Below are 57,671 nucleotides of genomic sequence, written 5' to 3' on the forward strand. Positions count from 1 at the left end.
GACCTCTGGCGTTGCAGAAATTTTCATGCCAAACGGAGGTAAGATGAATGTATTGCTCAATGATGTTTCCAGCGCAGGCATAGGCTTTACAGCCAGGTCCGGTGGGCTCCGGGCACTCGCCATAGGTTCTGAAATCACCCTGAAATACAGAAGTGGTGACAGTCAGACAAATCGAAAAGCACGAATAAGAAACGTTGCAGGAAACAGAGCCGGAGCAGAATTCACCGATGGCCTGGCAAATCTTATGAAAATGTTGTAGCCAGTGCCGGTCCATTTTAGGGTATAATCCAAAAAATGGAAAATACCTTGTATGGACAGGCACTACCCCATCATGGGATCTATATTTTCCTGATACCTGCTAATGATTTTTTAATTTTCAATGAATCCTCGCATATGCTAATTTGAGGGTAGTTACTTCTACCAATCCTCTCAAAATGCACGAGGAGGGCCTGCGGTGCTTAGGAAAACTCTATATGTTTTGCTTGTTCTCAATATTGTTACAACATGCATTACCTTACAGGGATGCAGGAACAGGCAAGATGATATTCCTGTGCTTCGACTTGGCTACGCTCCCCACGATCACCATTCTCCTCTTTATATAGCAGCCTCTAATCCCCAATACTTCAGGGACAATGGTGGTATCTTTCTGGAAGAGGTTGTCAAGAAAGAGAAATATTTCCTTGTTGCACATGAAAAACGTATTGCCGAAATCATCATCAAAAGCAGTACCGGTGGTAAAGAAATTATCAGGAAACTGATCGAAGGCCAGTATGATTTCTCCTTTGGTGGAGTACCTGCCGTGCTCCATTTTATCGATGCAGGAGCTGACATCTCCATAATTTCTCCGGTAATGGCGGAAGGTGCCGGCTTTGTGGTCGCCAAGGATCTCCCAGTTTCCAACTGGCAGGAATTTATTGCATTCGTTCGTGCCCACCCGACCACATTACGAATTGGTTACAAAATTGATGTCTCCGTACATAACCTGATTTTTGAATTTGCCCTGCAGGATGAAAATATTGCTTTTCAAAAAAACAGAGAACATGCACAAGGGAAAATACGTATACTCAACCTTCACGGAGCCCAAAACCTTATACCTGCCCTGGAAAACCGCCTGATTGACGGCTTTGTTGTTAATCAACCCTATCCTGCGCTTGCAGAGACCTCGGGTGTAGGAAAAATCCTGGCACAACTGCGGGACCTTCCCCCCGAAGGAAGGTGGCACGGGCACCCCTGTTGCGCCCTTGCTGCAAGCAATGCATTTATTCAAGATAATCACGCAGTCTCAACCGCTCTCACGGCTTTGCTCATGCGGGCCAACCAGTTTATAACCAGGGACCCTGCTCTCAGCCAGGAACAGATTGCCCAATGGTTGAACCTGCCCATAGAAGTAGAAAAACGATCACTTCCGACCATTCTCTTCACATCTGAATTAGATAATCAATGGCATGAGGGAGTGGATTTCTGGATACATGCTATGATGGACAAAGGCAAGCTGCAGAACAAAGTCAAAGAAGCAGTAATGCACAAACGGTTGCAGGAAGTAGTCTACCGACTGGATATCTACACTGAAGCCCGGGATATGCTATAATGCGCTGGTCTCTGAACTCTAAACTTTTTTGTTTATTCCTTCCCTTAACCATAGTTTCCCTTGTCTTTGGTTTTATTGTCTTCAACAGCCTTACACAAATTGAAAAAGACAACAGACATATCCGTGAGTTCAAATCTTTTCAAATCCAACTCAAGTCTTTAGAGACATGGCAAAAAAAACTCATAAATCACCAAGCCAGCCTACAGAAAGAAACATTCCTTCAGGAAATCAGCATAACAAAGCAAATGGCGGAGAAACTGGTAGATCTGCCCCTTGAGCTGAACAGGGAAACGGCAAACAAACTGAATGGCTTCTCCGAATTGTTTGAAGTTTTTTCAAATTCTTACATTGAGCTCTTTGAACTGTATCAGCAAGATGCGGCAATACCCCAAAAAAGCGCATCTTACCTACGCAATATTCAACAGATCAGTGCGCAATCCGCCTATACATCGACTGATTCGACGAATAATAAATTGCCACTGCTCATATCTCATCTAATATTTACTTTTCGCAATCTGCTGATTCGAGTACACCACGAAAATGACATCACCGCCATAAAGGACGGTAAGGAATTCCTTCCTGACATACTCGAAGAAATTAACGATTCACAGGTTGCCACCCTGTCCTATCAACTTTTTGATATTCTGGAGGAAGATTATGTAAGACATCTGGAGATACAGGATAGAGAAGCCTTTCTTTCAGAAACGACCCAGTATGTGTTTACTACAGCCAATGAAATAGCCGATGAAATCCTCGACGGTCTTGATCAGACCAAGCGGTATTCCCGGATTCTTATCCTGATTACAGTAGGTGGAGCCATTTGTCTCAACCTATTTTGCTGGTTGGTTGCTTCCCGCTATATTGCCACCTTTCTCGGTATACAGAAAAAAGCAATCCAGTCCATTGAAAGTGGCAACTATCAGCTGGAACTTGGTCCTCTTCCCAAAGATGAAATCGGGGATCTGTCCAGCACCATGATTGCAATGGCCGCACGCCTAGAAGAAAGTCTGAGCCAGCTGACATCTTCAGAGAAACGCCACCGTAACCTGGTTGAAAATCTCAACGATCTTCTCTGGGAAACTGATACAGAGCACCGGATTACTTTTACCAACGCAGCAGCAGAGTCAATACTTGGCTACAGTCCTGAAGAACTTGTAAATGTCCCTATTACAGATCTGATTATACACACCGATGATCCTCATACACAGAGGGCTCACGAGTATTTCTCCCGTGCTGAATCCTTTCAAGGTACGTTTTCCTTTAAACATAAGAGCGGTAACACTGTGCTCATAGAAGTGGATGCCCGGGCCATATATCACCAAGGAGATTTCCTTGGTTTTCGTGGTCTGGGAATGAATATCACTGAAAAAAATCTCCTGGAACAGCAGTTACGGCAGTCTCAAAAATTGGAATCCATTGGCAGACTGGCCGGAGGAATCGCCCATGATTACAACAATATGCTGAGTGTAATCATCGGTTACAGTGAGTTATCCCTTGATGATCTCCCAGAGGATCATGAAGTGCATGATAATATAAAAGAAATTCACGCTGCAGCTCTACGTTCCATGGAAATTACCCGACAACTCCTTGCCTTTGCCAGGAAACAGACTATTTCACCGGAAATATTGGACATTAATAAGGTGATCTCAGGCATGACCAAAATGCTTCAGCGTCTCATTGGAGAAAACATAACTCTCGCATGGATACCGGAGCAAGATGTCTGGTCCATCAAGATGGATCCTTCCCAGATTGACCAGATCCTCGCCAATCTTTGTATCAATGCCCGCGATGCTATTCAAGATATAGGTACGATTACCATTGCGACCAAAAATGTCCGCATTGACAGCATAATAAAATATGGCACTTTTACCCTTAACAAAGGGCATTATATCATGCTGACAGTGAGTGATACGGGCTGCGGAATGGATTCAGTAGTGAAGAGCAAGCTTTTTGAACCGTTCTTTTCCACAAAAGGAGAACAGGGAACAGGCCTTGGCCTTGCCACAGTATACGGAATAGTCAAACAAAACCAGGGGTTCGTTCATGTATACAGTGAACTTGGCAAAGGCACCGTGTTCAAAGTGTACATCCCAAGATTTGAACGGCAGGATGACTGGCCTGAATCAGAAGCTTCACTTGAGTTGGCCATACCTTTGGGCAGGGGAGAAAAAATTCTACTGGTCGAAGATGAGCAGGCAATAACCGGTGTGGTGGAAAACATGCTGAAGAAATTGAATTACGTACCCATAATAGCAAATTCTCCAGAGCAGGCTCTCTCTCTTGCATCAGTCTACAACGACTTTGATCTCCTTATAACAGATGTTATAATGCCGCATATGAACGGCAGGGAACTTGCTGAAAAAATTCTCCAAAGCCACAGGCACATCAAAACATTATACATGTCCGGATATACTGCGGATATAATCGCCAATCAAGGGGTTCTGCATGAAGGAATTCATTTCATTCAAAAGCCTTTCAGCAAGGGCGAACTTGCCATGAAAATTCAGACAATGCTGCAACCCACCCTGTCAAATTCTGACAAAAAATCTCAATGAGCCTGGAAATACTACTTGTTCTCATCATATTGATGATAGTAATCATTGTACTTATCACCGAGGTTATGCCCCTTGAAGTGCTGGCCCTTCTGGTTCTGGGAACATTGGCTATTACCGGCCTGGTAAATCCCACAGAGGCTTTGGCAGGATTCAGTAACCCAGCAGTTGTAACTATCTGGGCTGTCTTTATTCTCAGCGGAGGACTCACCCGTACCGGTATTGCCAATATTCTCGGACGAAATCTTTTGAAGGTGGTCGGTACAGGCATTTCACGACTTATCATTTCTATAATGCTACTTTCCGGCATCCTGTCCGCCTTTATGAATAATGTTGCGGTAGCTGCTCTTATGCTGCCGGTTGTTATGGATATATCCAGGAAAACAGGTAAGTCTCCTTCCATCCTGTTGATGCCGCTGGCCTATGGATCACTGCTTGGTGGCGTCACAACCATGATAGGTACTCCTCCCAACATTCTGGTCAGTGAAGCATTACGTGCCAATGGTCTTGTGCCATTCGGACTTTTCGATTTCACCCCGGTGGGAATACTTGTAATGATTTTCGGCATGTTGTTTGTCACCTTCATAGGAAGACATTTTTTACCACAGCAGACACTTCTCGATTCAGATAAAAACGAGGAAAATCTCATCATACAACAATATCGGATTCAGGAGCGACTATTCAAAATCTATATCCCAAAAAAATCAGCTCTGGTTGGCCATACACTGGCTTCAAGTCATCTCGGTTCTGGATTTGGTTTGAATGTCATTGGCATCAGCCGTGATCGCCAGACTTTCCTTGCACCTGATCCATTTGAGAAAATTAAAGGTAATGATGAACTGATTGTTGAGGGACGCCTGGATCGAATTCAGGAAATGAACAACTGGGGACAACTGTTATCAGAGGATATTTCTCTGCAGACAAACATGCTGCAATGTTTTGACATGCAAGTGGCAGAGGTACAGATTACAGAAAACAATCCATGGGTTGGCAAAACGATTTCCACCCTGAACTTTCGCAATCGGTATGGAGTAAACGTACTGGAAATTTTGCGTTTTGACCGTAAAGTCAACATCCGTATCAAAGCAGAGGAAATTGTTGCCGGAGACATACTGGTCCTACATGGACCAATAGACAACATTAACAAGCTGCACAACAGAGAAGGTGTGGCATCTCCCGTTATTCTCGAAAAAGATATTGTAGAGCAAAAATACGAACACGATAACAACATTCGTTTGTTCAGTGTCCCGGACACTTCACGCCTGCTTGGTATGACGATTTCCGATAGTTGTCTGGGTGACGCCCTGGATATACAGATTCTCGCCATTGTCAGAGAAGACAACAGCGCAGTTATACCGGCTTCAGATGTAATGTTTGAACCAGGCGACAGACTGCTGGTTTCTGGAATGTGCGATCTGGTTGGAGCTGTTCTCCTGCAGGGACTTGAAGCGGTTTTCGAGCATAATCAGTCAACGATAGATGATTTTTCCCTTCTGCAGAGTGACAAGGTAGGCTTTGTGGAAGTAATCCTTTCTCCCCATTCAACTCTCGCAGGCCAGTCATTACAACAAATCAGCTTCCGTGAAAAATTCGGACTGACAGTCCTGGCCGTATTAAGAAAAGGAAAAATTACCCGCTCAGGGTTACGAGATTTCCAACTGCAGCTTGGCGACGCCATGTTAGTTTTTGGAGAATGGAAAAAATTGCACGCCCTTTCCCAAAACCCTGACTTTGTCATTTTAACCGAAAAAATGCAGGAAATAGCCCGGGAAGAAAAAGCGTCAACTGCACTTGCTATTATGACGTTTGTACTGCTTCCGGTTATATTTGGTTGGGTGCCAATCTATATTGCCGTAGTTGTAGGAGCTGCATTCATGGTCCTGACGAAGTGCCTGACCATGGAAGAAGCCTACCGTTATATTGAGTGGAAGGCTGTGTTTCTGATTGCGGGAATGCTGCCGCTTGGAACGGCACTTGATAAATCGGGAGCCGCCGCCTTGGCTGCGGAAAAGGTAATTACCGTATTTGGATCATTTGGCCCGTATGGTGTGCTCCTGGGAATACTCAGTATCACATTCCTGGCAACCAGTATAATCCCCACTGCAGCATTAGTGGTTCTTATGGTCCCGATTGCGCTTAAAATTTCTGTGAGCCTCGGAATGTCTCCCTATCCCTTCATGATGGGAATCGCCATGGCCGCGTCTTCCAGTTTTACATCACCAATTTCTCATCCTGCCAATGTACTGGTCATGGGCCCCGGGGGATATAAATTCATGGATTACGTAAAAATTGGCGTTCCCCTGACGCTGGGAATATTGGTCCTGCTGATGGCGATTATTCCATTTTACTGGCCGTTTACTGGAGAGATTTCAAGCTAGTGCCTGTCCAGAAATACCTTTTTACCCGAGGGACTCAGCTTTTATACGCTCTGTTTCAGTGACGCTATAATCCATCGTACTGCTGCCAAAAGATTCTCAGCAATATAGTCTGGCTGTATGCTCTGTCCCGGCCCGATATATTGGGCATCTCCCTTTCCGTATCCTGTGAGCACTAATATTGGGGCTGCCCCCACTGCTGCTCCGCACCGAATATCTGACCATCGATCTCCCACTACAAAAGAGCGTTTCAAATCTATGTTGAAATCTTCAGCAGCCTGTTCCAGCAATCCGGGTTTAGGCTTTCTGCAGTTACAGTCTTCCCTGTATTGTCGTTCCTTGGCCTCCGGGTGGTGCGGACAGATATAAATACCATCAACATGAGCACCCTGTTCTGCCAGTTCAACAGCCATCTTTGCATGAACCTCATCGAGCAGTGTAGCTGGAAAGTATCCTCTTGCAAGGCCTGACTGATTGGTGACGATGATGACCGGTATTTCTTCCTGATTCAATAAGGCGATGGCTTTGGCCACGTCAGGTAAAAGTATAAAACGGCTGATATGGTTAATATATCCCATTTGCTCATTGATGGTTCCATCTCTATCAAGGAAAACAGCCGGTTTTTGCTCACTCTTTTTCATAAGGCCTCTGCTCCTGTGATCAATGAAGAAGTTCTTGTATAGCTACCAGCACCTCTTCTGAAGAAATGGATCTCAAGCAATTCAGGTGTTGTTTGGGGCAGTCTGTTTTTTTACAGGGACTGCAGGGAAGATCTTTGCGAATAATCTTTGCACGTTCTGAAAAAGGACCTGTGGCAATATGGTCTGTAGAACCAAATATAGCAACCAGAGGCGTATCCAGAGCTGCAGCTACATGCATGAGACCGGAATCATTGGTCACAAAAGCGGAACAGCATTGTATGAGTGCAATGGCTTCTATCAATTGCGTTTTTCCGGTAAAATCCAGAATACGATCTGGCTCAGGTACAGAGTCTCCAATCAAAGAGGCTGTAGCCTGATCTGCTTCAGTTCCGAAAACTGCAATATCCGCATCCATTTCCATACAGATACGTCTGGCAAGGTCGGCAAACTGTTTCGCGGGCCACCGTTTTGCGGGACCGTATGCGGCTCCCGGGTTAAACCCTATAAGGGGACGCTGAGCTTGTGCAGTAGTCAGCTGCAGTAAACGCTGCCTGGCTTTCTGCTGAATTTCTTCAGGTACAAACATTTCCAGCTTATTTTCAGATGGCTTCAACCCCAGCCCTTGCACCATTTCCTGATAATAGTGCACCTGGTGCTTCAAGCCGATATCAGGCGCCTTTTTTACACCATGGGAAAGTAAAAGTCCACGGGCATCTGTTGTATAGCCTCCGCGAACAGGGATTCCTGCAATACAGCTTATCAAAGCTGCTTCAAAAGCATTTTGCAAAAGAATAGCGCAATCAAACTGCTCCCTGGCTAACTCCCTTCCAAGCTTCCATTTACCCTTTAGTCCATTGTGTCGTCCATTCCGGTCATAATACAACAGGTTATCAATCCTGGGGCTATATTTAAACACATCCGCAACCCAGGGAAGGACAAGCATACTTATTTCACTCTCTGGGAAGTTCTCACGAATGCTACGAACGGCAGGAGTGGTCATTACCGCATCACCTATCCAATTGGTGGAGCGAATGAGTATCCGCTTGGGATTTGCAGGAAACGCCTTCATGCCTCCCCTCTTTCAGCTCTGTTCATGAGTAATGTCTCAAGGCGCTCAAGTGCAAATGCAATGTGTGGGTCCAGGCCGAGAGCTACCTGATATTCTTCAATTGCTTCTTCCAACTGCCCTGTTTTTTCAAGGTTCAATGCAAGATTGGCATGATCTATGGCTGAGACAGGATTTAAAACAACGGCCCTGCGAAAATGTTGCACAGCTTTCTCATATTGATCGGTTTTGAAATAGCACACGCCTAGAATATTATGCATATCAGGCCGTTCTTCGTCATAACTAAGACCCTGCTGTATGTTTTCTATGGCCAGATCAAATTGTTCCAAATCTCGCTGGCAGCAGCCAAGATATGAATAGATGTATGGAATATCTTCTTGATTCGGAGACAGGGCAAGGGATTGGGTGAACAAATCAAGGGCCAGGCTGCAATCGCCCTGTTCATACGCAAATTTCCCCCTATAGAAAGCTAGATAGTAGCTATCTTTAATGTAGTTTTGCATATCTTTGAGTTTATCCTCAAGAATACTTCCCTCAAGAAGTTGAGTGGCGAGCTTGGCGGCAAATAACGATGCACTTCCACCCATTGCACGTTCCCTGAAATGTGCTCCGGGAATAATGGTATAAATCGCCGGGATCTGCAGCAGCGGATGCATGGTATTGATCAGGTATATATCCGATCCCATTTTACGTACAGCCTGTAGATACTGCTGAATTTCAACAAACATGTCATCATCTGCAAGACAAACCATTTCTTCCACTGTCGTTGTTTTATCCGGATGAACCACATGTTCAACTTCATCCAGTGAAAGTGGCTTTGGAAGTCCACTGGCCACATAATTGGAACCGGTTTCAAAATCTCCGGCCAATTGCGCAACCTCAGTCAAGGCACGAATAAGTGCTTTATTGGGATCTGGGGTGGTTCCTGCAGTATAGACGATTTCGCTTTTATCTGGAAACGTCTTGGGATCCCATGCCAGTGCGGCAACGGTTGGGATTCCTGTATCCAGGGTAAAATCATTAAGGTAGAGTTCAATGCCCTGTGATCTGAATTTTTGAATCAGTTCCCTGGCTACAGGTTCCTGGATACTATTTTGATCAATGGCAGGAGTTGCTAATTTATCCCGGCTCACAAGAGCACAAACGTGGCGCTCAATAAGTTCAGAAACTCCCTGAAGAACAGCTTCTTCAAAAGTATTGCCTGCAGAAGGCCCGTTAAATTCATTGATGGCATAAAACCAACTGAAAGGGATCAGCACAGACGCATTATCAGACAATCTTGTAGCCCAGGTCCATTGCATTGGCAGCCCATGGAGAAGCCGGTCAAAAACCTCAGGAGTAAGACTGTGGTCATGCACCGATGCCAGGAGTATTTTCTGATCAAGCACTGGATATCCCATGCTGATCATCTCAGCATAGTCTCCAACTAGAAAATTATCATCATTCCTGATAAAGCTGAAAAAACTATAGCGTTCTGCAAGTTCCATGCAGGCACTGGCCTGGGATTGTTCAGGAGTTGATCCTTTACCCATCTGTTTTTTGTTGCCAATTACAGCAGAGGCTTCCTCCCCACAAACACTGAAATATACGGGAATATCAAGACGGCCTGTGTCAATACGTTTTACTTCTTTGAGAATATCAAGTCCGGTCTCTTTAAGACGTTCCTTGAAACGTGTAACTGTCTGCTCTGGCGAGCAGAACTTATCTTGATCATGGGTATATTGCTTTCGGCACGATTGCAGACGAATACTTTTCTTTTGCATTGTAGAACTGTAATGAAACACTAACGGTTATTTGATTTGATTAAGACAGAGAGAAGGATATGCGTCCAAGAGCAAACTTATCAAGGCAAAATAGTCTCCTCACGTTTTTAGGAATCAGTCTCGATCCTACGTGTGGAGCAATTCATACACTTACCGTCCCAGGAGGGCAAGTGTTTTGCACATTGAGCAGGAGAAAGATCACAAATTTTGAAACTCGGCGCAGAGTTTTCTGAGTTGCGGAATTCTTTCTATCCAGTCAGGCCCGTGGGGCTGCAAATATATTTTTCTGTTTGCTGGTTCAGCTTCGACCAGGGTCACATTGAGGTGATTCTCAGGACACGCCCTCCCAAGCCGGTCGGGCCACTCAATAATACAAGCACCTTTTTCATTGAAATAATCAAGCAAACCAGCAGCCTCCACATCATCTGCATCGTTCAGACGATAGAGGTCCATATGGTATATAGACATATTTACACCTTCATATTCATGCATCAACGCATATGAAGGGCTGGAAACATACTGATCATCGCTTATGCCGAGGCCAAGGGCCATGCACTGCACCAAAGTGGTCTTACCTGTGCCCAATTCACCATGCAGAAGCAAAACATCGCCTGATTTTATGTACACAGCCAGTTTTTCGCCAAAACGACAAAGCTGATGCAAAGGTAGCGGGAGGGTCTCAAATCGATAATGTTGTGTAGTATCCACTGTTTTCACAGGCAAAATTCTTTTTTGAAGCTCTCAGCATTGGTACATAAAAAACATGCATACTCAATGAGTAGGAGCTACGACGTAACTAAATGAAATAATACAGAGTGATCAAAATCGCTATCAACGGGCGGCCCATTCTTCCTTTGACACTATACGTGTTAAAAAGGTTCCATGACGCAAACGTGTTGTATAATGCAACAGACCGTTTGCCGAAGTCAGCTACTGCCTGCTATTAATACATCAAAAAAAAACTTGTCAACAACTTAAATGGCCTTTTCAATACAGCGAATTTGTCATACCAAATAACACAACAAGTCCTGCTCATATTCAGGTTATTTATGATATTTATGACCACCCAATATGGTATAGGCACGATAGAGTTGCTCGAGCAGTATCAATCTTGTCATCTCATGGGTAAATGTTAAAGCAGAAAGAGAAATAACCTTATCACTCTGTTGTAGAACCGAGCTATGTAATCCTAAATGCCCTCCGATGAGCCAGGTAACCGTTCCTGTTCCCTGATTTTGCCATTGCTGTAGCAAGGCAGCCAGGGCTGGAGAATCTATGGTTGCACCCAGAGGATCAAGTGCAACCACAGCTGTGCTTCCACTGGCAGGTATTCTTTCCAGAAGGAGACCAGCTTCAATCTGCTTTACCTTATCTTCACTTGCTTGCCGATCTTTTACTGTCCGTATTACAGGCACTGTCACCGGGCTGTAATGACGCAACCGTTTCAGGTATTCGTCAATACCGGTTTGAAGAAATTTCTCTTTGGTTTTCCCCAGAAAAGGAATAATTATCTTCATCCTTCAGCAGTGGCCTTCTTTTGCAGAATAAGTTCCAGTTTTTTACAAAATTCTTCGTAACTGATTTCTTTGTTAAGGCCTGGACATGACTCGGTAATAGTCAGATAATTATTGTGATCATGAAGCATGCTGGGGTGAAGCGGCCATTCGCGACAGCGTTCAGGACGACCTTCGTGAACGCTGCAACCCTGCAGAACATCATCGTAGAAAATACAATGCCCTTCCACAACTTTCATTTGAACCACATTGCCGGTTACCCGCCAATATCTCTCCCTGGCCTCTTCTTCAGAAAGCCCAAGGGCTGCCGCCATACGTTTTTGGTCGTACGAGGAAAGTGAAACTGTGGTTTCGCCATGGCAACAGAACCCACATCGTGTGCATGTAAAAATAGATGAACTATCCACTTCTTGAGTATCCATTCTTGCTGTTATAAAGGTAGAAGCGACCACCCTTTTACGCCGGGCGCTCGCAAAGTGTTTATTAAGAAAATGATCTAATATCTTTGATAATGAACACAAAAAAAAGCGCTGACTCGATCGGAATCAGCGCTCGTCGTGAACTATTTCCCCACAGTGTCAGGCATATCCTATCATATCACCAAATGAGGAGATGTCTATTCCAAAAGTTTGTGCAGCTTTCTTCCACTTCTGATCATCTGGAGTGTGAAACAATACATCATAATCAGCCGGAACTGTCAACCAGCTATTGTCGATGAGTTCTGATTCCAGCTGGCCAGGTCCCCAGCCGGCATATCCCAGCAAAAAAAGATAATTTTCCGGCCCCTGCCCTCTACTGATATCTTCAAGCAGCCGAGTATCGCGTGAGAGCGAAATAGTAGGGGTTATTTCTAATGAATACCGTTCATGGACTGCAGCGTGGTACAGTATAAACCCTGCATCAAGTTCAACAGGCCCACCTATGTATACAGGTGGAAGTGGTCCTTCCGGTATCGGAAGATTTATCCCGTGGAAAATATCAAACAGGGTGATCTCGTAATTGGGATTATTAACAACTACCCCCATAGCCCCTTCTTCATTATGGGCACACATGTATATGACCTGCTCACTGAACCTGGGATCGGGCATTTGCGGCGTTGAAATCAAAAAGTTACCGGCAAGACTTTCCATACATTTGAATCCTGTTGAAGTTGTCCTTTAACTCACTGTAGCACCATTAAAATGCTCGAGTCAAGTGGAAGCCGTTTCCCCCACTAAAGCATGGGAGGTGCCTCTTACTGTAAAAACAAAGACTCATGATACCCGGACAACAGTATTGTTCCCACAAATTTCCTGTGGTAAGAGACTGGTATCACATATAGCTCGGGGCGCAGCGAGAAAAATTATCCCAGGAGTCTGTTGAAGAATTGCTATATTTTCTCAGATTAAGGCATTTTCAGGAAACAAAGCACAGCCATACAGTCGATATTGCAAGCATTTATTTTCAAAAAATAGCACAAACAAGAGGAAAGAGAGCTTTTCCGACAGACTTCTAGAGAAATATTCTCTTTATGCCCCTTATTATGACCGTTACAGCATTGAGGAGTAATAACATGGGTGATGGCAGCGGACTCTATTCACACGGTGAAAAAATGAAAAAAGTGTTATGCTGGATCAGCGAAATGCAGGAGCTACATCCTGAAATCACCAGAGTAGCCCTTTTACAGCAGGCAGAAATAAAGTTTGACCTGTGTCCGGCTGATTGCGTTTTTCTGGAAAAAAATTTTAGCAAGACTCATACTACAGATTGCAGGTGTGGCGATGGTACCCCTTAATTTGCTGTAGTTGCTCACAGTGCACCTACTCTTTCCGCCAGCTCCATCCTCTTTTTCATTATCAATATAACACTACTGATCACCAAGCTCCCCTTTTCTTCCTGAAACGGGGAGTATAAGGTTCACAAGAGTCCCCTTTCCCTGCTGACTTTCAATTGTAATATCACCATTGTGGTCAGCCATAATTTTCTGCGTAATTGCCAATCCTATTCCGGTACCATGCTTCTTCGTGGTGAAATAGGGATAAAACACCTGATCCAGGGTTTCTTTGTCCATACCTTCACCTGTATCCTGGATGGAGATAACAAGTTTAGGAACTGCGCGAAAAGTAAAGAAGGCTGAAACGTTCAGTTGTCCGCCATCTTCCATTGCCTGCAAACTATTTAAAAAGATATTCATAAACACCTGATTGAGCCTGTCTCGGTCTCCAAGTACCGCTGGCAGATTTTCTTCAACTTCCAACTTGACGTGTACCCCCCTGCTCAAGCACTCCGTCCGTAGAAAATCAAGCGATTTTGTCAATAACGGGCCAATATACAACACTTCTCTGTGCAGGGTCATTGGCCGAGTCAGGCTGAGCATCTCAGTTATGGTGCGATTCATCCTCTCAGTTTCCTGAATCAGCAGATCAGCTGTATCCTGCTCTTTACTACCAGGTGAAAATTTATTTTTGAGCAAGAGAGCCAACCCCTTTATAGAACTCAATGGATTACGGACTTCATGCGCCACCCCTCCCGCCATTTTCCCTATTGCGGCCAAACGTTCATTTTCTCGCATTTTCTGCTCAAGAAGTTTCATTTCAGAGACATCAGAAAGAAGTAATACCTCTCCCATATAACGTTGTTCGCTGTCAAGGATACTGATAGAACGGCAAAAAAGGACAAAATCATTCCCCTGAAAATGCACTGCAAGTTCCCGCTCCTTATGCTCTTTCTCACGTATTTCATCTCTATGCCTGAAAAATAAGGCTATTTCTTCGGGCAAGATATCTTTCGGATATCTGTTTATTGCTTCAGAAGGTTGCAGCCCTGTTATCTCTGCGACCACCTGATTCCAAGTAGCCACTCTGCCCTGTTGATCTGTGGCAATAATACCTACGGGTAGTTTGGCAACCAATAATGAGGTAAAAGCCTGAATCTTATCCAGGGTCCGTTGAGATATTCGATAACCATGGATAATTGAAATGGAAAGCCAGCCGGCAATGCCTACGAGCAGCATGGCAGCGGAAAGCATGATTAACTGTACACGTAGACGTCTTATGGTCTGATCAAAAGCAGCCATATCGAGACCAACGAGAATAAAATAGCGTTTATGTATATCTAGGGGATCGGGCAATGGAGTTATCAAAGGAGGTGATGCCCCCCTCTCCCCCATAAAAAAGCGATTAAAGCGAGGAAGGTTTGGTCTGTTCATTCCTTTTGGCAACATGGGAACAATGGCTGGAAAAGGCCGTATAGCACGAAACATGCGATTCCCCTGCGGAGTGTCGTCTATGGCATAGGAAAGTTCATTGATAAGGGTAACTTCATTTTCCTTTTCGATAAATGGCCGTACCGGTATTTCAGAGCCGACTTTATCGGTATCGCTATGGGCCAGTACTTTTCCTTGTTCATCTATGATTGCCAACTCCAATACATCGTTATCCTCTATGAGATGATCTATTACACGTTGCACATGACTCGACCAGGGTTCACTTTGCCAATACCCTTTACGCAAATCCGCTATAAGGGAAGCACGGGATGCCGAATGAACAACGCGCATTAAGGTGATGGTTTTTTGCAACATGGCGTTGGTCATCAGCCTTTTTTCAAGTCTCAGATTATGAAAAGCGAAAGTAACAACGATAATAATCAGCAGACCGGCAGCTGCAGCAAGCAACCAGGGAGAAGCATAAAGAAAACGTGAACGAATAATGGTACTGATTTTATTTTTCATACAACATCCATAGCAAAAGCTTTTCCTTTTCACCCCATAGCTAACGGATTTGCCTCCACAGTCATGTCAAGGGTCACGGAAAAAATACATTATCCAATCTTGCTTGTCCCTCAACTCGGTAACGTCGTAGCGTCAATGGCTCAAATACGCCCAGTATGAAGCCTTTGAAGCTACGGCGTTATCAAGGCGATATCCTACGTAATTCTTGAATATTTATTATTTTCCGCGATCCTAGAGGCCCCCATATCCTGGCTACCAGTTAAAAACTATACATTTTCTTTGATAGTGCCTGTCCATAAATGAGGATTTTTGCTCAAGCTTAGGTAAGCGTAGACTTCCGAGCATGCGATAAATTCTACCACATACATACACCTAATATTTCGATGATAAAAGACAGTCAATATATATCTTATGCATATCACTAACAAAATAAAGATAACTTAACCTAGAGAGACTGGTGTGTAGATTTTATACAGAGTATAGTTGTTGCCTGTAGAAAAAAGAAACAGTTACAGCTTGGGCATTCACTCTAAAATAGAGTGAATGTAAAAAAAACCATGAAAATTCATAACATTGCGAACTTTTTTCTATTTTGGCATACTCTTCGCATTACGATAAGCGCAACAGGCAACACAACACAGAGTACAACAGGAGATGTGTTTATGAACAAAAAATCAACGGCCAAAAAATTGCTGCTTACAACAATTCTCACCAGTGGCCTTGCATTTGCAATCTCTGAAGCGGCTATTGCTGCCCCAGGCTATCCTGGCAACGCACTGATGCCGTGCCAGGCTCAGCAGATGGCGCCTGAGATGCAGGAAAAGATGGCTAAATTTCTGGAGGAGACCAAAGAGTCTCGAAAAGCTCTTGCGCAAAAACGCGCAGCCATGAGGGCTATCATGCATGCCCAGACTCCTGACCCGGCAATGGCATCTAAAGTCGCGGGTGAGCTTTTTGAATTACGCGAAACATTAAGGCTTAAATCACAGGAATATGGTGTTCCATTCCCGATGTTTGACCATGATCCGGGTAGCATGATGCCCAAAGCAAAGGGTGGTAAACCTATGCCACCTACACCCCCTGAAAACCAGGAGTAACGTCCTTGGTGATATAACCTTTTTTCATCTTAATGTCTTTAATCCCCTGGCAGGTTTTTCCCTCCTTTTTTGCCTGCTGGGGGACCTTTTCTTGTATATCCTTTTTTATCAAAATCATTTTTTCCTTTAATGTTACATAACAATAACTTCGAAGCCATTGCACTATACTGTTCCGCAATCGTAATGACACTTGCTTCCGGAGCAATGGCCGGCAATCACGACGAGGCAAGTAGAGGCGATATAAGCCTGCTTAAAGAGGTATCGTGTACTGAAAAAAGCGCAGTCACCGATACGGAAACTGGAAACACTACTACCCCTGCTGAACCGGATTTGTATGACCGCTATCTCCAGGGTAGACTCGAAATAGGAACTCGGGTTAAATACTCAAAGCTTACAGACTCGAAATCGGGAGATGATGATACCTTTTTAGGTACGATTTACGCTTTGGATGAAATACAGGACTACACTCCTGATAAGCTTTTTATCAGGTATTATTTTACCAACTACTTTGGTATCGAGCTGGCCTACGATAGCATTGAAGCTGAAACCATCGCCCCTTCAGATTTAACAGTAACCAAAACAGACGGTGATGTCAGCTTAGCTGGTCCAACGGTAGCTCTCATAGGCCGCTACCCCAATTCAAGCCAATTTACACCTTATATCTTTATGGGTGTAGGTTTCTACTCAGGTGATTTTGAGGAGGCAGACAACTGGGCTGTAGGTGATAATGGAGTAACCAGGATCATGGAAGTCGATAATGCGGTGGGCGTATCAACGGGAGCAGGATGCGCCTACCGGTTTACCGACCACTTGGCGCTGGATCTTTCCCTGCAATATACTGCCGTAGAAGCTGATGCAACTTTTTACAGATACAAATATGGAACCTGGACCCTTACAAGGTACGGCAGTTTTCCATTGGACAATATTTCAGTTCGTGCTGGTTTTACCTACCAGTTCTAGGAGCCTGTCGGAGAATTGTTATTTTTTCTTAAATTAAGGTATTTTCAGGGAATCAGACACAGTCATATATTGATATTGAGAGCTCTGATTTTCTGAAAACAGCTCAAATATGGGAAAAATGAGCTTACTCCGACATAGGCGCCATCCGTACCAATACAATAAATATCGCTGTCCTTTCGCTCTTCTTTTTTCAAAAGCATGCGTTTTGCACACGCCCTTTCTACATCATATTTTCGGGGTCGATGTCAATGGAGAGCTTAACATTTCCGAGCTTAAGAGAACTTTGATGTTCCTGCAAGGAGTCCACCATCGCATGCAGGATTCTATAATCACTGCTTTTGAGCAGCAATTGCCAGCGATATTGATCTTTTACCTTGGCCAAGGGTGAAGGAGCCGGGCCAAGTTGCTCTATCTGGCCCCCGGTAAAATGTTTCATAAAAAATACATTCACCTTTCTCGCTGCCTTTTCAACCAGCTTCTCATTTTCGCCACTGAATTTTATATTAACAAGTCTGCCAAAAGGTGGAAAATTCAAGAGAGAGCGTATCGGCAATTCTTTATCAACCAACCCTGTATAATCGTGAGCCTGTGCGCAAGTCACTGCATAATGATGGGGCTGATGCGTTTGAATAATTACTGACCCCGGTTTGTCGCCACGCCCTGCCCTGCCTGTAACTTGCGACAAAAGAGAAAAAACTCGCTCAGAGGCCTTATAATCAGGCATGGCAAGACCGGAATCTGCCCAAATGACTCCCACCAGAGTAATGCCTGGGAAATGTAAACCTTTGGCTATCATCTGCGTTCCTACTAAAATATCGATCTGCCCCTGCCTGACAGCAGAAAGCGTTTCCAGATATTTTTTCCTATGGGAAGCGATATCACTATCCAGCCGTGCTATTCGTGCATGGGGAAAAAGCTGCTCTGCTTCCTGTTCTATTCGCTCTGACCCAAGCCCTATCCCGATTACCCGCTCGGAATGACAGGATTGACAAAGTATATTCACAGGTAGGGTAAATCCACAATAATGGCATAATAGCTTCTGCTTTGCGCGATGCCTGGTCATGGAAACCTGGCAATGACGACACTGCACTATACTTCCACAATCCTGACAAATCATAGAAGAGGAATATCCTCTCCTGTTGACAAAAAGCAGTATCTGCTCTCTTCTTTCCAGCGTTGTATTCATAGCTTCAATAAGCTGATCTGAAAAGAAAAGGTCTGGCCTGTTTCTCTTTCCTTTGCTTAAATCGACTATCTGCACCTCTGGCAAGGCTCGACTGCTCACCCTTTTCTCCATGGAGAGCAACGTATATTTTCCACTGGTAGTGTTGGCATAACTGTTAATCGATGGCGTTGCAGATCCCAGAATAACAGGGCATCCCGCCATTTTTGCCCGCATCACCGCGACATCCCTGCCGTGGTATCGTAATCCATCATCCTGTTTGTAGGCCGATTCATGTTCCTCATCCACCACAATGATGCCTACATCGCTAAGAGGTGCAAAAACAGCAGAGCGCGCTCCAAGTGCGACACGGGCACTTCCCTGGCGAAGATGATGCCACTGATCCAACCGTTCCCCAGCAGTCAAACCGCTGTGCAAGAGTGAAAGTTGATCCCCAAATGTCGTATAAAACTGCTCCTCCATCTGAGTAGCCAAAGCTATTTCCGGCACTAGTACCAAAGCGCTTTTACCTGCTTTGAGAGCTTCCTGAACGGCCTGAAGATAAATCTCCGTCTTGCCACTGCCCGTAACACCATGCAAAAGAAAAGGTGCGAATTCACCTTGAGCTATCGCAGGAAGTATCTTCTCAAGAACCCGCCGTTGTTCTTCAGTATGCTGTTGAGTACACGTATTTTTTCTATCAACAGGTTCTCCAAATGGGTTTCGATAGACACGGGATTCTTCCTGGACAAGCAAGTTATTTTCCACCAGGCTTTTTAAATAACGACCACTTTGTTTATATTGTTTTTGTACAGCGCTTTTGGGCACCCATGTACCCAATGAACGGTATAATTCACTGACAATACCAAGCGTTTTCAGCTCTGATGGTTTCAGGGAAAGGCCTGTCTGTTCAACCCATTTCTGCAGTGCTCCATGTTCATTGGAGCTGTCAGTGCTTAAGAGTCCTGCAATGGAATCACTTGGCCCATAAACAACTTGATACTTTTCCTGGGTCCTGGATGTAATTATTTCCGTCTCGAATTGGATAATCTGCTCTTTTTCGAGTTGAGAGAGCAATTTACGACCATTGGAGGATTTCCGTAATCGGGTGATCATCCCATGGGAAAGGTGCCGTGTCTGTTGCAACTGCAAAACCACTTCAGGAAAAGTTTCTTCAACACCTGCAAACGTTGAAAGCTTTTCCTCACAGCCTGGTATTAATTTCGCATAAATACCGCTTTTTGCGGAAGGCGCAGCAGGGAGTGCCGTAAAAAGAACCTCCCCGATCGGGTAATGGTAGTAAGAGGAAAGCCAGCGGTACAACGGAATCAGTTCACGGGGAAACACAGGATCGCCAGAAAGCACCCTTTCAACAGCTTTTACAACAAACCCTTTGTCTTGTTGCTCATCTTCTTCAATACGATCAAGGACATAGCCTGTCACCTTTCGCCGACCAAGGGGAACGAGCACGGCATGCCCTATATCAATGGCAGGCCCGGAATATTTGTATGTTAAGGTATTGGCAATGGGAGCGTTTACTGCAACTTCATAAAATATCATAACCTGAAAACGTACCGGATAGCAGAAGATAAAAAATAGCGTAAAAATTCGAAGTTTCAGGAGAAATCATATTCTCGCATAAAAAATCAGGCTACAACTACAACGGGGTATGGGCGTCTTTTCGGTACACACTTGCTGGCATGACGATCAGGCTTACCGATGCGAAAAGGTAAGCCTGAATGAAATACACGTAACTAACGTTATAACTTTACGTTGCCGTTAACACACGGATCGTAAATGGTCCCGGAATGGTTTGCCCAGCGTGCGATGTTGGAGAGCAAAATCCACAACCGCTTTCAGGTATCCGAGTTTATCACCAGCATCATATCGAACACCATCAAATTCGTAAGCATACATTTCACGTTTATTAGCAAGTGCTTGAAGTGCATCGGTCAATTGAATTTCACCGCCATGCCCTGGTGTGGTTCTGCCAAGGACATCGAATATTTCGGGCATAAGAAGATAGCGGCCTATGATAGCCATATCAGAGGTCGAAGTTCCTGGAGCGGGTTTTTCAACCATTCTGGATACCTTGTGTGCCCGCTCAATATCGATAGCTTCTCCTTCAACAATACCGTATTGATACGTCTGGTCAAGGGGGACTCTCTGTACCGCAACAATGGATTCTCCGACCTGATTATACAAATCGATCATCTGCTTGCAGCAAGGAACATCACTCATCACCAGATCATCGCCAAGGAGCACGAGAAAAGGCTCATCTCCAACCACATTACGTGCCATCCAGATAGCATGTCCGAGCCCAAGAGGTTCTTTTTGACGAACAGAGACAATATCAATAAGATTACTGATATTGGTCAATTCTTCCCTTAGCTGAAATTTATTTTTTTCTTTAAGTACGGTATCCAGTTGAAAATCATAATCAAAATGATTTTCAATGGCGGATTTTCCCTCGCTGGTAATAAGAACGACTTCCTCAATACCTGAAGCTACTACTTCTTCAACGATATATTGGATGGTAGGACGGTCCACAATGGTCATCATTTCTTTTGGAATCGCTTTGGATGCCGGAAGAAAACGGGTACCTAACCCTGCAACAGGAATAACCGCTTTTTTTATTGTCTGCATTTATGCCTCAATGTTTATAGTGTAATTGAAAATCAGAGAGCCTGGACACTCAGTAGCCCAGGCAGCGTCGATGTAACTTTTTTTGACAGCAAACGTAAATTATAACTATAGTTGCTGTTGAGACAGCGACCTTGAACGCTGTCAGTATGAAATACCAATGAACCACATTTCGAAATCACGTCATTTCTTCAAAGTGGCTCATCACTCTGAAAAGATACAGAAATATCTTCAGAGATACAATGTTTATCCGATAACTGACCAATGATTACTTAACCCGTCCAAAAAAAGACTCATGTATCTGAATTGCGACTAATATGCGTAACAGGCATGATCTATTTGAACGTCATCCATGAGCCTGCCAGGAAGAAAAATTTCCGTTCAGACCAGCGCAAAACTATAAAAACTCAGTAAACATACATCTAATACTGCAAAGATATTTTGCCAGGTTAAACAAGAGCATGGACGGAAATAACATTCTCAGACAACCTCACGGGGTGACTGACTATACTCCGCATGAAATCGCTATAGTATAAAACACTGGTTTATTTTGTCACTCGAGAGTATACATTTCACATCATTTTACCCTAAACTCACATTTTTTTATGCGTTTTTCTTATCCCGAAGACCTTCCTATTTGTTCTCACAAAGAAGAAATAATCAAAGCGTTACACACAAACCAGGTTCTAGTCGTTGCCGGCGATACAGGATCCGGCAAGACGACACAACTCCCAAAAATGTGCCTGGAGGCCCTTGGAGAAGGAGAAAATCTTGTCGGATGCACCCAGCCTAGACGCATTGCCACCATATCCGTGGCAGATAGGGTTGCCGAAGAAATGGCTGCACCCGATAAGGTGGGTTACAAAATTCGCTTTCAGGATCGTGTGCCGAATAAAGCCCTTATCAAATTCATGACTGATGGGGTTTTACTCGCAGAAACAAAAAGCGATCCACTCTTAAAAAAATACCAGGTACTCATAATTGATGAAGCCCATGAGCGAAGCCTTAACATCGATTTTCTCCTTGGATACATCAAGAGTCTTCTCAGTAAGAGACCGGATTTAAAACTGGTTATCTCTTCAGCAACCATTGATACTGAAAAATTCAGTGAGCACTTTCATAATGCACCTATCATTAATGTTTCTGGAACATTATTCCCCATACAGACAGTATATGAGGATAATCTAGTTCTTTCAGACGAAGACGACCCTAAGTATGTAGATGCCGCTGTACAGGTAGTGGAACAGCTGTGCAACCAGCCACACGGTGGAGATATTCTTGTCTTCATGCCCACAGAAAGAGATATTTTGGATACCATAGATCAGCTGACTGGTAATCCATCTCTGAAGCACTGTCTGTTTCTTCCTCTTTTTGGACGATTGCAAACTGCAGACCAAAAAAAAGTATTTTATCCATCGAATAAAAGAAAAGTTATAGTTGCCACCAATGTTGCTGAAACCTCTATTACTGTCCCAGGTATCAGCTTTGTTGTTGACACCGGCCTTGCCAGAATAGCTCGCTATAATCCTCGAAGCGGGACAACCAATCTGCAAATATCAAGAGTTTCCAAGGCGAGTTGTGACCAACGAAAGGGGCGGTGCGGTCGAACTGGTCCTGGAACCTGCATACGTCTGTACGCAGAAGAAGATTACAACCAAAGGGATGAATTTACATTACCGGAAATTCAACGATCTAATCTTGCAGAAGTCATCCTGCAGATGGTCAGCCTCCAGCTTGGAGAACCAGAACATTTTCCTTTTGTAGATCCTCCGTCTCCTCGTAGTGTTCATGAGGGATATCGGACCTTGAAAGAACTCGGTGCCATCAATGCTGATGGTAACCTGACCCAGAATGGTCGCTTGATGGCAACACTCCCTTTAGATCCATGTATCAGCCGCATTATCCTTGAAAGTGCCAACCGAAACGCTTTAAGAGAAATAACCGTCATTGCCGCGGCCCTTTCCATACAGGATCCACGGGTAAGGCCGCTTGACCTGGAATTCAAAGCAGATGAAGCACACCGTCAATTTGCGGATAAGCAGTCAGACTTCCTCAGCTTATTGAACATCTGGGATACCCTGTACCAACAAGGTGATAAAATTAGCTGGTCGCGTCTGTCAAAATTCTGCAAACAACATTTTCTTTCCTGGCAAAGAATGCGCGAATGGTTTGATGTTCACGATCAACTGAAAACCATATTGAAATATAGGGGCAATTTTGAATTCAACAAGCAACCTGCAGACTATGCAGGCATACATATTTCTCTGACCAGTGGTTTTCTTCGGAATATCTGCCATAAAAAGGAAAAAAACACATACCTTTCTGCCGGTCAAAAAGAAGTTGTTCTCTTCCCAGGATCAAACCTCTACAACAAAGGCAGTCAATGGGTGGTTGCATCATCTTTTGTTGAAACAACCCAACTGTTTGCCCGCACTGTTGCCCGTATAGATCCAGCATGGTTGGAATCACTCGGTGGAGATCTGTGCAAATATTCCTGGACCGGACCTCACTGGGAAAAAAAGAAAGGCCAAGTTATTGCCACTGAACGGGTTACTCTCTTTGGCTTACCAATTGTTGCTGGAAGAAATGTTAATTACGGACGTATCAACAAACAGAGAGCACAGGAAGCCAAACATATATTTATTCAGGAAGCTTTAATAGGTGACAACCTTGGGGGGAATTATGGTTTTATGGAGCATAACCGTAACCTCCTTGATCATTTTCAGAAAATGGAAGAGCGTGTTCGCAGGCGCGATATACTGGTGGACGAACAATTACTCCATGCTTTTTATGAAAAACGTTTAGGCCTGGTGTACGACCGTTTCACCTTGAACCGTCTCCTGCGACGCAAAAAGAACGATTCTTTTCTGCATCTGCAACAAAAGGATATCTGTCTTAACGCACCGGGAGAGGATGAATTATATCGTTTCCCTGAAAAACTCAGCGTGGGGAGTTTGGCAGTGCCTTTGTACTACCATTTTGAGCCAGGACAGGAACAGGATGGTGTAACAGTCTTGTTACCTGCGCAGAGTGTAGCTCAGATCGATCCTCAGATTTTTGAGTGGCTGGTTCCCGGTCTTTTGCCGGAAAAACTCTTGTTTTTATTAAAGCGTCTTCCCAAACAACAACGTAAAAAACTTGTTCCTCTACCCGACGCTGTGGATCGTCTGTTGGATGGTCTGGATCTCTACAAAGGCTCCCTTTACAGTGAAATAGAAAAAATATTGCTTCGATTTTACCAGATCCAGGTTCATCGGACAGACTGGCAGCCGGAAGCTTTACCGCCACATCTTAAAATGCGTTTTGCCGTTGTGGATGAACAGGGGGAGACGATTCATACCAGCCGTTCATTTGAAGATGTTCAGCAGAAAGCCCATACATCTTCACGTCCAATGGGGTTACCCTCCAAAGCAGATAAACTGCCAGACAAACATGATATCAGCTTGGCCGAACTCCAGGACTTTGCATCTGTTCTTGTACAAAAAAGCAAACGCTCGGGTATGGAGGAGTTATTCTATGCCACCCTGCAATTTGATTCAGTGAAACAGACAATACGGTTTCACTATCTCAACAACCTCGAGGCAAGTCGTCAACAAACCGCCGAAGCTCTCTTGTTCCTCATTGAACAGCACCTTGCAAAGGAGACAAAACAGCTTAAAAAGGAAAGTAAACATCTGGTTGCCACGAATTCAGCCAGTTGGCTTGCCTTGGGTAACAGGCTCTCTGCCTCCCATCTGCAGCAACAAGTCTACCGATATGTACTCAGGCAGGTCGTACCTGTGGAACTTCATGAGATACCATCAGCAGAACAGTTCACAGCTACTCTGGAAAACATTCGTGCAAAAGGGATTGGACGTCTTGCTCAGTCGCATTTTTCAGACATTATCCAAGCCCTTCAGAAACGTAAAAGCGTTATCAAAAGCATCAATGAGTGGAAAGAGCGTGCGCGAAAAAACAAATCGTTTGAGCAGAAACGATTGGAGGAATATCAGCAAACCCTAGAACTAATTCTTCCTGAAGGTTTTCTGGAACGAAGTGATATCCTACCGCTTAAAGAGGTACCTAGATATCTGCAAGGATTGATCACCCGTATTGAACGCGCTGAATTTTCTCCTGCTAAAGACCAAAAAAAGGCAGAACGCTTGGCAAAAGATGAAAATCGCTTACGGCAACTGGAGACGTTTTCAGTACCATCAACTGTTTGTAAACATCATATTCTGCAATACCGCCAAATGGTAGAAGAGTTCCGTATTTCTGTCTTTGCCCCTGAACTCGGCACCCGGATATCTGTCTCAGAAAAAAAACTGACAGCCTACTGGAAGGACCTTGAGGACAGTTGCCGCAGGGTGGAATGAATGCAGCCGACCGCTTGCAAGCGCTCACCGGCAACCCGCAGATTCTCCTCTTCGGTCACTTACCTCTGTACACATATGAAGTACAAGAAACCGTTTGCAATTATGGAAAAATGACAACATTTTTACAGCTGGCAAGCGGTTACATGACTGGAGCAAAGGTTACTCCAAAGGAAAGCATTTCAAAAAGAGAGACTCTATTTCCGCATCACCTGGTGTTATTCCTGTAAAATGTTTAAAAGCATCCAAACCCTGGTACCAGAAAAGATAAAAGCCTGACAGCGTTGGTATTTTTTTCATCCGACAACTATGGAGAAACTCTGTGTTTTCTGGAGTATAGACGGCGTCAAACGCCCATCTTTGTGAATGAATCCCAGATTCATAAAAAGGGTTACCTGGATATTGAAACATGCCGATGGGAGTAGCATTTATCAGCCCATCGGCAGCTTCCATCTCAGAAAGCAAGTCTTGTCCAGCGGAACGAACTTGCATGGAACCGGAAGAAAACTGGGCGAGTAATCCCTTTGTCATTTCAGCGTTGATATCGTGTACAATCAACTCATCTGCTCCCAGGGCATTCATGGCGTGAGCAATGGCTACCCCTACTCCACCAGCACCAAGCATCAGCACTCTGCCAGGTTTGAAATCAGAGCCTAATTTTGTAATAAAAGCACGATAGCAACCTGAATAGTCAGTATTATTGGCTACCATCCCCTCTTTTTCAAAGAGCACTGTATTTACAGCATTGAGCGCAGAAGGGAAATCTGCCATGGGCTGAACGAGTTGGAATGCCTGCTGCTTATAAGGGTGTGTTACATTTACGCCACGAAACCCCTCCTGCCGACATTGTTCCAATGCTGCGGCAATGGAGCCAGATGGATTTTCATTAAGCAGGTCGATGGGCCTGTAATGGACATTGAGTCCATATATTTCCCCCAACAATTCATGAAGATTCTTTGCTCTGCTTCGCCCAAGGTTATTACCGAGTAAACCTAACTGCACTTTCTGCATACTCATCTCTTACATATTAAACAAACTGGGGAGCCCGGTGACTGTCATTGGGAAAAAAGCCAGTATTATCAGCACAGCGAGCTCAACAAGAAAAAAAGGAAGAATCTGTTTGGTTAATCTACCAAGACTGACATCACCAATAGATCCGGCAACGAACAAGCATAACCCCATGGGTGGAGTAATTAATCCTATCATCAGATTAAAAATAACAAGAATAGCAAAATGGGTCGGGTCCAGCCCCATGTTTACAGCAATTGGGTGAAGGATGGGTACGAGAACCAGCATGGCAGCAATTCCTTCCAGAAACAAACCAACAACCAGAAACAAAACCATGGTTGAAAGAAGAAACATCCATTTAGCACTCATATATTGAAGGGCTATATCAGTTATCATATTGGGAACCCGATTGTAAGTCAGCAGCCAGTTTGCAGCTGCCACAGTCGCCATAACAATCATGATTACAGCACTGTCCCGCATGGCGTTGCCAAAAATTCGCGGGAGATCACGCCAGCGTAATTCCCGAAACACAAACAACCCGACGATCAGAGCATATGCCACTGCAAAACTGGCAGCCTCTGTGGGCGTAACTACACCAATAAGAATGGAACCAACAACGAATACAGGCATAAGCAAAGGAATTATCCCTTGAAGCAGAGTACTGCCTTTTGAAGTACATTCGGTTGAAGATGGAAAATTTTCGAATTGGCTTGCAACACACCATACATAAACGGAAAGAAATACGGCAAGCAGAATCCCCGGTACGACGCCACCAAGAAAAAGCGCAGGAACAGATACTCCTGTAACAATCAAAGCATAGATGATTACTGGAATGCTCGGGGGAATAATCGGCCCGATAACTGAAGATGCTGCGGTCAATGCGGCCGAAAAATCACGAGGATACCCACGTTTTTCCATTTCCGGGATAAATACCCTGCCCAGCGCAGAAGTGTCAGCAACCGCTGACCCGGATAATCCTGCGAAAATCACAGATGCCCATATGTTTACCAAAGCAAGTCCTGCACTGAATCTGCCAACTAATACGGTGGTAAAAGCTATAATTCGCCTGGTAATCCCTGATTCGTTCATCAACTCTCCAGCGAGAATAAATAAAGGAATCGCAAGTAACGGAAATGAACTGAGCCCGCCAAACATTTGGGTGGCCACAATTCGAATATGATAGGGAAAATCACCTACAGCCATAAAATACAGCAAAGCTGCTACAATGGAAAAGGCGACGGGGACACCAAGAATGAGACAACAGACCAGGATGATGTATACCATACCGTTTTTCCTTATAAATCTTCGTGTTTACCCCAGGACCGTTTACCGATCTCCGTTACGCGTAAACACAACTTCAGGCATGCTGCAATTGCCAGTAAAATGCCACCAAAACATATTGCTGCCTGATACGGAAAATAGTGACCAAACACTATCATGTTTTCCCATCCAGTAAGTGATCGTAATGTTTTTGCCAATGTAATGAGCCCACTTACCTCCATGCCGCCCCGCTTGAGAGTGAACATCCAGCCGGAATAAGCCAGTAGTCCCCCAATGGCAACCATCATGAGATCAACAAAGCAATACAGCATGTGTAGCCATTTACGGGAAAGAAAACCTACCAACATGGTAAAACGGATATGGCGATCTTGGATGTAGGCTACTGCACTTGCAAACATGACCCCATAGATAGCTATAAAAATTGACAGTTCATCGCCCCAGGTAAAAGATTTTCCGATAGTGTAACGACGGATGGCATTGGTGAACACAATGGAAAAAAGCAAAAACATGCAGAGAGAGGCTGCTCCTGCACATAACCTGGTAAAAATACCTGTCGAACGTTGAATTATAGACGACATAATTATAATGGACTGGCGTAATAAACATCTGAATACGACATCGTGGCATCCCGTGACTCACTCTCAGTACTTGCCACACGGGAAGTTTGAACGCTCTCTTGTGGGGGGCGAAAAAAATTCAGATCAGTGGAGTTCACGACTAATGCATAAAAGTATCAGCCGAGATGACAATGTTATTAATGCCTTTCCATAAATAGTCTTTTGGTCAAGTTTTGGGGTTATACTCAAAATGTAATCCTTATAATGGAAAGTATATTCCTGTGGTAAAATCCATCACAGGCCTCGAAGGTTGCGCGTACCTAAACTTGAACAAAAATAATCTGTTATGGACAGACACGAACTACGTTTTATTTTGTTACCGATGTAATCGCAGCATCAAGTTTGTCTATCCAGACAGCATCATCTCCAAGCTCACCGGCCAACCATTTTTTCACAGCAGGTTGCGCCAATGCTCTGAACTGATCGAGTTCTTCATTCGTTGGCGAATATACATTCATGCCCTCAGCTGCGACCTTGGTTACCCCTTCAGCTGTGTTAAATTGCTGAATGGCTCTTCCCATAACACCTGCAACCCTCGCCGCACGCTTGATGATATTTTGTTCTTTGTCAGCCAGAGACTGAAAAAATTCATCATTGATGAGAATAAAATCCGCTCCATAGACATGCCCATCAAGTATCAGATATTTTTGCAGTTTATGCAGTTGATTGTTGTATATAACACCAACAGGATTTTCCTGTCCATCAACTACACCTGTGGCTAGAGCATTGGGCAACTCTGACCAGGCTATTGGCGTAGGCTCTCCCCCCAGAGCTTTGACCATCTCAATATACAAGGGAACCGGCATAACCCGGAACTTGAGTCCTTTCATATCTGCAGGGCTCTTAATTTCTCTGGCATTATTTGTGAAATTTCGAAATCCGGTTTCACCATAGGCAAGTGTCCGCAGCCCTGTTTTCTGAAGGCAGTATTCTGCCAGTTCTTCACCAAAAGGACCATCAAGAACGTCCCACGCAACCGTTGCTGAGGAAAAAGTATAAGGAATATTCAACACATCAGAGGCTTTGCAGACAGTGGACATGGCTGCAGAGACAATTGCCATGTGGGTGATCCCTTCCTGAACCTGTTGAACAAGACTGTTCTCATCTCCAAGCGCCTTAGCCGGGAAGAGTTCGACCTGTATATCAGTCTCTCCCTCAACAATATTTTTAAAAATGACTGCAGCAGCACCTTTCTTTGATGTTTGCCATTCTGCAGGATCCACGTGCCCTAATTTAATTGTGGTGGCAGCCAGAGCATTACATGTAAAAAATGCAACCGCGCAGGCAATTCCACATAACCTTCCTAAACGAAACATGTTTTCCTCCTCTTGTAACTCACAAAATATTGGTCTCACAATGTAGCGTATTATCAGACTGATAACAATCGAAATTACTTCCGGCACCTATTATTCACTATGGCAAAAAAATCACCTCAACCTTGCAGGACTCTCAGCTCATCACCTGGATATCTTGAATAAATCACTCAGCCTGTATGGGACCATGAAAATATTTACAAAAATCAGCCCATACTCTGCATGCTATTTGAATTTCAGTATCCTTAAGTCACTTTTCAGCAACATAATTCTCAATGCATTTCTCCATAAACCGCAAAATCAAAAAAACCACAAAACTGATCTGGTATCAAAAAACCACCTCATATATAATGGTTAAAGAGAATCAATCTCAAAACAATGTGACAAGGAGGAGCACATGCCCAGAAGAGCAATGCTGAACACACTTTTCGCCTGTGTACTCGTGTCTATGATCAGTTATGGTTGTGCTGGTCATCACGATAAAAAACAGGTAGCTGAACCCAAAGTTAGCCAGGTAGAAAACAAGCAGGAGGCCACATATAAAGGAAAAGTTGTTGGTAAATCCAACAAGGCTAAAACCATATCCATTGAGGTTGGAAAAGGCGACGCTGCAAAAACTGTTATGCTCAAATTCGACGAGCAGACCCAGGGTATTGACCAAGCGATAAAAGATCATGCAGTTATCATTACCTATGTTAAAAAGGATATCGGCCTTTATGCAGTGAGTGTAAAACCCAAACTGGCAAAGCTTCCTGATGGAGTCACTGAAATTAAGACAGAGGAATTGGCAGAATATATCGAGGCTGGAGAAGATATATATCTTGTTGATTCGAGGCCTACAAGCAGATATGGTCAATCTCATCTTCCGGATGCGGTTTCCATTCCAGTACCAATGCTCAAAGATAAAAAAGAGGCGTTGCTGCCAGAGGATAAAAACAAACTTCTCATTTTTTATTGCGGAGGGCCCACATGAGGCATGTCAACTGCTTCCGCCGGTCTGGCGAAAAAGATGGGATATCAAAATGTTCGTGTCTATCTTGATGGTGAACCAGCATGGGCTCAGGCATATCTGCCCACTTATGCAACAAATAATTTTGTGAAAAATGGCAATGTCGTCGTTATCGATATTCGTCCCAGCCACGAAGCAGTGGAAGGCCGGATAAAAGGTGCATACTCCATTCCTTATGAACAGCTTGAAAACCGGGTAGATGAAATCCCACGCAATGCTCCTGTGATTCTCTACGGTAACGAAGAGGTTATGGACGCAGTTGAAGACCTTAGAGATGACGGATTTAAATTTGTCTCTCTTGTAAAAGGCGGCCTTAAAGGATGGATAAAAAGTGGCGAGGCTATAGAAACAGGCCCTATTTATAATACTGAGATAAAATGGGTTCGAAAACTCGGCAAAGGTGAAGTCTCACTTGATGATTTTCGCAAAGCAGCTTCCGGTGAAGACAAGACTGCCATAATTGTTGACGCAAGAACCAAAGATGAAGTAGCCGAACTCGGAATTTTCAAAAATACCATTAACATTCCGCTGGATGAAATACCGGCGCGCATGGATGAATTACCCAAAGATAAAAAAATATATATTCACTGTTCCACGGGTGCACGGGCAGACATGGCCTACAAGGAGCTTGTAAAGCATGGTTTCAATGTTAAATTTTTGCTCCTCAATATTGCCGATGCCACTTGTGATTGTGAGATAATTCGCCCTTGAAGGACCTGATAGTATAAACGATAAATACCAAATCTGGGCATGAACAGTGTTTACTGACTGGTCATGCCCAGTAAGCCAATGGCTTTCATTTACTCTGCTTAAATGAAATTGCTCACTCTTTTCCTTTGCATGGCATTGGGTCAAAAAGACCTGTTAAATATCCTGTACTTGTTTTACCAGGTCCTCCATTAAAGGAATCAATTCCGGTACCCCCTCCAGTGACTGGTTTCGAGCAGCAGTTTCAATCTGAAAAGCAATTTCTCTGATGCCCTCAATGCCAAGGCTGGAAGAAGCGCCCTTCAGACTATGTGCTGAAGCGACAATAGCTTCAGCATTACATTCGGCAACAGCCTCAACCAACTGCGCTAAATCTCCTGCAGCAGAATCTTTGAATAGGGTCAACAATTCATCGAGTAACTCTTCGTCTCCTGCGGTCTGTTCAAGGGCGAATTCTCTGTTCCACTGTAAATCGGCCATTGCTGTTGCTCCGTCATCGGTTAATAATTATGGGTAGTGCCTGTCAATAAATGGTCTTTTTGTTAAAACTGGACTGGAAAAAGGGTATTCTCAGACAGCCTATCAAGGGGCTAGCGCGTCAAATATAGACTGGCACCCCAAAACTCCTTCTCGTAAACATTCTACAGTATTATGATTGCATTTGACCAGTGTAGAAGCATTTTTTCCCGGTGTTTTCCCACCATCAAGCACACAATCAATAGCCCCGGAAAATATTTCATCAACCTGAGCCGCCGTTATCGCTGCAGCTTGCCCTGAAAAATTAGCACTGGTGGCTGTAATGGGTTTGCCAAATGCATTCACCAGGTCCCGGGCAACGGGATGTGGTGAATGACGCACACCCACCGTACCGGTATTTCCTGTCAGCTCGACAGGAACTGTTTCGAGAGCCTGACATATCAGCGTGAGCGGACCTGGCCAAAATATCTCTGCAAGCTTGGAAAAAGTTACAGGCAATGGTTGTTCCATCAGTGTACTGCACTGCTCAATATCACGCACAAGAACTAAAACAGGTTTATTTTCAGCTCTTCCCTTTACTGAAAAAAGTCGATTCAGTGCTAGTGGATTAAAAGGATCAACAGCAAGTCCATAAAATGTCTCTGTAGGGAAAGCAACGATGCCCCCCCTACGCAGTACATTGACGGCAAAAGGTATCTGGTGTTGTTGTGACGGAATCACTTGTTTGCTTGCAACGCATTATTCTTTGCAATCACCTGCTCTTCCATTTCTTTCACATAGTCATCAAGTGTATTCTTCAAAGCAGGATTGGAAAGACTAAGAATACGGGCGGCTAAAATAGCAGCATTTTTGGCACCTGCCTTACCGATTCCCATTGTGGCAACCGGAATCCCGGGAGGCATCTGAACAGTAGAGAGCAGCGCATCCAGTCCGTTAAGTGAAGAAGCATCAATGGGCACTCCTATGACTGGCACCGTCGTGTGAGCGGCGATAACTCCAGCAAGATGTGCAGACATCCCTGCCCCTGCGATTATAATCTGGATACCATTTTCTCTGGCATTGGCGGCATAATCAGCAACCTGATGTGGTGTTCGATGGGCAGATGCTATACGGAGCTCGTTGGTAATACCAAATTGATCCAATATATCGGAAGCAGCCTGCATAATAGGCAAATCAGAATCACTTCCCATAATAATAGACACTTGGATTTCACCTGTGGCGGTTAGGCGCTTCAATGCTTTATGACCGATGTCTCTTCTGAAGAAGTGGCCTGTCCAGGAAATCTCATCAACAGCCTGATAAGCTCTGTCTATGGCCTCTGCTATGTCCTCCCCTATGGCTGTTACACCGAGAACCCGCCCACCGTTTGTAACGATTTTGCCACTGTCCATTTTGGTTCCGGCGTGAAATACCTCAACATCATTAATCTTTTGCGCCTTGGCCAATCCGTTAATTACATGGCCCTTGTCATAGCTGCCAGGATACCCCTCAGATGCCATAACTACACATACAGTCGGTCTGGGATCTATGGCCAGCTCAATCTGGTCAAGGGTGCCATCAATACAGTGTTCAATAACTTCGATAAGATCTGTTTGCATGCGCATAAGCAAGGGCTGACACTCGGGATCTCCAAAACGGCAATTGAACTCCAGTACATTGATTTCATCACCATCGATCATCAACCCTGCGTACAGCATGCCTTTATAGGGTCTGCCTTCTTTCGCCATCCCTTCTACTGTGGGCAACATGACCTCTTCCATAACTCTTTTTGTCATGGCTTCATCAACGATAGGAGCAGGACTATATGCCCCCATCCCACCGGTATTTGGTCCTTTATCACCTTCATTTGCAGCTTTGTGGTCCTGGGAAGAAGGTAGCGGCAACACAGTAGTACCATCAGTAAAAGCAATGAAAGATGCCTCTTCACCTTGCAGGAAAGCCTCTACTACGAGCTGCTGACCAGCTTCACCAAAAGCCTTATCTTTCATGATCAGGTCAACAGCACTCTTCGCTTCTTTTTTCGTTTGCGCAACAATTACGCCCTTGCCGGCAGCCAGACCGTCGGCCTTCACGACACATGGGGCACCGATTGTATCAATGAATTTTTTAGCAGGGGCAGCCTTTGAGAACACTTTATACGCAGCAGATGGTATATGATACTTATGCAGAAAATCTTTTGTAAACGCTTTACTTCCTTCAAGTATAGCACCTGCTTGAGAAGGGCCGAATATTCGCATGCCTTTGGCTTCAAACAGGTCAACAATGCCACGGGTAAGCGGATCTTCAGGTCCGACTATAGTAAGATCAATAGATTGTTTTTCTGCATATTCAACCAGCGCCTCTACATCACCGGCAGCGATGTCAACACATGTGGCAAGTCCAGCAATACCGGCATTGCCCGGTGCGCAATAAACGTGTTGAACTTTTTTCGACTGGTTGAGTTTCCACACAATTGCATGTTCTCTGCCACCACTACCAATGACTAAAACTTTCATTATATTCCTCATGTAAAAAAAATAATATCTCAGGCAATATTTTACTTGTGTGCATTAGTAATAGATCAAAGGGGTTACCGTCTAGTAAAAATAGTATAAAAAAAAGCCATCAGCCTATTTTTCCCTTGAAAGATAGGCCTTATTTATCAATTGTTTTGATCCATTTTGCTTGACACAAAAGGCTGATTACTGTAAACCATCAGAATGAGGGCTCATTCATTTCACCATGTAACTTACTGAAACTGCACATTTAAATGAAATCTGCTGACAAGCATAGAAAAATAATTCGTGCTGCGACAAAGGTCTTTGCAAAAAAAGGCTTTTTTAACGCCCGAATTTCAGATATAGCCAAAGAGGCCAAAGTAGCAGATGGTACTATATATCTCTATTTTAAGAATAAGTTTGATATTCTTATATCCGTTTTTGAACAGGAGATAGGTAAACTTATTGAAAACATCTTACTGCTGCTTGAAAATGAGACTGACCCATCAGCCCAATTGGAAATTTTCATTCAACGCCATTTGGAAGAAATGAAAAAAAACCGCAACCTGGCTGAAGTCATTCACATTGAGTTACGACAAACCAATAAGCTTATTCGTGATTACAGGAAGAATAAATTCAGCGAATATCTGGATATCATAGCGAAAATTATTCTCCAGGGGCAAAACGAAGGTAAGTTCCGGCAGGATATTAATCCTGATATTGCCAAGCTGATGCTTTTTGGTACTCTGGACGAAATATCAAGGTTATGGGGTCCAGGGAGCGAAGAAAAAGTCACTGTAGAAGACATCAGCAGGCAAATAACTGCTATTTTTAAACATGGCATGTTACACTAGGCATAGTTTACAGCATACAAAAATACATCGTTTATACACGCACAAGAAAACCGGAATTGAATCCCCTTTGATCTCAAGGCCGATTACTTGATTTGTCATGGATTGGTTGCGGAAAATAATAAATATCCAAAAATTGCGTAGGATATCGGTTTGGTAACGTTTTCGCCTCAAAGGTTCCATACTGGTCTATTGAGCCATTGACGCGACGACGTTACCGAGTTGAGAGACAAGCAAAATTGGATAATTTAGTTTTTTCCGTGATCCGATAGTCTTTTGCTGTAGAGCTTAGCTCGCTATTCCGGCGTATTGGAAACGCAGAGCCAGACAATTCTAGAAATTATCTGGCTCTTCCCCGCATATAAAGGCTTTCAATCTGTTGATGAAAACATATGTTTAAGCATGTGATTTCATGCTGTGTTGCCATTGCGCCTGCCCATGAATCAGGGTACTACTCGGCTTCACCAGCAGTGATATCAACAACTTCGAATTCGCGTAATCCACCAGGCGTTTTGGTTTTAACCTCATCCCCTATTTCCTTACCAAGAATGGATCTTCCCAATGGAGAAAGTACGGATATCGAACCTTGTTTGACATCTGCTTCTTCAGGACCGAGCAACTGGTAGGTAACTTCCTCCTCAGTATCCATATCCATGAGAGTGACGACCGTACCAAAGACCGCTTTACCAGTGGATACCTGGGAGCAGTCAATCACCTCTGCCCTGCCAAGTTTATCTTTGAGTTCCATGATTCGGCCTTCAATCATACCCTGCCGTTCTTTAGCCGCATGGTACTCTGCATTTTCACTCAGATCACCATGAGCTCGTGCAACCTCGATAGCCTTGACAACATCTGGCCGCTGTACACGTTCAAGATTTTTAAGTTCATCACGAAGTTTTTGATGTCCATTTGTGGACATGGGAATACGTTCAACCATTTTTTTACCTTTTACCGCTTATTCATTCAGGGTTACCGTTTTACAATAAGTTAACTGCCTGTTAATCCTGTGTTTGTCTAAAAATGAGAAATATCGACCAAAAACAGGGTATCTTTAAAAATTTAACCATAAGCAATAGCTGATACCGGTATCTACAATTACCTCTGAGGATAAAATTTTGAAGATAGCACAGTAAGCAGACAAAAAGTCCATTTATGGACAGGCACGAACAAGAGTTCAATTTACGCGTTGTTCTCTACCATTATCAGACAGCGCTGCCAGTTCCTGTATACGTCCCTGGCTTTTTAACAGTGTCTCCAATTCATTCCTAATCTGTTGATCATTAGGCATTTCTCCTGCCATAATCATCAGTACATCTGCAAGTTCTGGAAATTTTTCCTTTTCCCGTAATAAACCAGCCATTACAGCAAAAACATCCAACCGCGAGTCAGTAACTTTACTTAAATCTTCCCATAACTGGTTTGCATTATCATGCTCTACCAGAACAAGAAAATCATTGGCAAGGGTAAGCAGAGCCTGTTTTCTAAGTTGAGAAAAATGTACATTGTCCTGATCGTGGACCAGATAAGAAGTACATTTTTTCAAAGCAAGATCACTGCGTCCGGTTGCCAGCAGAATTTGTGTCAAGCGTAACGTTTCGTGTACTGTCAAAACTTCCTGCGTATCAAGAACCTGGAGATGACGCAACTGCATAGCCAGATTCTTATGAAGGCCATAGTACTGAACCAATGCCCGATTAGCACGGATGTTTGCAGTATCAATCGCGACAACCTCTTGCCAATATCGTCCAGCCTGATCTCCTCTCCCCAATTGATCAAGAGTATGTGCCAGTGCCTCCAGAAAAAACACATCCTGTTGATAGACAGGGTATGCCTCCATCAACAATTGATACGCTCGATCAAAAATATCAACACCAAGAAAAAGCATGCCTGCTTCGCGCCTGATAGAAGCATCCCCAGGTCGACGAACAAGCAATTGTTCCATCAAGGGAATGGCAAGATCAGATTTACCCTGTAATTTCAAACTTTGAACCAAACCTGCCAAAGCTTCATCACCTTTATGCCCAATGGGGTTGTGAACATATAACTCGCTGAACAGATTCACTGCTAAACCAAGCTGACCTGTATGAAGCGCTATTTTCGCCTGAAAGAATTGATGCTCACCTCTTTCAGGTTCATGGGTAAGGAGAATGTTGTTACTTCTCTCCGCCTCTTTCCACTGCCTCATTTCCATCAACAGGGATGTATACTCTGTCCTGGCCTCATAAAGGTTAGGTTTAAGCTGAAACAACTCTTCAAAAGCACAAACAGCCTGCTCGTACTGTTTAGCACGTAAATACCTCCTGGCACTATCCCATTTAAGCTTCCAAATTGGAGTCTCCGGCGTAGAGGTACGAATTTCTCGTTCGGGCACTATGGTAGTGTTTTCAAATTTGCCAGCGATGGCATTGCTTCCACATCCCAATTCAAAGCTGCTTGCCACCAAAATAGTCAACGAAAAAATGAAACCTGCAAGACGGGTAAGGGGTATCATGATTATGAAAAAAATCCAATTAATGGGTATAAAAATCTCGGATTTTCTGCACTACATACTCCAACTGTTCCGGTGTAAGTTCCGGAAAAACAGGAAGGGCCAGTGTTGTTCTGGCAGCCTCTTCAGCTACAGGAAAACTTTGGTTAAAAATTGCAAGTTGTTCGACACACTCCTGCTGGTGCAGGCAAAGCGGGTAGTAAACTTCGCAACCTATAGATTGTTTATTGAGATATTCACGTAATTTGTCCCGTTCAGGCACATGAATGACAAACTGGTTATAAATATGATGATTATGCTCCTCTGCATCTTGCATATCTGCATATACTGTTGCTGGCAGACGAACAGGATTATCAATCAGACCTGCGGCTTGAAACAACTCACGATAGATGCCTGCATTTTTTACACGTCCTTTATGCCATGTATCAAGATATCGTAATTTCACAGAAAGAACAGCTGCCTGGATTGCTGCAAGACGGAAGTTCCCACCTATCCTGCTGTGAAAATATTTTGGTTCAGCACCGTGATTCCGATTGGAACGTAAAATGGCAGCAAAAGGCTCATCGGAAGTGGTCACCAACCCGCCATCACCAATGCAACCAAGATTTTTACTTGGGAAAAAAGAAAAGCACCCGGCAATTCCCATGCTGCCTGCTTTGCACCACGTTACTTTCCCGTCTTCATTACGGAAGGGATATTCTGCTCCTATCGCCTGAGCAGCATCTTCAATAACAGGGATAGAGTACTTGTCGCTTAATGCCATAATTTTACCCATGTCTGCACACTGTCCGTAAAGATGCACAGGTATTATAGCCTTAATTTTTCGTTCTCCCTTACAATCTTTATCGATAATTTCAGCTAACTGCTCCGCATCGATGTTAAGACTGTCAGGTTCAACATCAACAAAAACAGGTTCAGCACCGACACGAAGGATAACACCCATGGTCGCGAAAAATGTGTAAGGGGTGGTAACGACTTTGTCTCCAGGCCCAATGTTAAGTGACATCAAAGAGACAAGCAATGCGTCGGTTCCACTGGAAACACCAACACCAAAGGACGTACTGCAATACGCAGCCACCTCTTTTTCAAACTTTTCTACGGTTGGTCCAAGAATATACCCTGTAGAATCAAGAGTTGAAGTAATGGCATCCACCAACTCCTCACGCATAGGGGCAAGCTGAGGTTTTAAATCAAGTAATGGTACATTCATAAAAAAATAGTGTAACTCTTTGGGAAATTAATCGAAAGGAAAGCAGTCTGGTTAAGGAAATCAGGAGATCTCTTCGGTGGGTTTTGACGCAAAAATCATACTGTCTCCACTTAGAAAATCCTGAATGTCTGGCATTTCTTTCTCTAGCAACTTTCTAAGTTTTTTCAGTAAATTCGCCTCAATTTGCCGGACTCTTTCCCGTGAAATATGGAACTCGTCTGCAATGGTCTGCAGCGTTTTAGGTTCATCGCTGAGCAGTCTGGTACTTAAAATCATCTGCTCTTTTTCATTCAATTTATCATGCATGCCAGCAAGGAGTTCCATCAGCTTATCGCGCATCTGCTGACTGGCGACCATCTCTTCAACACCTGGTCCCTCATGGGGCAGAAAATTCTTTTGTTCGTCCTCGGAATCACTTCGGACAGGAGCTTCAAGTGAAACATCCCAGTTGTCCATGCGCTGTCCCATCTCAATGACTTCACTTTCCTTGACGTTCAAGCGCTCTGCAAGAAGTTTCACTTCAGGTTTAAAGCCTTGGGCTTCCAATAATTTTTTTTCTTTATTGAGACTGAAAAAAAGTTTTCGCTGGGCCTGGGTGGTTCCTATTTTAACAAGTCGCCAGTTATCCATAATAAACTTAAGGATATAGGCACGGATCCAGTAGGCCGCATAGTAAGAGAATTTAACCCCCCTGTAGGGGTCAAACTTCTTGGTTGCCTGGACTAAGCCGACGTTGCCCTCCTGTATGAGGTCCATGAAGTTCTGCATCCAATACTTTTGGAAATCCATAGCAACCTTGACGACAAGACGGAGATTGGAAGAAACCAGCCTGTATGCAGCGTCGGGATCACCTGTTTCCTGAAATCGGATTGCCAGTTCTTCAGTCTCTTCCCTGCTTAATAATTCGTATTGGCTGATCTCCTGTAAATACCTGTGAAGCGCAGGATTGCTCAGCGCAGGTAGATTATCATCGCTTGAAGTGACAACCAGAGGGTGATGTTGAACCTCATTTGGGTCCAAGGTGTCTATTTCACTTGTCTGTGTCATAAAAAACCCATAATAAAAGAATCCTCACTGGTTTCAGCGAGAAAAAACTTTCCATCTCAACCAGAAGGATTTCATATGTCATTGAATACGTTGGCCGCTTCCAGCCTGAAAACAGATGCAGCACGATATACTTTCAGTGTAAAAAACTGCTTGCAATGTACAATTAGCTGCACAGAAAAATGGCTCTGCCCGTGCAAGCATCGTACAATACTCATAGATAGCATACTATACTCAGCATTTTTTTCCACTTTATATGGAACATATTGTGAGAAGAGTTTTAATTTCTTTAGATGTATGCTAATTATACCAGCTTGCCTGAAAAAGTTTTTTTTACGACAAACACTACGTGAAGCATGAATAATATTCGAAATTTCAGTATAATCGCACATATCGATCACGGCAAATCCACCCTTGCAGATCGCATCATCCAACTCTGCGAGATGGTGACAGAGAGGGAATTTAAAGATCAACTGCTTGACAGTATGGATATCGAACGGGAAAGAGGGATCACTATAAAGTCTCAGACTATCTGCCTGCCTTACAAGGCTAAAGATGGAGAGACATATACTCTCAATCTCGTTGACACCCCTGGTCACGTTGACTTCAGTTATGAGGTATCACGTGCGCTCTCTTCCTGCGAAGGCGCTCTTCTACTCATAGATGCTGCCCAGGGAATTGAGGCACAAACCCTTGCCAATCTCTATCTCGCCATGGAGAATGACCTCGAAATCATTCCGGTCATCAACAAGATTGACCTGCCGGCAGCCGAGCCGGCAAAGGTCGCCTCTCAAATAGAAGAGGATCTTGGCCTTGACGGTGAGTCCATCTGCTTCTGTTCAGCGAAAACAGGTGAAGGTGTCAGAGACATACTAGAAGCTGTTGTTTCGTTTTTACCACCCCCAGTTGGTGAACCCGACGATCCACTCCAGGCGCTGGTATTTGACGCCAACTACGACCCCTATCGTGGGACGATCATATCCGTTCGTATTGTCAACGGTACAATAAAAGCAGGTGACACCATACTGTTCATGTCCAACCAGGCTGAGTACCGTGTTGAAGAAATCGGTATCTATCGATTGAAAAGATTGCCGCAAAAAGAACTGACTGCCGGTCAGGTCGGCTACATCATAGCAGGTGTCAAAACCGTATCAGATACCCAGCCAGGCGACACCATTACTCTTAAAGACACCCCAGCCCCAGCCCCGTTACCTGGTTTTAAAGAGATCCAACAGGTCGTATTTTCATCTATTTATCCTATCTCTACAGATGAGTATGAAGACCTTGCCACCGCACTGGAAAAGCTCAAGCTCAATGATGCAGCTCTGACTTTTCAAAAAGACTCTTCTGCGGCATTGGGTTTTGGTTTCCGTTGCGGCTTTCTAGGTCTTTTACATCTTGAGGTTGTTCAGGAAAGGCTGGAGCGTGAATTTGACATTTCTCTCATCCTTACCGTGCCCACTGTAAAATATAAATTTTATATGCAGGACAACACAATGACAGAGGTGGACAACCCTGCTTATTTCCCTGATCCGGGATCCATTAGCCGGATTGAGGAACCATTTATTAAAGCTACTATTCATATTCCTGAAAAATATATGGGAGTTGTCATGACCCTGTGCATGGATCGGCGTGGTGAAAACACAAACTATCACTACCCGATGCCAGGGCGAATAGAATTTACCTGCGAATTACCGCTGGCAGAGGTTATATACGATTTTTACGACCGTTTAAAATCAGTAACCCAGGGATATGGCTCATTTGATTACGAACTCCTGGATTATAGAACTAGCGACCTGGTAAAATTAGATATTCTCGTCAATGGAGAGCAGGTGGATGCACTGTCACAACTTACTCATCGCTCTCGCGCCAGGGAAAGAGGCCTCAACGCCTGCGAGCGTTTGAAAGAAGAGATCCCAAGACAGATGTTCAAGATTGCCATACAAGCTGCAATTGGAGGTAATGTTGTTGCACGAACCAATATTTCCGCTCTAAGGAAAGATGTAACGGCAAAATGTTACGGTGGCGATATCTCCCGCAAAAGGAAATTGCTGGAAAAACAGAAAGCTGGAAAAAAAAGGATGAAAACTGTTGGCAATGTGGAGATTCCACAGCGGGCATTTCTCGCAGTACTCAAGTCCGATCAATAAGAAAACAGACCGAGCCGCTATTCTGCGCTCCTGCGAATACATGCCCAAAAGATCTTAGGGTCGCGGAAAATAATAAATATCCTAAATTGTATAGGATATCGGTTCGGTAACGTCGTCGCATCAATGGTTCCATATAGGCTGTATTGAGCCATTGACGAGACAACGTTACCGAGTTGAGAGACAAGTGAGATTGGATACTTTATTTTTTCCGTGACCCTTAAGATAGTACAGAGTTACTTCGTACCCTGATACAGCGAACAACCTGAAGGGATTGCCCCACCTGCACATTATTCCTGGTGTTTACTGGAAAAACCTTCCACTACCCTGGTTAGTATTTCTTTGAGTTCCGTGCACCCTTGCCCCGACTTTGAAGAAAACAGAATTCGCTCAGTAGCATGGATATTAAAGCCCGCATCAAGACTGGCAGCATTTTTTATCTGCTTGTTTCTTGGCAGCTTGTCAGCTTTAGTGTAGACCAACAGATGCGGAACACCTAAATACTTAAGCCAGTCAACGAGATCTCGGTCCAGTTTTTTAACCTCATGGCGAAGATCGACAATCACCACCACCAGCGCCAGTGACTCCCTGGTTTCCACATAGTTGCTGATAAGCCTCTGCCAGGTATTTTGCATATCCCTGGATACTTTTGCGTATCCATAACCCGGCAAATCTACCAAATACAGTGAATTATCCACTGAAAAAAAATTCAGACTCCTGGTTTTACCCGGCTTTGCACTGGTCTTGACCAGGTTGCTTCTATTTACAAGCCGATTAATCAGGCTGGATTTGCCAACATTCGACCTGCCGGCAAAGGCTATGTCGGGAATGATATCCGGTGGTAATTGTTTGAGACTGTGCACAGCATCAAGAAATGCCACCGAATTAAAATGAATGGTCGCCATGGGTGCAACTCTAACAGATTATATGCATCAAAAATCAATGGATGGGGTCTGCCTGCATCATACTCGTTGCTTCTCGCTGAGTACATGTCTGCAATACCTTTGTATTGCAGACATTATTGATGAGTCCATAGCCCCTGTTTCAGAACAGACCCTAGATTACTTTATTCAAAGAATACTCAATTATTCCCTCGGCACCGGCATCTTTAAGCTTGGGAACAAGATCCCGAACTTGATGTTGTGATATAACGGTTTCAAGAGAGAACCAATCCTGTTTATACAGTTTAGCTACAGTTGGCGCATTCAAACTGGGTAACAATGTGATAATCTCTTCAAGGCTGGTCTCCGGTACATTCATTTTAACCCCGACAATTCGATCTGCACGCAAAGCACCTTCAAGCAACATGACAATATTATCTATTTTTTTGCGTTTCCATGGATCAGCAAGGGCAGATTTGTTGGCAATGAGTTGCACGTTAGACTGCATAAGTTCATGGATAACCCTGAGACCGTGAGCACGAATAGTAGTCTCTGTTTCTGTTACCTCAACAATTGCATCGGCTAGTCCAGATACCGCTTTGGCTTCTGTTGCCCCCCAGGAAAAGGCAATATCAACATTGATATTTTTCTCCTGGAAAAATCGTTTGGTAACATTAACAAGCTCTGTGGAGATTCTCTTCCCTTCTAGTTGTTCTATACTGGTGATCTCAGAATCGCCGGGAACAGCAATAACCCATCTGGTAGGCTTTTTACTCACTTTAGAATATACCAGGTCGGTAATTACTTCGATATCTGATTCGTTTTCTAAAGTCCAATCCTTACCTGTGATGCCCGCATCAAGCATTCCAGACTCAACATATCGTGACATTTCCTGAGGTCTGCAGATTGAGCAGGACAATTCCGTATCGTCGACCTCTGGAAAATAGTTGCGGGATTTCATTTTAATCTGCCATCCCGACTTATCAAAAAGTTCAATGGTCGCCTCTTCAAGGCTTCCTTTGGGGATACCCAACTTCAACACACTCATTGTATTCACCTTCTTCTCAGCTAAACGTACCCAAGTACTCTTTTATTTTCCGTAAACTTTTTCAGGATCAAAAACAATTTCCTGTACAATTTCAAGTTTTTCGCCATCAACCCTGCGAAAAAAACAACTGGGGTACCCCTTATGACAGGCCGCACCGCCAAGCTGTTCAACTTTATAGATCACGGTATCATTATCGCAATCCACATATATATCTTTAATAATCTGCACATGACCGGAAGATTCACCTTTCAGCCACAGTTTATTCCTGCTTCGGCTCCAATAATGAGCTTTACCGGTCTCTAGGGTCTTCTCCCAGGCGAGCTTATTGATATAAGCAAGCATGAGAACATCTCCAGTAGCATGATCCTGAACAATGGCAGGAAGCAGGCCAAGCTCATCCTTGGAAAAATCTAACTCTATCATAACATGTAGTTCTCTTTTGCTGATAAAAGCATCATTTCAACAAGTATCTAAATAAAAGACATAGACAAACAGCACCCGCGATACGTCGCAGTGTCTCAGTCACGTGGTTTGCCTTAATAGTGTACAAACGAAATTGCCCTGGGGAAAAAAGGGTTCCCGTTTCTGTGCTGGTTTGAACGTTGCCGCTTAACAAGCAATATGCCATAAAGGTTATAGATACAGCATGTCCTTTGTTTACGCACAAATGTGAAACTATATTGCGAAGTCCTGAAGTGTATAATCAGAGCGCCAATAGTTGAGCGAGCTGATTTCTGAGAGAGTGACGTCACGGTGCCTGGAACGAGACTTGTATGCTGAACAGGCAACTTTGTCAACCCTTGTCTTACTGTGGACTATTGTAAAACACAGTAAACTTGTATACAATTGTCAGATGTAACACTTTTTCAACACTTTTACGTCAGGAACTTAAATTATGTGTCCCGTTCAATTAACAGATATAGTTTCAGTAAGTTACGTCGCACAACTTGATTCAGGTGAACTCGTGGAGCAAGCACCTGAAGACAAACCTGTACAATTACAAATCGGTTCTGGCCGCATCCTTCAGGCTGTCGAGGCATCTCTTATGGGAATGGAGCCTGGGGAAATAAGAAGAGTGCGGATTCTTGAAGAAGACGCATACGGTCCCCATCACGATTCGCTTGTACAAGAAGTGCCCCGGAGCACGTTTGGTGAAAACATGGAACCTAAACCTGGAATGATCCTCTCCCTGACCTATGAAAAAGACGGGGAAAAACATCAAATACCCGCCACTGTAATTGAAAGTGATTCGCAGAAGGTAAAGGTTGATTACAATCATCCTCTCGCAGGCAAGGCCATCACCTATACCGTAAAACTTCACGCCATCGGAAACTGATTTGACCAATAGGGCTGCACTCCACACCAGCCCATCATTATCAGTTACGCTCAGTTCACGCCCTTGCAATGGGTACTTGCAGTAGTGTCGGCGCTTACCCATTGCAAGGAGTTGTACCAACAGCCATAAGCCGCTTTTCATCACCCGATATCCTGTAACCTGCCTGAACCGATGATAGGCAGGCCCGATGTTCCAGCCTTCTCCTGATGTAGAAAAAATTACTGTACAATCATCATCCGTTACGTACAATACTTATAAAGTCAGCAAACTGGAGAAGATCTAAGGATATGATATCCGGAAAGATCACCTCTTAGCTTTTTCCCTCGCTCTTATGCGTATGCACAATTTGGCACTTTAGGAGATAGTGTATGTCTTTCGAAGATGATGAAATCTTGCAAGGGTTTATTGAAGAATCATTGGAACATCTGGCGGACATTGAAAATGACCTACTCGCCATAGAAGAGGGGGGAGCCAATATCGATGTCGAGCTCGTAAACAAGGTGTTCAGAGCTGCCCATTCCATAAAGGGTGGCGCTGGTTTTATGGGGTTAAGCGTAATCCAGGATCTTGCGCATGCCGCAGAAAATGTTCTGGGCCTGATTCGCAGCGAGAAGCTTATTCCCACACCTGATATCGTTAACGCGTTGTTGCTGGCCTCTGATCAACTGCAGCAGCTCATAGAAGATGTAGCCAACAGTAATTCCGCAGACATCTCTGCAAATGTAACTGTGCTTAATCAGATATATGAAAGTGGAGAATCTCCCAAATCAGCGGAAAAGAAGCCTAGACAGGCCAAAGAATCCCCTCCCGCGCCTGAGGTCACCAGTGAACCAGCTGCAACCGCAGAAGAAGAACCTGCAGATAAGGGGCAGCACGTTCCAGAAGAGTCGTCAACACCAGTTATAGAAGAAAGTGCACCTTCTCCTGAACCGGAACCTGTTTTTGAACCAGAACCGGACCCAGAACCAGAACCGGAAATAGATACCCTGAATGTGGTTCAGGATAAATCACCGGCAAAGAGATCAACGCCAAAAGCTGAAACCTCGATCAGGGTTACCGTCAGCCTGTTGGATCAGTTAATGAATCTCGCTGGAGAACTGGTCCTTTCTCGTAACCAACTACTCCAAACCATTACATCCGGCGATGTACGTAACGCTGAAGCAGTTGGGCAACGGATCGACCTTGTGACTTCTGAACTTCAGGAAGCTATCATGCTGACCCGAATGCAGCCCATAGGAAATGTTTTCAATAAATTTCCAAGAGTAGTCAGGGACCTCTCCAAAAAGCTCGGAAAACAGATTGACCTGACCATTGTAGGGAAAGATGTTGAACTCGATAAAACCATTATTGAAGCAATCAATGACCCCCTGACCCACCTGGTTCGCAACTCTGTGGATCATGGAGTTGAAACACCCGATATCCGTAAATCCAAAGGCAAGGATGCAAAGGGCCTCATTGTTTTAAAAGCTTTTCATGCAGCTGGACAGGTTGTTATAGAAATTAGTGATGACGGTAGAGGAATAGATGGCGACAGGATAGCAGACACTGCGGTAAAAAAAGGCCTGATCACACAGGAGCAGGCTAAAGTAATGTCTGAAAAAGAGCGCATCAACCTGATATTGCTGCCTGGATTTTCAACCGCTGAAAAAATCACCGACGTCTCGGGAAGAGGTGTTGGGATGGATGTTGTGAAAACCAATCTCGATCAGCTTGGTGGGTCGATTGAGATTGAATCTGAAGTGGGCAGAGGCTCCACCATCAGCATTAAACTTCCACTCACACTGGCTATTATCCCGTGCCAGATTATTATGACAGGTGGCGAACGGTACGCAATACCACAAGTCAACCTTGAAGAGTTGCTTCGTATACCTGCCTCACGGATCAAAGATCGCGTAGAACGGGTTGGTGATGCCGAAGTAGTACGCCTGCGAGGGAATTTACTTCCATTGATACGCATGTCTGATGTTTTTGACATCGAACGTACCTACTATGATTATCAAGAAGAATCTTTCAAACCGGACAGACGTGAAAATGTAGCAGACCGAAGATCCAAATCCACTCCACTTTTCAGAGAGAAAGATACACAACCTGAACCTGAGCAGGAAAAAACAGGAGAAGAGCAACGCTCGCAAAACAGAAGACGCAGCCCGTCAAGTGCTCTGAATATAGTCGTAGTTTCCACAGGAGCCATGAAATATGGTCTTATAGTGGACAGACTCCACGATTCGGAAGAAATTGTTATCAAGCCGCTCGGCCGTCACCTGCAACAGTGCCAGGGATACGCAGGTGCAACCATAATGGGCGATGGCCGTATTGCACTGATCCTCGATGTAAGCAGTATTGCGCGCATGGCCGGACTCACTTCCCTCGAAGGCTCTGAAAGGGCAAATGAGCTTGCCGAAGCTGCGAAGGACGCCATAACCAAAACCCGTGATAAACAAGCCCTTCTAACGTTTTCGAGCTCCCCTCAAGAGCATTTTGGAGTGCCCCTCAACCAGGTCGAGCGTGTTGAGAAAATCAAATACAATGATGTTGAAGAGGTCGGGGGCAGACGAGTCATGCAGTATCGCGGGGGTAGTTTACCGCTTGTCAGCATAGACGAAGTTGCAATGGTTCAGCCACTGCCAGACCAGGAAGATCTCCTGGTTATAGTCTTTCACCTGGCAGGAAAAGATATAGGACTGCTTGCAACCGGCCCCATAGATGCCATTGAAATATCGGCTGATATAGATGAAATCACACTACAGCAAACCGGTATCATGGGTTCTGCCATTATTGGTGGAAAAACCACCATGCTGGTAGATATTTTTGAAATCGTACAAACAGTCAACCCCCAGTGGTTTGAAGATCAGGCTGTTGGCACCTCTTATGACGAGGATGCACCGGTTCCGACGATTCTTATCGTCGAAGATTCCAACTTTTTCCGCAATCAGGTCAAAGGATATATGGAAGAGGCAGGATTCAACGTCATAGAAGCCGAGGATGGCGTTGACGCTTGGCAAATGCTAGAGGAATTCTTTGCGGAAATAGCCATGGTCGTAACAGACATTGAAATGCCTAACATGGATGGTTTTGAATTAACAGAAAAAATCAAAACCCACCCAACATATTCCGCCCTGCCCGTCATAGCCCTGACAACTTTGGCAGCTGACGAGGATATTGCCCGAGGCAAACGAGTTGGGGTTAATGAATATCACATAAAACTTGATAAAGAGCGCCTTATGGAATCCGTTCACCGGTATGCAAAGGAAAGCATGCCCTCAGGTAGATAACTGCCTGCCGAACCAGTCTTTTCGACTCGTAGCCGTTTCGATGAGACTGGTTAAACTTTCAGCTAATCGCTTAGAAATACCGGTACAAATACAGACTATGGTTCACCAGGTATTGAACCCTAACGAATAACCAAGCGGAAGTCGCAACTGCTTTTGAAGCTGGCATTGAAAGATAAACTTATCAGTATGAGCAACATTACGTATCTCTATTCCTGTTTATCTCTTAAAATATAATAGGGTAGATATATAATTGTGTGGAGATAAAAGTATGAATGAAACCAAGGTGAACAAGACGGTTATCGAGTTGGCGACCTTTTATGTAGGCGATGCCTTGTGCGGCATGGATATCCTGAAGGTACAGGAAATAAACAAGCTCATGGAAATGACCAAGGTCCCTCAGGCACCAGAATATGTTCTGGGTATCCTGAATCTTCGGGGTCAGATCGTGACTATCATTGATCTTCGTAGAAAATTAGGATTGGGTACCACCAATCTAGGCAACGATCCTAGAAATATCATTGTCAATGCACCAGGAGAGCACATTGGTCTGCTGGTAAAAAGCATCAGTGATGTTGTCATGGCAGATCCTGATAAAATTGAACCTGCACCGGCAAATATGAGTGGAATACAGGGAACCTTCTTTACGGGCGTATATAAAACAGAAAATAAACTTATCGGTATTCTGGATACAAAAGAAGTACTTCGTCTGGAAACCGAAAATATAAACAGAGTGTAAACTTGCTATAGAATTTCTCCATGCTCAAAAAGAATATCAAAGTTCTGGTCGTTGACGATACAATCGTATATCGCAAAGCTGTCAGTGACATTCTCCAGGAGATTCCTGGGGTTGAAGTTGTCGGCGTTGCCCATAACGGTCAAATCGCAGTTTCCAAAATAAAAGCCCTCAAACCTGATTTGCTTACCCTGGATATTGAAATGCCGCAAATGAATGGGATTGAGGTTTTGCAGTATCTGCAGAAAAACGCTCCTGAAATTTCTGCTATCATGGTCTCTACGCTTACCTCAGAAGGTGGAGATATGACTATGAAAGCCTTGGAGCTAGGAGCGTATGACTTTATACTTAAACCAACCTCGACAAATATTACTGAAAGCAAAAAGTATTTACGTGAAAACCTTTCACCTCTGATAAAAGCATTCCAGACAGGCAGAACCGCCATAGGTTCAATCCAAGCTACAAGAACACCGATCGGCAGAAGCATAACCAATGGATTCACAGGTTCACCTTACAGCCAAAACGGCAAATTCGTAAAAGAATCGCAACCGGCTTCTCCTGTCAAACGAAAAGGGAAATCGGAAATCATAACCATTGGCATATCGACTGGTGGCCCCAATGCCCTCGCAAAGATGATGCCCATGCTCCCGAAAGATATAGGTGTACCCATTCTCATAGTTCAACATATGCCACCTGTATTCACAAAATCCCTGGCAAACAGTTTGAACCAAAAATGTGCCATACAGGTTAAAGAGGCAGAGGACAGGGAACCTATCAGAGCTAATACCGCTTATATAGCGCCCGGAGGTAAGCAGATGAAACTGGTAGCGGCTCATGATGGCACGAACCGACTGATAAAACTAACAAACGATCCACCGGAAAATTCTTGCAAGCCTTCAGCTGACTACCTTTTTCGATCAATAGGTGACTACTATGTAGGAAGAACCACTGCAGTTATCATGACCGGTATGGGATCTGATGGCACCAAAGGATTACAAGTTCTGAAACAAAAAGGAGCATTTATCATTGGCCAGGATGAAGCCTCCTGTGTTGTTTACGGTATGCCTAAGGCACCTGCTGAACTTGGACTCCTGGACCGTGTCGTTCCTCTGGAAAAAATAGCTGATGCAATTATTCAGTCAGTTCGATAGGCACCAACAATACCTATCACACATGGCCTTGCATAGAAGCATATGGTATGTACACATCAAGCAGATAAACCCATTACCACCCAGACCTGATGCTTAAGATCAAACCGGAAGAAATAAAGACAATTACCCAATATATCTACGATATATCCGGTATTCATCTTGACGCAAGCAAAAAATATCTTCTTGAAACGCGTCTTAACAGCATTGCAGAACAGCAAAACTGCGCCAGCTATCAGGACCTATATAGAAAGGCGAAGGCTGATAGAAGCCAGAAACTTGAACGTCAAATCATAGATGCAATTTCAACTAACGAAACGCTCTTCTTTCGTGATACAGGACCTTTTGAATTGCTTAGACATAAAATTTTCCCTGAGTTGATAGACAATCGCACCCCAAAGGTTCCAACGTTAAAAACCAACCTCCGTATATGGAGTGCAGCTTGTTCAACTGGTCAGGAAATCTATTCGGTGGCTATTGTTTTAAAAGAACTTCTTGGGGATCTCTCTAAATATTCTATCAAACTCATGGGTACTGATATTTCAGATGCCGCCATTTCACAGGCTAGCAATGCCAGATATAATAAATTTGAAATAGAGAGAGGACTAAGTAAGGATAAACTCACAAAATATTTCACTACATCAGGAAGTCATTGGAAAGTCAAAGATGACATTCGAGCCATGGCTACATTTCGTAAAATCAATTTGATGCAGCCGTTCACCGGTATCGGTAAATTTGATATTATTCTGTGTAGAAACGTAGCTATCTACTTCACCCTTGAAGACCGAAAAAAACTGTTCAATAAATTAGCAAACGCTCTTGAGCCTGATGGCTATCTTATTATTGGATCAACAGAATCATTAACCGGGGTATGTCCGAGATTTGTCCCCAAAAGACATTTACGGTTTCTCTTTTATCAATTGAAATAAACTTAACCATTGATTTAAAACTACCTCAATTTATTCAACAGGTATGAGGTTGAGGACTTACAATGCAAAACATGAAAATACTGATTGCTGACGATGACCCTGTAATCAGAAGATTATTTGAAAGTAGACTGACAAAACAAGGCTATGATGTCACTGTCGTTGAAGACGGTGTTTCAGCTGCCCGTCTTTTGGATAAAACTGCATTTGACGTTATCATTACAGATCTTGTTATGCCTGGTGATGTCGGAGGATTGGAACTCCTGCAAATAGCAAAGGAAAGCAGTGTCGGCACAGAGGTGATAGTTATCACAGCCCATTCTTCCATTGACACCGCCGTCGACGCCATGAAGAAAGGCGCCGTGGATTACCTGGAAAAACCAATTAATTTTGATGAGCTGTTTCTTCGTCTGGGTAAAATTCAGGAAGTCAGAACTCTCGTGAAAAATGCAGGAGACCTGAGAGAAGCAATGGATGTAACGGAGCACGCAGCTTCATCTACCATTCAAAACCTTGAGATTACCTGCGGTGATTTGCAAATAAAGATGGAACGCGTTAAAGATGCCCTTGAAGATATAAACCTTGATGATAAAGAGCGAGTTGATAAGGCTCTACAGATCATTTACAAGTAACAAGAGTATTGGAGTTCCTCCTCAATGAATTCAGACGTACCGTTATCCGATTTACTTGCCACTATTGCAACCTTGCGTGGGGAGCAAGGTTGTCCATGGGATAAAAAACAGACTCCTCAGTCCCTGAAGAAATACCTTTTGGAAGAATGCCGTGAGCTTGCTGAAGCCATTGATAATGATGACCAGGGCAATATCTGCGAAGAAATAGGCGACATGTATTTTATACTTGGAATGTTGTCGACCATGTATGCTGAAGCAGGAATTTTCCCACTGGATATGCCGCTCAAAAAGATTAACGAAAAAATGATTCGCCGTCACCCCCACGTATTTGCCGGAACCTCCTACAACAGCGAAGAAGACCTGTGTAGGCAATGGGAAACCATTAAAAGTGGCGAAAAATAGGTCAACTTCAATTAGCTCTTGACTTCATGCCAGTCCTTTTGTAAATAATTTACCCTTCAACATAACCTTCTCGCTCTCATCATAGGGATTAGAAGCGAGGGCCATTATTGACCAAGAGGAGGAATCATGCGTCATTACGAGACCACCTATATACTGCGCCCAAATCTCGGCGAAGACCAATTCAACGAAATTATTGAGCGTACAAATGCGCTTATCACCAACGATGGAGGAGAAATTATATCCCTGGATCGTTGGGGTATGAAAAGACTCGCATATGAAATCAAAAAAGAAATTCAAGGGTACTATGTTTATGTAAACTATGCTGCACCCGGCACCACAATCGAAGAGCTTGAACGTATCTTTAGAATTGATGATCGTCTGCTTCGCTTTCTCACTGTAAAACTCAATGATGCCATGGATGAAGCTGCAATTGCTGAGGAGAGGGAAAGACTCGCTCAGAAAGCTGCTGCCAAACAGGCCGCTGAAGATGAAGAAGCATCTGATGAAGATGCCGACGACGATTCAGATGATATGGATGATGACTCATCTGAAGAAGAATAAGCTACAGGAACCCGAACAGCTATCGAATTGAAGGAGTTTACTTATGGCACACCCTAAAAGAGTTTTTTCCAGACGTCGTGTTTGCAGATTCTGCACAGACAAAGAAATCACCATTGACTATAAAGATCCAAAGACTTTAAAAGGTTTTCTTACAGAACGTGGTAAAATTATTCCTCGACGAATCTATGGAACCTGTGCAAGCCATCAGCGTCAACTGACTGAAGCTGTTAAGAGAGCTCGTCAGCTCGCGTTGCTGCCTTATTCAGGAAATACCCAGTTCTAAGCGAGATTTTACATACCTTTTTCACCTTACGAAGCAGGTATTGAATAACCGTTCATAACGGCGGGGATGTCTTTTGATCTCCGCCATATATAACAGAACACAATAGAATAATTACAGTCTGAACGTAGCAATTTCATATTCGTTCTACGAACAGGCTGTACCGTATAGCAGAGAGGAAGCCATCCATGGAGATCATACTCAAAGAAACTATTGATACTCTCGGCCAAGAAGGAGAGATCGTCAAAGTTAAGCCTGGATATGCCCGTAACTACCTTATTCCACAAAAAAAGGCAGTCCTGGTTACTGACGAGAATCTTGCATCGCTTGAAGCTGAGAAACAAGCGATCGCGGATCGTCTTGAAGCAGAGCGAAAAGAAACCGAAAAAATGTCTGCAAAACTTGCAGGTAAGGTTTTAGTTATTCAAAAACGTGTTGGTGACGAAAACCGTTTGTTTGGTTCTGTCACCACCGCTGAGATTGCAGAAGCCCTGGAAAAAGAAGGGGTGCAGATTGATAAAAAAGTTATTCTGCTTAAAACTGCGATTAAAGCCATTGGCGAATACACAATATCTGTGAAGGTCGGCTATCAGACTACTGCAGACATTAAAGTTCAGGTTGTCCCCGAACAGCTTGAAAAAGCGGCATCCTAACAGGAAATATGCCTGTATACAGTAGCATGGTAGCTAAAGCGTATAACGCTTTGATAGCGTTAAAGCAGATATTTTCATGTGCCTTTACAAAATATAAGCACAGAGGATAATTGCGCTTGGTCGCGTTTTCTTAAGGGGGTAAAAGTTAAGCAAAGCCTTTTTTACTCCAAGCTTTTGAACCAGCAAACGTGACTTCCATGTTGCAGTTAATCCTTGTTCAGGGTTACTTACAGATGCCTTTTCTCATTGAGAAAAGGCATTTGTATTTTCAACGTGCATAAAAAGAGGAACTCAGTATATATTGAATGCCTGTCCATTTTTTACCTGATTATAATGAGTTCTGATTTAAGTTAGTCCATTTCGCATCTTGCGAAAAGGTTTTATAAAAATTCGGTTTTTCCTAATATATCATGAGAGATCCGGGCTCACCTATACAAGCCGTCACAGCACAACCGCCTGCACCTTCCTCCCGGATGCTGCCACCACAAAATCTCGAAGCTGAGCAAGCTGTACTCGGGACGGTCCTGTTGCAGGATAAAGCACTTTTGAAAATTGTAGAAATTCTTGAACCAAGGGATTTCTATCGCCAGGCACATCAAACCATTTTTTCTGCAATGGTTCTGCTTTTTGAAAAAGGCGAACCCCATGATCTTATCACAGTAACAAGTCTGCTCAACGATCAGAACAAGCTCGAAGAAATAGGTGGTGCAGGGTATCTTGCCTCATTAACGGACATTATCCCCTTTTCCGGCACCCTTGTCCATCATGCTCAAATAATAAGAAAAAAATCCGTTCTGCGCAGGCTCATCAAAACCACATCTGAGGTTGCTGCCCGTTGTTATGACACCCAGGATGATATTGATTCGCTTGTCGATGAGGCTGAACGAACCATCTTTGAAATTGCTCAATCCAAAAGCGGCCAAGGCTTTCAGCCTATGTCCTCAATCGTTCCAAAGGCCTTTGACCGTATAACAAAATTATTTGATCGCCAGGAGCATATTACAGGTGTCGCCACAGGCTATGAAGAACTTGATCGAATGACAGCAGGCATGCAGCCCGCTGATATGATCGTTCTTGCAGCCCGTCCATCAATGGGAAAAACAGCCCTGGCCTTGAACATTGTGCAACATGCGGCACTGGTAGAAAAAACTCCTGTTGCAGTGTTTTCCCTGGAGATGTCTATGGAATCTCTAGCGCTACGTATGCTTTGTTCCATAGGCCGCGTAGACTCGCAGCGCATGCGTACAGGGAGGCTTCTTGACTCAGATTGGCCCAAACTTACCAGAGCCACAGGCATGCTTGCTGAATCCAAAATCTTCATTGATGATACCGCAGGTATTACCATACTTGAAATGCGGGCCAAGGCAAGACGCCTTAAATCAGAACATGATATCGGTATGGTCGTGATTGACTACCTTCAACTCATGCAGGGGAAGAGCGGTGTAGAGAACAGAGCACAGGAAATTTCAGATATTTCACGCTCGCTGAAAGCCATGGCCAAGGAGCTTGATGTACCGGTAATAGCATTATCTCAGCTGAATCGAAGCCTGGAAAACAGAACAGATAAACGGCCACAACTCGCGGATCTCCGTGAATCTGGGGCAATCGAACAGGATGCTGACGTAATCATGTTCATTTATAGAGATGAAGTGTATAACAAAGCAGAAGACAATCCCAATAAGGGAATAGCCGAGCTCATTGTCGGCAAACAGCGAAATGGCCCAACCGGGACGGTAAAACTTACTTTCCTCGGTCAGTATACGACCTTTGAAACATACACGAATCTCACACCACCGCCGCATGACTTTCATTAATAAAACTGTTATTTAGGTTAATCAACACATTCATCACACACACCCCCATGGATATACAAGAAAAATACGATTTTCAGCGCATTGAAAACAAATGGCAACAACGTTGGGAAGAAACGAAACCGTACAAAACACATCACAATGATACCCGTGATAAATACTATGTTCTCGAAATGTTTCCTTACCCTTCGGGACGTATCCATATGGGGCACGTGCGGAACTATAGTATTGGTGATGTCATTGCCCGTTACAAAAGGCTTCAGGGGATGAATGTCCTACATCCCATGGGATGGGACGCATTTGGCCTGCCCGCCGAAAACGCTGCCATGAAGCATGGAGTTCACCCTGCATCCTGGACCTATGACAACATTGATTACATGCGCAATCAACTCAAAGCCATGGGACTCAGTTACGACTGGGATCGGGAACTCGCCACCTGCAACCCCAAATATTATAAATGGGAGCAATTGGTTTTCCTGAAAATGCTTGAAAAAGGTCTGATATACAGAAAGGAAACCACTGTCAACTGGTGTGATGACTGTCAGACCGTGCTTGCCAGGGAACAGGTTATTGATGGAGCTTGCTGGCGCTGTGATCAGCCCGTTTTTCCAAAAACCATGCATGGCTGGTTTTTTAAAATTACCGATTATGCCGATGAACTGCTCGATGATTTAGACAAGCTCACAGGATGGCCTGAAAAAGTCGTTACCATGCAACGTAACTGGATAGGCAAATCCACCGGTCTCGCCTGTGACTTTCAAATAGACGGCATGGATGATTCCATTACCATCTTTACCACCAGACCTGACACCATTCATGGTGTTACCTTTATGTCCCTTGCAGTTGAGCATCCACTTGTCTCAAAACTCATTGCAGGTGGAAAACATGAGCAAGAGGTCAATGCATTCATTGAAACCACCATTCTGGAAAAACAGCGCTCAAGCGTTGATCATGAACCAGAAAAAAAGGGCGTTTTCACAGGACAGTATTGCATTAACCCCTTCACCGGTGACAAAGTACCTATATATGTGGCCAATTTTGTTTTGATGGAATATGGGACAGGCGCAGTTATGGCCGTTCCCGCCCATGATCAACGGGATTTCGAATTTGCACGCAATTATTCATTGCCCATTCGAGTGGTGGTACAACCTGATAACAAAGAGCTTGATCCTGATACCATGGAAGAAGCCAGTACAGAACCTGGGGTACTGGTAAGTTCCGGCAAATTTGACGGAATTGACTCTGAACGGGCTAAACAGCAAATAATAGCCCATGCCCAGGAACACGGTTTTGGTAAGCCACATATTACTTATCGCCTTCGGGACTGGGGTATTTCAAGGCAACGCTACTGGGGTGCTCCAATTCCCATTATTCACTGCGAAGATTGCGGCATTGTACCTGTCCCGGAAAATGAACTTCCTGTCGTGCTTCCGGGCACCGGCGACACAAATGGTAATCATGCGCCCTTGCATCAACAGGAAGATTTTTACACGACGACCTGCCCCAAATGTGGTAAACCGGCAAAAAGAGAAACAGATACCATGGACACCTTTGTTGAATCATCCTGGTATTTTATACGATACACAGACCCTCGATTTACCGAGGGACCTGTTGAACCACAGGCTGCCAAATACTGGTTGTCCGTTGACCAGTACATTGGTGGTGTCGAACATGCAATTCTTCACCTGCTCTATTCCCGCTTCTTTACCAAGGTTTTACGGGATTTAGGCTATGTATCCGTTGATGAGCCATTTACCAACCTGCTTACCCAGGGAATGGTGATCAAAGATGGATCCAAGATGTCAAAATCCAAGGGTAATGTAGTTGATCCCAATGAACTGATCGACCAATTCGGGGCAGATACGGTACGTCTTTTTTCTTTGTTTGCTGCTCCTCCCGAGCGTGACCTTGACTGGAATCCACAAGGTGTGGAAGG

48 protein-coding genes (2 of these 48 only partly in view) are annotated in these 57,671 nt (G+C 44.0%); 24 read left to right on the plus strand and 24 right to left on the minus strand.

Annotated elements, in window-relative coordinates:
• The 4 genes from G493_RS0102760 to G493_RS0102775 all read left to right on the plus strand — a co-directional run.
• On the plus strand, positions 1-259 hold the 3' portion of the coding sequence (locus G493_RS0102760) for a PilZ domain-containing protein (RefSeq protein WP_028579141.1). The gene continues 179 nt to the left of window position 1, outside the view; 259 of the gene's 438 nt are visible here — the last part of the coding sequence; its start codon lies beyond the left edge, outside the window; it ends in the stop codon at positions 257-259.
• A gap of 195 nt (positions 260-454) precedes the next feature.
• Positions 455-1,588 (plus strand): ABC transporter substrate-binding protein, encoded by a 1,134-nt coding sequence (locus G493_RS0102765; protein WP_028579142.1) that lies wholly within the window; start codon positions 455-457, stop codon positions 1,586-1,588.
• 245 nt (positions 1,589-1,833) lie between these two features.
• Positions 1,834-4,143 (plus strand): hybrid sensor histidine kinase/response regulator, encoded by a 2,310-nt coding sequence (locus G493_RS31710; protein WP_161629782.1) that lies wholly within the window; start codon positions 1,834-1,836, stop codon positions 4,141-4,143.
• Positions 4,140-6,518 (plus strand): SLC13 family permease, encoded by a 2,379-nt coding sequence (locus G493_RS0102775; RefSeq protein WP_028579143.1) that lies wholly within the window; start codon positions 4,140-4,142, stop codon positions 6,516-6,518. Before G493_RS31710 ends, G493_RS0102775 begins: the two co-directional genes overlap by 4 nt.
• A gap of 41 nt (positions 6,519-6,559) precedes the next feature.
• On the opposite strand, the gene gmhB is transcribed toward G493_RS0102775, so the two are convergent.
• The 7 genes from gmhB to G493_RS0102810 form a co-directional block, all read right to left on the minus strand.
• Positions 6,560-7,156, minus strand: a complete 597-nt coding sequence (gmhB, locus tag G493_RS0102780) for a D-glycero-beta-D-manno-heptose 1,7-bisphosphate 7-phosphatase (RefSeq protein ID WP_028579144.1) — start codon at positions 7,154-7,156, stop codon at positions 6,560-6,562.
• A 19-nt stretch (positions 7,157-7,175) separates the two neighbouring features.
• Positions 7,176-8,225 (minus strand): lipopolysaccharide heptosyltransferase II, encoded by a 1,050-nt coding sequence (gene waaF, locus G493_RS0102785; protein ID WP_028579145.1) that lies wholly within the window; start codon positions 8,223-8,225, stop codon positions 7,176-7,178.
• Positions 8,222-9,985 carry a YcaO-like family protein gene (locus tag G493_RS0102790; protein ID WP_028579146.1) on the minus strand — a complete coding sequence of 588 codons (1,764 nt, stop codon included), beginning with the start codon at positions 9,983-9,985 and terminating at the stop codon, positions 8,222-8,224. The genes waaF and G493_RS0102790 overlap by 4 nt, the downstream gene beginning before the upstream one ends.
• 198 nt (positions 9,986-10,183) lie before the next feature.
• Entirely contained in the window at positions 10,184-10,693 is a 510-nt protein-coding gene (gene tsaE / locus G493_RS0102795; protein WP_161629783.1) for a tRNA (adenosine(37)-N6)-threonylcarbamoyltransferase complex ATPase subunit type 1 TsaE, read from the minus strand.
• 335 nt (positions 10,694-11,028) lie between these two features.
• Positions 11,029-11,502, minus strand: coding sequence for a 23S rRNA (pseudouridine(1915)-N(3))-methyltransferase RlmH (locus G493_RS0102800; protein ID WP_028579148.1), 474 nt, complete (start codon positions 11,500-11,502; stop codon positions 11,029-11,031).
• Positions 11,499-11,921, minus strand: coding sequence for a YkgJ family cysteine cluster protein (locus G493_RS0102805; RefSeq protein WP_028579149.1), 423 nt, complete (start codon positions 11,919-11,921; stop codon positions 11,499-11,501). The genes G493_RS0102800 and G493_RS0102805 overlap by 4 nt, the downstream gene beginning before the upstream one ends.
• Positions 11,922-12,077: 156 nt before the next feature.
• Positions 12,078-12,629, minus strand: a complete 552-nt coding sequence (locus G493_RS0102810) for a YqgE/AlgH family protein (protein WP_028579150.1) — start codon at positions 12,627-12,629, stop codon at positions 12,078-12,080.
• Between the two features lie 422 nt (positions 12,630-13,051).
• Between G493_RS0102810 and G493_RS27535 the strand changes: the two genes are divergently transcribed.
• Positions 13,052-13,273 carry a hypothetical protein gene (locus G493_RS27535; protein WP_035273293.1) on the plus strand — a complete coding sequence of 74 codons (222 nt, stop codon included), beginning with the start codon at positions 13,052-13,054 and terminating at the stop codon, positions 13,271-13,273.
• Between the two features lie 72 nt (positions 13,274-13,345).
• Here G493_RS27535 and G493_RS0102820 read toward each other — a convergent pair whose 3' ends face one another.
• Positions 13,346-15,208, minus strand: coding sequence for a two-component system sensor histidine kinase NtrB (locus tag G493_RS0102820; protein ID WP_028579151.1), 1,863 nt, complete (start codon positions 15,206-15,208; stop codon positions 13,346-13,348).
• Between the two features lie 662 nt (positions 15,209-15,870).
• Here G493_RS0102820 and G493_RS0102825 point away from each other — a divergent pair.
• Complete coding sequence (locus tag G493_RS0102825) at positions 15,871-16,305, plus strand: hypothetical protein (RefSeq protein WP_028579152.1); 435 nt, start codon at positions 15,871-15,873, stop codon at positions 16,303-16,305.
• Positions 16,306-16,488: 183 nt separating this feature from the next.
• On the plus strand, positions 16,489-17,265 hold the full coding sequence (locus G493_RS0102835; RefSeq protein WP_028579153.1) for an OmpW family outer membrane protein: 777 nt from the start codon (positions 16,489-16,491) through the stop codon (positions 17,263-17,265).
• Positions 17,266-17,485: 220 nt separating this feature from the next.
• Here G493_RS0102835 and priA read toward each other — a convergent pair whose 3' ends face one another.
• Entirely contained in the window at positions 17,486-19,987 is a 2,502-nt protein-coding gene (priA, locus tag G493_RS0102845) for a replication restart helicase PriA (RefSeq protein WP_028579154.1), read from the minus strand.
• A 219-nt stretch (positions 19,988-20,206) separates the two neighbouring features.
• Positions 20,207-21,073 (minus strand): UTP--glucose-1-phosphate uridylyltransferase GalU, encoded by an 867-nt coding sequence (gene galU, locus G493_RS0102850; protein ID WP_028579155.1) that lies wholly within the window; start codon positions 21,071-21,073, stop codon positions 20,207-20,209.
• A gap of 602 nt (positions 21,074-21,675) precedes the next feature.
• On the opposite strand from galU, the gene hrpA reads away from it, so the two are divergent.
• Entirely contained in the window at positions 21,676-25,425 is a 3,750-nt protein-coding gene (gene hrpA / locus G493_RS0102855) for an ATP-dependent RNA helicase HrpA (protein WP_035273298.1), read from the plus strand.
• A gap of 159 nt (positions 25,426-25,584) precedes the next feature.
• Here hrpA and G493_RS0102860 read toward each other — a convergent pair whose 3' ends face one another.
• From G493_RS0102860 to G493_RS0102875, 4 genes are all read right to left on the minus strand, one after another.
• Complete coding sequence (locus G493_RS0102860; protein WP_035273301.1) at positions 25,585-26,433, minus strand: shikimate dehydrogenase family protein; 849 nt, start codon at positions 26,431-26,433, stop codon at positions 25,585-25,587.
• Between the two features lie 9 nt (positions 26,434-26,442).
• A complete protein-coding gene (locus G493_RS0102865; protein WP_028579158.1) occupies positions 26,443-27,714 on the minus strand; it encodes a TRAP transporter large permease in 1,272 nt (423 codons plus the stop codon).
• Positions 27,715-27,725: 11 nt separating this feature from the next.
• Entirely contained in the window at positions 27,726-28,220 is a 495-nt protein-coding gene (locus G493_RS27540; protein WP_051308964.1) for a TRAP transporter small permease, read from the minus strand.
• A 416-nt stretch (positions 28,221-28,636) separates the two neighbouring features.
• Complete coding sequence (locus tag G493_RS0102875; protein WP_028579159.1) at positions 28,637-29,644, minus strand: DctP family TRAP transporter solute-binding subunit; 1,008 nt, start codon at positions 29,642-29,644, stop codon at positions 28,637-28,639.
• A gap of 394 nt (positions 29,645-30,038) precedes the next feature.
• On the opposite strand from G493_RS0102875, the gene G493_RS0102885 reads away from it, so the two are divergent.
• Positions 30,039-30,614 carry a rhodanese-like domain-containing protein gene (locus G493_RS0102885; protein WP_028579161.1) on the plus strand — a complete coding sequence of 192 codons (576 nt, stop codon included), beginning with the start codon at positions 30,039-30,041 and terminating at the stop codon, positions 30,612-30,614.
• Between the two features lie 3 nt (positions 30,615-30,617).
• The gene (locus tag G493_RS0102890) at positions 30,618-31,361 is read left to right on the plus strand and encodes a rhodanese-like domain-containing protein (protein WP_028579162.1); all 744 of its coding nucleotides are present in this window, start codon (positions 30,618-30,620) and stop codon (positions 31,359-31,361) included.
• Positions 31,362-31,514: 153 nt separating this feature from the next.
• On the opposite strand, the gene G493_RS0102895 is transcribed toward G493_RS0102890, so the two are convergent.
• The 3 genes from G493_RS0102895 to purD form a co-directional block, all read right to left on the minus strand.
• Positions 31,515-31,838 (minus strand): Hpt domain-containing protein, encoded by a 324-nt coding sequence (locus G493_RS0102895; protein ID WP_028579163.1) that lies wholly within the window; start codon positions 31,836-31,838, stop codon positions 31,515-31,517.
• A gap of 102 nt (positions 31,839-31,940) precedes the next feature.
• Positions 31,941-32,555, minus strand: a complete 615-nt coding sequence (locus G493_RS0102900) for an L-threonylcarbamoyladenylate synthase (RefSeq protein WP_028579164.1) — start codon at positions 32,553-32,555, stop codon at positions 31,941-31,943.
• A complete protein-coding gene (purD, locus tag G493_RS0102905; RefSeq protein ID WP_028579165.1) occupies positions 32,552-34,330 on the minus strand; it encodes a phosphoribosylamine--glycine ligase in 1,779 nt (592 codons plus the stop codon). The genes G493_RS0102900 and purD overlap by 4 nt, the downstream gene beginning before the upstream one ends.
• A gap of 254 nt (positions 34,331-34,584) precedes the next feature.
• Between purD and G493_RS0102910 the strand changes: the two genes are divergently transcribed.
• Positions 34,585-35,166 carry a TetR/AcrR family transcriptional regulator gene (locus G493_RS0102910; RefSeq protein ID WP_028579166.1) on the plus strand — a complete coding sequence of 194 codons (582 nt, stop codon included), beginning with the start codon at positions 34,585-34,587 and terminating at the stop codon, positions 35,164-35,166.
• A 448-nt stretch (positions 35,167-35,614) separates the two neighbouring features.
• Here G493_RS0102910 and greA read toward each other — a convergent pair whose 3' ends face one another.
• The 4 genes from greA to G493_RS0102930 form a co-directional block, all read right to left on the minus strand.
• Positions 35,615-36,100 (minus strand): transcription elongation factor GreA, encoded by a 486-nt coding sequence (gene greA, locus G493_RS0102915; protein ID WP_028579167.1) that lies wholly within the window; start codon positions 36,098-36,100, stop codon positions 35,615-35,617.
• Between the two features lie 237 nt (positions 36,101-36,337).
• Positions 36,338-37,654, minus strand: a complete 1,317-nt coding sequence (locus G493_RS0102920) for a tetratricopeptide repeat protein (RefSeq protein ID WP_028579168.1) — start codon at positions 37,652-37,654, stop codon at positions 36,338-36,340.
• A 19-nt stretch (positions 37,655-37,673) separates the two neighbouring features.
• Positions 37,674-38,861 carry a DegT/DnrJ/EryC1/StrS family aminotransferase gene (locus tag G493_RS0102925; RefSeq protein WP_028579169.1) on the minus strand — a complete coding sequence of 396 codons (1,188 nt, stop codon included), beginning with the start codon at positions 38,859-38,861 and terminating at the stop codon, positions 37,674-37,676.
• Positions 38,862-38,921: 60 nt separating this feature from the next.
• A complete protein-coding gene (locus G493_RS0102930) occupies positions 38,922-39,908 on the minus strand; it encodes a sigma-70 family RNA polymerase sigma factor (RefSeq protein WP_028579170.1) in 987 nt (328 codons plus the stop codon).
• Positions 39,909-40,261: 353 nt separating this feature from the next.
• Here G493_RS0102930 and lepA point away from each other — a divergent pair, with 353 nt between their 5' ends.
• Positions 40,262-42,055: a translation elongation factor 4 gene (gene lepA, locus G493_RS0102935; protein WP_028579171.1), complete on the plus strand. Its 1,794-nt coding sequence runs from the start codon at positions 40,262-40,264 to the stop codon at positions 42,053-42,055.
• 287 nt (positions 42,056-42,342) lie between these two features.
• Here lepA and yihA read toward each other — a convergent pair whose 3' ends face one another.
• The 3 genes from yihA to hisI all read right to left on the minus strand — a co-directional run bounded on the left by yihA (position 42,343) and on the right by hisI (position 44,404).
• The gene (gene yihA / locus G493_RS0102940; RefSeq protein ID WP_084813395.1) at positions 42,343-42,957 is read right to left on the minus strand and encodes a ribosome biogenesis GTP-binding protein YihA/YsxC; all 615 of its coding nucleotides are present in this window, start codon (positions 42,955-42,957) and stop codon (positions 42,343-42,345) included.
• 151 nt (positions 42,958-43,108) lie between these two features.
• The gene (hisG, locus tag G493_RS0102945; RefSeq protein ID WP_028579173.1) at positions 43,109-43,981 is read right to left on the minus strand and encodes an ATP phosphoribosyltransferase; all 873 of its coding nucleotides are present in this window, start codon (positions 43,979-43,981) and stop codon (positions 43,109-43,111) included.
• A gap of 42 nt (positions 43,982-44,023) precedes the next feature.
• Positions 44,024-44,404, minus strand: coding sequence for a phosphoribosyl-AMP cyclohydrolase (gene hisI, locus G493_RS0102950; protein ID WP_028579174.1), 381 nt, complete (start codon positions 44,402-44,404; stop codon positions 44,024-44,026).
• A gap of 472 nt (positions 44,405-44,876) precedes the next feature.
• Between hisI and G493_RS0102955 the strand changes: the two genes are divergently transcribed.
• From G493_RS0102955 to leuS, 12 genes are all read left to right on the plus strand, one after another.
• Positions 44,877-45,317 carry an FKBP-type peptidyl-prolyl cis-trans isomerase gene (locus G493_RS0102955; RefSeq protein ID WP_028579175.1) on the plus strand — a complete coding sequence of 147 codons (441 nt, stop codon included), beginning with the start codon at positions 44,877-44,879 and terminating at the stop codon, positions 45,315-45,317.
• Between the two features lie 368 nt (positions 45,318-45,685).
• The gene (locus G493_RS0102960) at positions 45,686-48,589 is read left to right on the plus strand and encodes a hybrid sensor histidine kinase/response regulator (RefSeq protein ID WP_028579176.1); all 2,904 of its coding nucleotides are present in this window, start codon (positions 45,686-45,688) and stop codon (positions 48,587-48,589) included.
• 268 nt (positions 48,590-48,857) lie between these two features.
• Entirely contained in the window at positions 48,858-49,325 is a 468-nt protein-coding gene (locus G493_RS0102965; RefSeq protein WP_028579177.1) for a chemotaxis protein CheW, read from the plus strand.
• 20 nt (positions 49,326-49,345) lie between these two features.
• Positions 49,346-50,473 carry a protein-glutamate methylesterase/protein-glutamine glutaminase gene (locus G493_RS0102970; RefSeq protein ID WP_028579178.1) on the plus strand — a complete coding sequence of 376 codons (1,128 nt, stop codon included), beginning with the start codon at positions 49,346-49,348 and terminating at the stop codon, positions 50,471-50,473.
• Positions 50,474-50,562: 89 nt separating this feature from the next.
• The gene (locus G493_RS0102975; RefSeq protein ID WP_028579179.1) at positions 50,563-51,399 is read left to right on the plus strand and encodes a CheR family methyltransferase; all 837 of its coding nucleotides are present in this window, start codon (positions 50,563-50,565) and stop codon (positions 51,397-51,399) included.
• A 62-nt stretch (positions 51,400-51,461) separates the two neighbouring features.
• Positions 51,462-52,028, plus strand: coding sequence for a response regulator (locus G493_RS0102980; RefSeq protein WP_028579180.1), 567 nt, complete (start codon positions 51,462-51,464; stop codon positions 52,026-52,028).
• Positions 52,029-52,052: 24 nt separating this feature from the next.
• Positions 52,053-52,430, plus strand: a complete 378-nt coding sequence (locus G493_RS0102985; protein WP_028579181.1) for a MazG nucleotide pyrophosphohydrolase domain-containing protein — start codon at positions 52,053-52,055, stop codon at positions 52,428-52,430.
• A gap of 126 nt (positions 52,431-52,556) precedes the next feature.
• A complete protein-coding gene (gene rpsF / locus G493_RS0102990) occupies positions 52,557-52,991 on the plus strand; it encodes a 30S ribosomal protein S6 (RefSeq protein WP_028579182.1) in 435 nt (144 codons plus the stop codon).
• A 43-nt stretch (positions 52,992-53,034) separates the two neighbouring features.
• Positions 53,035-53,274, plus strand: coding sequence for a 30S ribosomal protein S18 (gene rpsR, locus G493_RS0102995; protein ID WP_028579183.1), 240 nt, complete (start codon positions 53,035-53,037; stop codon positions 53,272-53,274).
• Positions 53,275-53,459: 185 nt separating this feature from the next.
• Positions 53,460-53,924, plus strand: a complete 465-nt coding sequence (gene rplI / locus G493_RS0103000; RefSeq protein ID WP_028579184.1) for a 50S ribosomal protein L9 — start codon at positions 53,460-53,462, stop codon at positions 53,922-53,924.
• Between the two features lie 410 nt (positions 53,925-54,334).
• Positions 54,335-55,738: a replicative DNA helicase gene (dnaB, locus tag G493_RS0103005; protein WP_084813396.1), complete on the plus strand. Its 1,404-nt coding sequence runs from the start codon at positions 54,335-54,337 to the stop codon at positions 55,736-55,738.
• Positions 55,739-55,785: 47 nt separating this feature from the next.
• Positions 55,786-57,671, plus strand: the 5' portion of a protein-coding gene (gene leuS / locus G493_RS0103010) for a leucine--tRNA ligase (protein ID WP_035273308.1). Its footprint extends 592 nt past the window's final position; only the first 1,886 of its 2,478 coding nucleotides appear in the window; it begins with the start codon at positions 55,786-55,788; its stop codon lies beyond the right edge, outside the window.

Origin of the sequence: Desulfogranum japonicum DSM 18378, assembly GCF_000429945.1 — a bacterium.
GTDB classification, from domain to species: domain Bacteria; phylum Desulfobacterota; class Desulfobulbia; order Desulfobulbales; family Desulfobulbaceae; genus Desulfogranum; species Desulfogranum japonicum.

Coding starts and splice junctions, on each gene's coding strand:
- G493_RS0102925 (WP_028579169.1), bottom strand. CDS start 38,861: ATGAATGTACCATTACTTGATTTAAAACCTCAGCTTGCCCCTATGCGT.
- G493_RS0102895 (WP_028579163.1), bottom strand. CDS start 31,838: ATGGCCGATTTACAGTGGAACAGAGAATTCGCCCTTGAACAGACCGCA.
- G493_RS0102875 (WP_028579159.1), bottom strand. CDS start 29,644: ATGTTTCGTTTAGGAAGGTTATGTGGAATTGCCTGCGCGGTTGCATTT.
- G493_RS0102965 (WP_028579177.1), top strand. CDS start 48,858: ATGAATGAAACCAAGGTGAACAAGACGGTTATCGAGTTGGCGACCTTT.
- G493_RS0102775 (WP_028579143.1), top strand. CDS start 4,140: ATGAGCCTGGAAATACTACTTGTTCTCATCATATTGATGATAGTAATC.
- yihA (WP_084813395.1), bottom strand. CDS start 42,957: ATGGCGACCATTCATTTTAATTCGGTGGCATTTCTTGATGCTGTGCAC.
- G493_RS0102835 (WP_028579153.1), top strand. CDS start 16,489: ATGACACTTGCTTCCGGAGCAATGGCCGGCAATCACGACGAGGCAAGT.
- G493_RS0102980 (WP_028579180.1), top strand. CDS start 51,462: ATGCAAAACATGAAAATACTGATTGCTGACGATGACCCTGTAATCAGA.
- G493_RS0102790 (WP_028579146.1), bottom strand. CDS start 9,985: ATGCAAAAGAAAAGTATTCGTCTGCAATCGTGCCGAAAGCAATATACC.
- G493_RS0102920 (WP_028579168.1), bottom strand. CDS start 37,654: ATGATACCCCTTACCCGTCTTGCAGGTTTCATTTTTTCGTTGACTATT.
- G493_RS0102960 (WP_028579176.1), top strand. CDS start 45,686: ATGTCTTTCGAAGATGATGAAATCTTGCAAGGGTTTATTGAAGAATCA.
- G493_RS0102885 (WP_028579161.1), top strand. CDS start 30,039: ATGCCCAGAAGAGCAATGCTGAACACACTTTTCGCCTGTGTACTCGTG.
- G493_RS0102890 (WP_028579162.1), top strand. CDS start 30,618: ATGTCAACTGCTTCCGCCGGTCTGGCGAAAAAGATGGGATATCAAAAT.
- G493_RS0102800 (WP_028579148.1), bottom strand. CDS start 11,502: ATGAAGATAATTATTCCTTTTCTGGGGAAAACCAAAGAGAAATTTCTT.
- hisI (WP_028579174.1), bottom strand. CDS start 44,404: ATGATAGAGTTAGATTTTTCCAAGGATGAGCTTGGCCTGCTTCCTGCC.
- G493_RS0102985 (WP_028579181.1), top strand. CDS start 52,053: ATGAATTCAGACGTACCGTTATCCGATTTACTTGCCACTATTGCAACC.
- dnaB (WP_084813396.1), top strand. CDS start 54,335: ATGAGAGATCCGGGCTCACCTATACAAGCCGTCACAGCACAACCGCCT.
- G493_RS0102810 (WP_028579150.1), bottom strand. CDS start 12,629: ATGGAAAGTCTTGCCGGTAACTTTTTGATTTCAACGCCGCAAATGCCC.
- G493_RS0102825 (WP_028579152.1), top strand. CDS start 15,871: ATGAACAAAAAATCAACGGCCAAAAAATTGCTGCTTACAACAATTCTC.
- hrpA (WP_035273298.1), top strand. CDS start 21,676: ATGCGTTTTTCTTATCCCGAAGACCTTCCTATTTGTTCTCACAAAGAA.
- rpsR (WP_028579183.1), top strand. CDS start 53,035: ATGGCACACCCTAAAAGAGTTTTTTCCAGACGTCGTGTTTGCAGATTC.
- G493_RS27535 (WP_035273293.1), top strand. CDS start 13,052: ATGGGTGATGGCAGCGGACTCTATTCACACGGTGAAAAAATGAAAAAA.
- galU (WP_028579155.1), bottom strand. CDS start 21,073: ATGCAGACAATAAAAAAAGCGGTTATTCCTGTTGCAGGGTTAGGTACC.
- G493_RS0102805 (WP_028579149.1), bottom strand. CDS start 11,921: ATGGATACTCAAGAAGTGGATAGTTCATCTATTTTTACATGCACACGA.
- G493_RS0102865 (WP_028579158.1), bottom strand. CDS start 27,714: ATGGTATACATCATCCTGGTCTGTTGTCTCATTCTTGGTGTCCCCGTC.
- waaF (WP_028579145.1), bottom strand. CDS start 8,225: ATGAAGGCGTTTCCTGCAAATCCCAAGCGGATACTCATTCGCTCCACC.
- G493_RS0102860 (WP_035273301.1), bottom strand. CDS start 26,433: ATGCAGAAAGTGCAGTTAGGTTTACTCGGTAATAACCTTGGGCGAAGC.
- rpsF (WP_028579182.1), top strand. CDS start 52,557: ATGCGTCATTACGAGACCACCTATATACTGCGCCCAAATCTCGGCGAA.
- G493_RS0102955 (WP_028579175.1), top strand. CDS start 44,877: ATGTGTCCCGTTCAATTAACAGATATAGTTTCAGTAAGTTACGTCGCA.
- gmhB (WP_028579144.1), bottom strand. CDS start 7,156: ATGAAAAAGAGTGAGCAAAAACCGGCTGTTTTCCTTGATAGAGATGGA.
- lepA (WP_028579171.1), top strand. CDS start 40,262: ATGAATAATATTCGAAATTTCAGTATAATCGCACATATCGATCACGGC.
- G493_RS0102820 (WP_028579151.1), bottom strand. CDS start 15,208: ATGAAAAATAAAATCAGTACCATTATTCGTTCACGTTTTCTTTATGCT.
- hisG (WP_028579173.1), bottom strand. CDS start 43,981: ATGAGTGTGTTGAAGTTGGGTATCCCCAAAGGAAGCCTTGAAGAGGCG.
- G493_RS31710 (WP_161629782.1), top strand. CDS start 1,834: ATGGCGGAGAAACTGGTAGATCTGCCCCTTGAGCTGAACAGGGAAACG.
- G493_RS0102910 (WP_028579166.1), top strand. CDS start 34,585: ATGAAATCTGCTGACAAGCATAGAAAAATAATTCGTGCTGCGACAAAG.
- G493_RS0102930 (WP_028579170.1), bottom strand. CDS start 39,908: ATGACACAGACAAGTGAAATAGACACCTTGGACCCAAATGAGGTTCAA.
- rplI (WP_028579184.1), top strand. CDS start 53,460: ATGGAGATCATACTCAAAGAAACTATTGATACTCTCGGCCAAGAAGGA.
- G493_RS0102975 (WP_028579179.1), top strand. CDS start 50,563: ATGCTTAAGATCAAACCGGAAGAAATAAAGACAATTACCCAATATATC.
- greA (WP_028579167.1), bottom strand. CDS start 36,100: ATGGTTGAACGTATTCCCATGTCCACAAATGGACATCAAAAACTTCGT.
- priA (WP_028579154.1), bottom strand. CDS start 19,987: ATGATATTTTATGAAGTTGCAGTAAACGCTCCCATTGCCAATACCTTA.
- G493_RS0102970 (WP_028579178.1), top strand. CDS start 49,346: ATGCTCAAAAAGAATATCAAAGTTCTGGTCGTTGACGATACAATCGTA.
- purD (WP_028579165.1), bottom strand. CDS start 34,330: ATGAAAGTTTTAGTCATTGGTAGTGGTGGCAGAGAACATGCAATTGTG.
- G493_RS27540 (WP_051308964.1), bottom strand. CDS start 28,220: ATGTTTTTGCTTTTTTCCATTGTGTTCACCAATGCCATCCGTCGTTAC.